Here is a 57671-nt window from a genome sequence, read left to right on the forward strand (position 1 = left end):
ACCCACCAGTTCTTGTCCCTCGAAATGAACAGATCCTCCAGCCACCGGAATCAACTGCAGAACGGCCCGCCCCAGTGAACTTTTGCCGGAACCTGACTCACCCACGAGGCCGAGGGTTTCACCTTGTGCAATGTCAAAACTCACTTCATGCACGGCCCGAACCCTTTGAGCACCACGGCCAAACTCGACCGTCAAGTTCTCTAGTCGCAACATGGGCTTCATGGTCGGTACTCCAGATGGCAAGCACGAGCATGGGCGTCATCGCCCTGCCAAACAGGCGCTTGCACATCGCATAGGGCCATTCTGGACGCACAGCGCTCGGCAAAACTGCAGCCTGATCCGAGTCTGTTCATGTTTGGGGCTTGCCCTGGAATATCCTGCAAAACCATGCGGTGCCCTTCGCGAAGAGACAGCTGTCGCGCGCGACCCGGCAGGCAAGCCAACAAGCTTCGAGTGTAAGGATGTGCCGGTTGTGCGAACAAAGCATGAACACCCGACTGTTCGACCACCTGACCGGCGTACATCACAGCCACGCGCTCGGCGTGGTGGGCCACCACGCCCAAGTTGTGGGTGATGAACAGGATGCTCATGCCTGTGTCGCGCTGCAAGCGCGACATGAGGGCCAAAATTTGAGCCTGAATCGTCACGTCCAGTGCGGTTGTGGGTTCGTCGGCGATCAACACTTTGGGCTCACAGACCATGGCCATGGCAATCATCACGCGTTGCCTCATGCCACCAGACAGTTGGTGCGGATATTCATCCAGCCTTTGCCGGGCAGCTGGAATTTCCACCTGTTCCAGCGCCTGCAAGGCCCGTTGCCGCGCTGCCACTTTGTTGACGCCCCAATGCAGGCGAACGGATTCGGCTATTTGTTCGCCAACGGTCAGAAGTGGATTCAGACACGTCATGGGTTCCTGAAAAATCATGGCCAACTGGTGACCACGCAAACGCCTCATGTGGGCATTGTCCAGTTGCAGCAAATCGCAGGTTTGACCTGATGCATCGGTGAAGATTGCTTGCCCGCCACATTGCCATTGGGCATTGCGCGCAAGCAATCGCATCAAACTCAGGGCTGTGAGTGATTTTCCGCTGCCCGACTCACCCACCAACGCCAGTGTTTGTCCGGCGTGTAAATCGAAACTGACCCCACGCACCAATGGCACCATGCCATCTCGTTGAACCAGGGTCGTGGTCAGGTCACGCACTTGTAAAAGCGGTGTTGTCATCATGGCATTGACGCAATTCATGCCGTGCCTTTCAGCCGAGGGTCGAGTAAATCGCGTACACCATCGCCCAGCAGTTGCAGGGACAAAGCGGTCAAGACGATCGCCAAACCTGGATAAAAAAGTGTCCAGACGGCCTGGTCTGCATACTGCGTACTGGCTGCGACCATGGTGCCCCAAGTAGGAATTTCAGCCCCCACTCCGACGCCCAGAAACGACAAACCGGCCTCTGCCAGCAGGGCATAAGCAAAGATGAAGCTCAGCTGCACGAGGATAGGTGACATCAAATTGGGCAAGATGTGCACTCGCAACAAGTTGAACGTGCTCACGCCGACGGCACGCGCTGCCTCGACATAAGGCAGTTCGCGAATCACCAAAGTGCAAGCACGCACAACCCGGGCAACACGGGGTGTATAGACCAAGGTCAAGGCGAGCACCACGTTGATGGGGCTTGCCCCCAGTATCGAAACCAGGGCGATGCCCAGCAAAATGTCCGGAAAAGCCATCATGGCGTCTACACAACGCATCAGCACAGCGTCCAAGCGCTTGAAAAATCCCGCCAGCAAGCCCAGTACAGTTCCAAGCGCCACCGACAGAAAGGCTGTCCCTGCGCCGATGGCCAGTGAATAGCGTGCCCCGTAAAAAATTCGGCTCGTGATGTCTCGGCCCAACTCATCTGTGCCACTCCAGTAGGTCCAGCTGGGGGCCTTCAGACGCAGGCTGACTTTCATGGCCATGGGTTCGTGCGGCAAAATCCATTGACCTGCCACTGCCATGAACAGCATCATGCCTAAAAGCAGTGCAGCAAAGAATACGATCCTGCGCGCAAACAGCTGATTCAATGTACGACGCCACTCAGCCATGGCGCACCCTTGGATCGATAAAGACATACATGACATCAATCAAAAAATTGATGATGACGTAGACACCGGCAATCGCCAACAAGGCCCCTTGGATGACTGGGTAGTCCCGACGCAGCACTGCCCGCACCACCAAGTTACCCAAACCGGGCAAGTTGAACACGGTCTCAGTCACCACAGCACCGCCGATCATCAAAGCCAGCGTCAATCCCAACACTGTAAGCAGAGGCACCAATGCATTGAGCAAGGCATGCTTGAGCACCACAACACTTTCCGACAAACCTTTGGAGCGTGCAGTTCGGATGTAGTCTTCACTCAGAATGTCCAACATCGAAGCGCGAGTGAACCGGATGATCAAGGCCGAGTTAAGTGTCCCCAGCACCAAAGCGGGCAGCATCAAGTGGTGAATGCGCGAGGGCAAACCTGCATTAGGATCGCCATAGCCCGATACGGGAAACAAGCCAGCCCCTACCGCCAGTATCTGGATGGCCAAAAGACCCATCCAGAAGCTGGGCATGCTCGCCCCCAGCATGGCCAAAGTGCTGACGAATTGGTCAACCCATTTGCCTCGCCACACAGCTGAAACAATGCCGCACGGCAAGCCAATCAACATGGCCAAGCTGACCGACATGAACGCCAACAAGGCTGTGGGCTCCACACGCTCCCACAGCACTTGCGTCACAGGCATTTGCAAAAAGATGGATTGACCCAAATTGCCTCTGAAGAGCTCACCCAACCACAGCAAGAATTGACGCCACAAAGGCAGATCAAGTCCATAGCGTTGACGTGCTTGTGCAATGTCTGCCAGTGAAGCCTGGTCTCCCAGCAAAACCGCTATTGGATCTCCGGCCGCCAAGCGCGTGAGCAAGAACACCAGAACAGACACGAGGGACAGCACCGCAAGCATGCCGCCCAAACGGCCCAGCAAGGTGCGGCCCAAGCTGGTCCAAGACATTTTGGTCATGGGTCGTTTTCTGTCGCTTATTTGGACAGGCCTGTGTTCCAAAAGAAAGGCCAAGTTGCGGGTATGTAGCCTTCCAGCTTGTTGGAGCGCGATGACAGGCTGCTGAACTTGCCGATGTTGATGTAAGGCACCTCGTTGTAAACCACTTGCTGTACGGCACCCCACAACTGAGCACGCTTGGATGGATCGGGCTGTTGGTTGAAGTCACCCAAGGCCTTGGCCTTGGCCGCCGAACTCCACCAGCCCGGTGCACACTCACCAAGCTGGGGTGGCGAAAGAATAGGCTCGGGGAACTGCCCGGAGTGGGTCATGTAAATGTCCCATACTTTGGAGTCTCCACGACGTTGCACCAAGGTGGCCCAATCGACCACTTGCATCTCGGGCTTGAAACCTGCGGCGCGCAACTGCTCTGCCATCACCTGAACCATGGTGTGGTGGAACTCGTATTGCCGACTGGTCAGCAAACGGATGGTCTCGCCCTTGTACCCGGCTTTATCTGCCATTTCTTTGGCTCGTTTGGCATCTTGCTTGTTGTATTGGTCAGTACCGGCCGTTGAGTAAAACGGTGTGCCTTGCGGAAAGTGGTTGCCCTCGGCTATGAAAAACCTTTTGTCGCCATAGGCTGCAGCCATCATTTCGCCCTCGCCAATGGCAATCTGAATGGCTTGGCGAATGCCCTGGTTGGCCATCACCCCCTCCTTCGTGTTGAAGACCATATAGGGGAAACCAAACGAAGGCGTCAAAATGGGCACGACCGATGGTCCCGCTTTTTCAACGCGCGCCAATGCCTCTGTGGGCAGTTGATCAGCAAAATGAAACTGACCGGCCAACGCGCCTTCAACGCGGGTGTTGGCATTGGGCACAGGGGTGAATCGGAGTTCATCCAGCAAGGCCTCACGCTTGCCACCGTAGCCGTTGGGGGCTTCTTTGCGTGCACTGTAGGTATCAAATCGCGACAAGATCACGAATTGGTCAGGACGGCGTTCCTTGAATTTATAGGGACCTGTTCCCACAAATGACGACAAGGGCGCGGCGATGCTTTCTTTAGCCATGATGGCTGCCATGCCCGATGGCAATGCCAATTGAGCCAATAGCGAAGCATTGGGTGCGTTGAATTTCCATTCAATGGCGTGGCTGCCTTTAGCCTCTAGGCTTACTGTGTCTTTGGCCACGGATTTGCCGCGAGGTGCCATTTCCATCCAGCGCTTGAGTGAGGCCACCACATCTTGAGCATCCAAGTCGCGGCCACTGTGCAATTTCACGCCTTTGCGGATGTTGACGGCATAAGTCAAACCATCGACTGAGACTTTGGGCATGCCATCGGCAAGCATGGGTGTGACGTTCCACTTGGAATCAAAGGTGTAAAGGGTTTCATACACGTGCTGCATGATGGTACCCACCAGATCTGCAGTGGAAGCCATTGGGTCCAGACTTTGGGGCTCACCAATCATGGCCAAGTTGGCGGCACCACCCTTGGGCGGCGCTGCGAAAGAAACCATTGGCAGTGCAGCCAAGAGCAAAGTCAGCAGGTGTCGACGTGGCAAATGCAGCATGTGGGTCTCCAGAATATTAAAGACTTTATGTAAATAATTTACATGATTCATAATAGAACAAGGCTGAATTGTTCGAAAGCAGGGTTTTCCTGTACATAATTGATTGATTCAGACTTTTAACCCTGTAGGAGACAAACCATGAATGTTGAAATGCTTGGTGCATCACCCATTGCGTCAGACCGTTTAGCCCGTCCACTTTCACCTGCCACTCGCGCAGGTGATTTTGTTTTTGTTTCGGGTCAAGTGCCGACCAACGACCAAGGCGAAGTGGTGTTGGGTGGGATTGAGGCTCAAACACGCCAAGTCTTTGTCCGCATACAACAAGCGCTGTCTCTGGCAGGTTGCACTTTGGAGGATGTGTGCAAAGTGAATGTCTGGCTGAACGATGCGCGGGACTTCGGCAGTTTCAATCGCGTCTACATGGAGTGCTTTGGTGAGCATCGTCCAGCAAGATCAACAGTGGAGTCCAGGCTGATGATTGATGTGAAGGTCGAAATCGATGTCACGGCCTACAAACCTCGCTGAAGCTTTAGGTTGAGAAGCGTTGGCCTTCAAAAACTGAGTGTGCCGCGCATCGTTAACTCACTTCAAACCGTTCAAGGCTTCGGCCGGGTAGCCGGGGCGGGTTTTGCAGTCGGCGATGTATTGCTCAATGATGGCTTCAAAGCTGCTGTTGGCTTTCAGACCCAGCGCGTTGGCGCGCTCGGAGGTGGAGCCGCGTGACCAGTTGGTCACAATGCCCGCCACGCGCTCGTCGCGCTCGAACTTGACCCGCGCACGCACAGCAGGGCCAGCGACTTTTTCAAGGGCGTCCAGCATCTGGCCCACGGTCACGTTCAGGCCGGGCAGGTTCAACGCCATGCGGCCGCCCACGGCTTCGCGGCTGGCTTCAAACACGGTGATCAGGCCGTGCACGGTGTTGCCCGGCGAAGACAAGGGGTGCGAAACACTGGCATCCACGGGGCATACGGCATCCGCGCCTGACAAAGGCTCGCGGATGATGCCGCTGAAAAAAGATGAGGCCGCGCCGTTCGGTTTGCCGGGGCGCACGGCCACCGTCATCAAGCGGGCCGAGCGGCCGTCGATGTAGCCCTTGCGGGTGTAGTCGGACACCATGTGCTCGATGATGAGCTTGTGTGTGCCGTAAGACGTTTGCGGCGTGGGCAAGGTGGTGTCGGTGACCAGATCGGGCATGGGGTTGCCGATGTCAGGACCAAACACGGCCACCGAGCTGGCAAACACCAGTCGCGAGGCCTTTCCCGACGCGCGAATGCCGTCCAGCAGCAAACGGCTGCTGTCCACGTTGGAGCGCAGGCCCAGGTCAAAGTCGAGTTCACACTCGCCCGACACGGCCGAGGCCAAATGGAACACGCCGTCAAAGCCGCTCTTGAACAAGTCGCCTTGTTCCAGCATGGGGCCAGCATGGCCCTTGACGCGCGTGTCGGCCAGCAGGTCGGCGGGGGCGGGGAACAGGTCGGCAATGACCACTTCGGTGACAGTCTGGCCATTGAGTTGGCCTTTTTTCAAAATCTCGCGGGCCAGTCGGGCGCCCAAAAATCCGGCGCCGCCGGTGATCAAAATTCGCATGCTTTTCTCCGTGAATCAGTGGTTGTCTTTGGGCACAGCCGCGCCGCGCTGGCCGACCAAAAAGTCCATGTCTGCGCCTTCGTCGGCTTGCAGCACATGGTCGATGTAGAGCTTCCAGTAGCCCGACTGCATGGCGGGGGCAGGCTTTTCCCAGAGGGACAAGCGCTTGGCCAGCTCTTCATCGCTGATGAGCAGTTGCAGTTTGCGCTCGGGCACATTGAGTTCGATCATGTCGCCGTTTTGCACCACGGCCAGCGGGCCACCGGCCGCGGCTTCAGGTGTGGTGTGCAGCACCACGGTGCCGTAGGCCGTGCCGCTCATGCGGGCGTCCGAGATGCGCACCATGTCGGTGATGCCTTTGCGCAGCACCTTGGGTGGCAGCGGCATGTTGCCCACTTCGGCCATGCCGGGGTAGCCCTTGGGGCCGCAGTTCTTGAGCACCAGAATGCAGTTTTCATCGACGTCCAAGCTTTCGTCGTCGATGCGTTTGTGAAAGTCGTGGCTGTCTTCAAACACCACGGCGCGCCCGGTGTGCACCATCAGCGCAGGGGTGGCCGCGCTGGGCTTGATGACCGCGCCACGCGGGGCCAGGTTGCCGCGCAAGATGGTGATGCCCGCTTTTTCCTTGAAGGGCTCGTCGAACTTCTTGATCACGCGCGGGTCGTAGTTCACGGCGCTGGCGATGTTCTCGCTCACGGTCTTGCCGCTCACGGTGACGATGTCCTTGTGCAGCAGGTGCTCGATCTCTTTCATGACCACCGGCAGGCCACCGGCGTAGCAGAAGTCTTCCATCAGGTGCTCGCCCGAGGGCTGCAAATTCAAGAGGCAGGGCAGCTCGCTGCCCAAGCGCTCGAAATCGTCCACGGTGAGCTTCAGACCCAAGCGACCTGCAATCGCGATCAGGTGGATCACCGCGTTGGTCGAGCCGCCAATCGCCGCCAGCGTGCGGATGGCGTTTTCAAAGGCTTCGCGTGTGAGCACTTGGCTGATGGTTTGGTCGGTGTGCACCATCTCGACGATGCGCCGACCGGCCTCGCGGGCCAGCACATTGCGGCGGCCATCCACCGCAGGGTAAGCGGCGTTGCCTGGCAGGCCAATGCCCAGGGCCTCGACCATGCTGGCCATGGTGCTGGCGGTGCCCATGGTCATGCAGTGACCGTGGCTGCGGTGCATGCAGCTCTCTGCCTCAAAAAAGTCGGTCAGCTTCAGGGTGCCCGCACGCACTTGCTCGCTCATGCTCCACACGCCGGTGCCCGAGCCGAGTTCCTGGCCCCGCCATTTGCCATTCAGCATGGGGCCGCCCGACACGCCAATGGTGGGCAAGCCTGCGCTTGATGCCCCCATCAACAGGCTGGGGGTGGTCTTGTCGCAGCCCATGAGCAGCACCACGCCGTCGATCGGGTTGCCGCGGATGCTTTCTTCGACGTCCATGGACGCCAGGTTGCGGTACAGCATGGCGGTGGGGCGCAGCAGCGTTTCGCCCAGGGACATCACCGGAAACTCGAGCGGAAAGCCACCGGCCTCGTACACACCGATCTTGACCTGCTCGGCCAGGGTGCGGAAGTGCGAGTTGCAGGGGGTCAGTTCGCTGAAGGTGTTGCAGATGCCGATGACGGGGCGTCCGTCGAACTGGTCGTGCGGCACGCCCTTGCCCTTGACCCAGCTGCGGTAGGCAAAGCCGTCGCGGTCTTGACGGCCAAACCATTGCTGGCTGCGGAGTTCTTCGGGTTTTTTGCGGGGAGAGGAGGCCATGGGGATGGTTTGATTCGGTGGTTTGGGAAAAATCCGTTCAATCGTATGATGAATGAAGCGAGGCTGCCACCATGTAAACCCTGAGACAGGGCTGTGTTCTCTCAGTCAAATACCCGTCTTCAGGGTTTTCCTCAGGCTTGAAAATCTTCATTCATCATATGATTGATCGGGTACATCTCATCACCCATGGTCAAAAACGCACACGGTCACACCCTCGATTTGCTCGGGCAAGCCATCTTGTCGGGCCAGTACGCCGTGGGTGCGAGTTTGCCGCCTGAGCCCTTGCTGTGTGAGCAGTTTGGCGTCAGCCGCACTGTCGTGCGTGAAGCCATCAAATCGCTGGTGGCCAAAGGACTGATTTCCACAGGCCCCAAAGTGGGCACCCGTGTGCTGCAAGATGACCAGTGGAACTGGTTTGACCCCGACGTCATCACCTGGCAGGCCCAGGCTGGGTTGACGCCCGAGTTCTTGCGCGATTTGCAGGAGCTGCGACGCGTGGTGGAGCCCGCGGCCGTGCGCCTGGCCGCCGAAAAAGCCACAGACGAAGACATCGCGGAAATTGAAGCGGCCTATGCGGGCATGAAGCAGGCGGTAGAGCAGGGGGGCGACTATGTGGTGTACGACTTGCGCTTTCACCAGGGCTTGCTGCACGCCTCGCACAACCGCATGCTGATTCAGATGGGCAAGGCCCTGAGCGCCTTGCTGCGCACCAGTTTTGAAATTTCTACCCGCATCCAGGATGGGCCCCGCAGTTCATTGCCGCTGCACCGTTCGGTGCTGGACGCGGTGATCCAACACGCGCCAGACAAGGCCGAGCGGGCCATCATGGTGCTGATCAATGGCGCACACGAAGACATTGAGCGTGTGGTGTCCACGCGGCGAAAAATTCCAGGCCTGACGGGTGTGCCCGCACGCCTGAAAAAAGCGGCTTGAGTTTTATTGATTTTCAACCCTGTGTTTTTTATTAGGAGACAAACATGTTCAAACGCAGAAATCTGGTGACGCTCTTGGTGGGCACCTTCCTGGTGGCTGGCAGTGCCATGGCGCAGTTCTCGGAGCGCAACATCAAGTTCACCAACGGTGTGAACGAAGATCACCCCGTGGGCGTGGGTGTCAAAAAGATGCAGGAAATTCTGGCCGCCAAATCGGGCGGCAAGATGAAGATAACCGCCTTCTGGGGCGGCATGGCCGGTGGCGACTTGCAAGCCACCCAGGCTTTGCGTGCGGGCACGCAAGAGATGGTGTGCACCTCCAGCTCGCCGCTGGTGGGCATCGTCAAGGAGCTGGGCGTGTTCGACTTGCCCTTCTTGTTTGCCAACGAGAAAGAAGCCGATGCGGTGCTGGACGGCCCGGCAGGCAAGTACTTCAATGCCAAGCTCGAAGCCGCTGGTTTGGTGAACCTGGCTTATTGGGAAAACGGTTTCCGTAACCTGACCAACAGCAAGCGCCCTGTGGCCAAGCTCGAGGACTTTGAAGGCGTCAAAGTGCGCGTGATGCAAAACAACATCTTCCTGGACACCTTCAAGACCCTGGGCACCAACGCTGTGCCCATGGCCTTCCCTGAGGTGTTCTCTGCGCTGGAAAGCCGCGCCATTGACGGCCAGGAAAACCCTTTTGTGACCATTGAGACCTCCAAGTTCAACGAAGTGCAAAAGTACCTGAGCGTGACACGCCACGCCTACACGCCCTTCCTGATCCTGTACAGCAAGAAGCTGTGGGACCAGCTGAACCCGCAAGAGCAAGCGCTTTTGCGTGAAGCCGCCATCGAAGGCCAAAAGGTCGAGCGTGCGGCCAACCGCACCTTGAACGAGAAGTCGCTCGCATCGCTCAAGACCAAGGGCATGCAGGTCAACGAAGTCAGCGCGGCTGAGCAAAACCGCATCCGCGCCAAAGTGGCTGCTGTCTATGACAAGCACAAGGACTCGATCGGTGCCGACGCCATCAAAGTCGTGCAAGACGAACTCAAAAAAGCACGCGGCGGTTGATCCATCGCGCCAAGCCCCACAGCCCCAAGCTGTGGGGCTTTTTTAACGTCTGAAATGTTTGCACTATGAAAATCACCCAACTCGAAACCATCCGCCTGGACGAATTTCCCAACATCATCTGGGTGCGATTGCACACCGACGAGGGCCTGGTGGGCCTGGGCGAAACCTTCATGGGGGCACAGGCGGTCGAGGCTTATTTGCACGAGTGGGTCGCCCCCAAATTGATGGGGCAAGACCCGCTGGCCATCGAGTCGCGCCAACGCGATATCACGGGCTACTTGGGCTGGCGCGGGTCCGGCGTCGAGACACGCGGCAACTCGGCGGTGGACATTGCCCTCTGGGACATTTTTGGCAAGGCTGCAGGCATGCCGGTCTACACCGCCCTGGGCGGCAAGAGCCGCGACGAGATCCGCGTCTACAACACCTGCGCAGGCTACCAGTACATCCGCAGCAACGTGAACCAGACCAGCAGCAATTGGGGTCTGGGTAACAACGCTGGGCCCTACGAAGACCTGCAAGGCTTTTTGCACCGCGCCGACGAGGTGGCCGAGTCGCTTTTGAGCGAAGGCATCACCGGCATGAAGATTTGGCCGTTTGACATGGCCGCAGAAAAATCGCACGGCCAATACATCAGCCCGCAAGACCTGAACACCGCGCTCGAGCCTTTCCGGAAAATTCGGAAGGCTGTGGGCGACAAGATGGACATCATGGTCGAGTTCCACAGCCTGTGGCGTTTGCCCATGGCGCAAAAAATCTCTCGCGCCTTGCAGGAGTTCGACACCTTCTGGCACGAGGACGCGATCCGCATGGACAGCCTCGATTTGCTCAAGCAGTACGCGGTGGACTGCAAGGCGCTGATTTGTGCGAGCGAAACGCTCAGCTACAAATGGGGCTTCAAGGACTATTTGCAAACCGGCGTGGCAGGTGTCGCCATGCTCGATTTGAGCTGGTGCGGGGGCCTGACCGAAGCGCGCAAGATCGCCGCCATGGCCGACGCCTGGCAGCTGCCTGTGGCCCCGCACGATTGCACCGGGCCGGTGGTGTGGGCCGCGTCGACACATTTGTCGCTGCACGCGCCCAATGCACTGATCCAAGAGAGTGTGCGCGCTTTCTACACAGGCTGGTACAAGGAACTCGTGACCGAGTTGCCGCAGGTGAAGAACGGCATGATCAGCCTCAACGGCAAGCCGGGCCTGGGTTTGGAGCTGCTGCCCGACTTGCACAAGCGGGCCGATGCGGTGGTGCGCGTCAGCCGATAAGAGTTTGCAGGAGCCCCGCCCTCGGGGCGAAGGGTGTTGGTCTGCAAGGGTTCTGTCGCGACGAGGGCGTCGCTCCTACAAGGGGCAGGGGCGCGCCTTTTGTGGGAGCCCCGCTCTCGGGGCGAAGGGGGGTGGTCTGCAAGGGTTCTATCGCGACGAGGGCGTCGCTCCTACAGGGGGGGGCAGGGGCGCGCATTTTGTAGGAGCCGCGCCCTCGCGGCGATGAGGCGGCTCAGCCGTTCCAGCGCGTGTGGAACTTGCCTGGCTTGTCCACACGTTGGTAGGTGTGCGCGCCAAAGTAGTCGCGCTGGGCCTGCAACAGGTTGGCCGGGAGGCGGGCCGAGCGGTAGGCGTCGTAGTAGCTCAGGGCGCTCATGAACGAGGGCACGGCCACGCCGTGCAGGGCACCCAGGGCCACGACTTCGCGCAGGTCCTGGTGGCAGCGGGCCATCACGGCTGCAAAGTGCGGGTCCATCAGCAGGTTGTCCAAGGCCGGGTCGCGTTCGTGGGCCTGGCGGATGTCTTCGAGCAAGCTGGCGCGGATGATGCAGCCCGCCCGCCAGACCGAGGCCACGGTGCCCATGGGCAGTTGCCACTGGTACTCTTTGTCGGCGGCGCGCAGCACGCTGAAGCCTTGCGCATAAGCGCAGACTTTGGCCGCGAGCAAGGCGCGCTGGATTTTTTGCAGCACTTCATCTCGGTTGGCCGGGGTTTGGGCGGCAGGGCCACTGAGCACCTGTGCGGCCTGTTGCCGCTCGGCGTGCAGCGCACTCATGGTGCGTGCAAACACGGCGTTGGCAATGGTCGGGGCCGTCACGCCCAGGTCGAGGGCGACCTGGCTGGCCCATTTGCCCGTGCCTTTTTGCTCGGCCGTGTCGAGAATTTTGTCCACCAACGCCTCGCCGGTTTCGGGGTCGGTGTGATCCAGGATGTCGGCGGTGATGCCGATCAGGTAACTGCTGAGTTCACCCTCGTTCCAGGTGCGGAACACCGCGCTCATCTCCGCCGGGCGCATGCCCAGCAGCTGGTGCATCAGCCAGTAGGCTTCGCAGATGGTTTGCATGTCGGCGTACTCGATGCCGTTGTGCACCATCTTCACAAAGTGGCCTGAGCCACCGGGCCCCATCCATTCGCAGCAGGGCTGACCGTCGTCGGTCTTGGCAGCGATGGCTTGCAGCATGGGGCGCAGGCGTGGCCAGGCGTCGGCGTGACCGCCGGGCATCAGGGCGGGGCCGCGCAGTGCGCCTTCTTCGCCACCGCTCACGCCCGCACCCACGTAGTGGATGCCCGAGCCTTCGAGCGCACGCATGCGCCGCTGGGTGTCGGTGTAGAGGGTGTTGCCCCCGTCCATGACCACATCGCCTGCGCTCAGAAGGGGTTGCAAATCGGCCAGCACCGCATCGACCGCAGCGCCTGCAGGCACCATGAGCCAGATGCAACGGGGGCTGTGCAGCGAATCCACCAGCGCGGCCAGCGAGGGCGCGGCTTGGGCACGCAGGCCCTGGGTGCGCTCGCCAAAGCTCTGGCGCTTGCCCGCGTCGAGGTCAAAACCGCACACCGAAAACCCGTTGCGCTCCAGATTCAGGGCCAGGTTTTCGCCCATCACCCCCAGGCCAATCAGGCCAATGTCCATCTTCTGCATAGGCCGGGTTCAGCCGCGTCCGACAAAAGGCATGTTGGTGGCCATCACCGTGGTGAACAGGATGTTGGCCGACAGCGGCAGACGCGACATGGTGAGGAAGGTGTCGACCACGGCCGACATGTCCATGCGGGGCTCGGCCTTGATGGTGCCGTCGGCCTGGGGCACACCCTTGGCCATGCGCTCGGTCATGTCGGAGGCCACGTTGCCGATGTCGATTTGCCCCACGGCGATGCTGAAGGCGCGCCCGTCCAGCGAGGCGGCGCGGGTCAGGCCCGAGATGGCATGCTTGGTGGCGGTGTAGGCAATGGAGCCGTAACGCGGCACATGGGCCGAGATCGAACCGTTGTTGATGATGCGGCCACCCTGTGGGCTTTGTTCCTGCATCAGCTTGAAGGCGTGCGAGAGGCAATAGAACGCGCCGTTCAGGTTGACGTCGACCATGCGGCGCCAGTCGTCACCCGTGATGTCACCGGGCAGGGTGGTGGGCAGCGAAATGCCCGCGTTGTTGAACAACAAATCGAGGCGACCGAATTGGGTGCGAACTTGCTCGAACAAGGCCTTGACCTGTTCTTCGCTGGACACATCGGCAGAGATGGCCACGCCGTTGGCGGCGTTGGCACCGGCTTTGGCGATGGTCTCTTGCAGGGCTTCGGTGCGGCGACCCACCAGCACCACGTGCCAGCCTTCCTTGAGCAGGCCGAGGGCGCAAGCCTGGCCAATGCCGGAGCTGGCGCCGGTGACGAGAGCGACTTTTTTCATGGAGGTGACTTTCAGAAATTTAGGGGCAAGGCTTCAGGAATGTGTGCGATTTTCACGCTTCTGCAAAGGCGATTTGCACTTTGAGCGACTGGCTCTTGTCGGCGGCCAGCTCAAAGGCTTCGAGGGCGCGGTCCATGGGCAAGATGCCGGTGATCACCGGCTTGCCATTGACCAGGCCTTCGTTCAAGAATCGCACCGCCGTGGCGAATTCGGCGTGGAAGCGGAAGGTGCCGCGCAGATCGACCTCTTTGGCCACGATCTGTGTCATGGGCAGGCTGATGTCGCCACCCATGCCCACGGTGATGAGCACGCCGCGCGGCACGATGACGTCCAGCCCCGTGCGCAAAGCGGCTTCGCTGCCCGAGGCCTCGAACACGACGTCAAACTGGCCTTTGTCTACTTTGTATTTGTCCAGCGCTTGGGCCTGTGTCTTGAGGTTGATGGTTTCGTCTGCGCCCATTTCCTTGGCGCATTTCAGGGGCAGGTCGGCGATGTCGGCGGCGACGATGCGTGCAGCGCCTGCGCGGCGCAAAGCGCCGATCAAGAGCGAGCCAATCGGGCCGCAACCGGTCACCAGCACCTGCTTGCCCAGCACGCTGCCTGCGCGCTGGATGGCGTGCAGGCCCACCGACAAAGGTTCTGCCAGGGCGGCTTCGGACAGGCTCAGGTGGTCGGCAATCGGGTGGGCTTGGTAGCCCTCGATGACCAGCTGCTCAGAGAACGCGCCCTGGATGTGCGGGAAGGGCATGGCGCTGCCATAAAAGCGCATGTTCAAGCAATGGTTGTGCTGGCCCGCCTGGCAAAAGCGGCACTGGCCGCAAGGGCGCGAGGGCGATATGGCAATGCGCTGGCCTGCGGCCACGCCTTGGACTTCAGAGCCCACGGTCCGCACGATGCCGGACACTTCGTGGCCCAGAGCAATCGGCTCCTTGATGCGCACGGTGCCAAAGCCACCGTGCTGGGCGTAGTGCAGGTCCGAGCCGCAAATGCCGCCATAAGCGACTTGCACCTGAAGCTGATGGGGGTTCAGAGTGGGCAGCTCACGCTGCTCCAGTCGCAAATCGCGGGGGCCGTGGCAAATGACAGAACGCATGGGGATCAACTTTCAATCAGGAATTCAATACATCATGCGCGCAGGCACCATGACCAGCGCCGGGAACATCACCATCAGGAACATGACCACGAACTGCACGCTCATGAAAGGCAGCACACCTCGCGTCACATCGTCCATGCGCATGCGGCCCACACCGGCCACCACGTTGAGCACCGTGCCCACGGGAGGCGTGACCAGACCGATGGAGTTGTTGATGATGAACAGCACGCCGAAGTAGACCGGGTCAATGCCAGCGGCTTTGACGATGGGCATCAGCACGGGGGTCAGGATCAGGATCGTTGGGGTCATGTCCATGGCGGTGCCGACCACCATGCACAAGATCATGATGACGAACATCAGCAGTGTGGGTTGGTTGATCAGCGGTTGCAGCATCTCAACCAGCTGCGCGGGCAAATTGGCCACCGCAATCAACCAGGCCGAGACCATGGCAGCGGCCACCAGGAACATCACCAGGGCGGTGGTCATGGCTGCGCGCTCGAACACTTCGTAGAGCTGCTTCCAGTTGAGCTCGCGGTACACCACACCGGCTACAAAAAGGGCGTAGACCGCGGCCACCACAGCGGCTTCGGTGGGGGTGAACACGCCCATGCGCAAGCCCACCAAAATGATCAGTGGCAGCATCAAGGCCCAGCCAGCGCTGCGCATGGCCGACATCACTTCGGCAAAAGTTTTGCGTGGAGGCGGTGTCAGGTCTTCTTTGCGCGTGAGGTACCACCAGGTGACCCACAGACCCGCACCCAGCAAGATGCCCGGGAAGATGCCTGCCAAAAACAGCTTGCTGATCGACACGTTGGCGGCAACGCCAAAAATCACGAAGCCAATCGAGGGTGGAATGACCGGGCCGATCACGCCGCAAGCGGCGATCAGGCCACCGCTGCGGGCTTTGTCATGCCCCGCTTTGACCATCATGGGCAGCATCAGGGCCGTGAGCGCTGCCGCATCGGCCACAGCCGAACCCGACAAGGCCGACAGCAAGCAGGCGGCCACAATGGTCACATAGCCGAGGCCACCTCGGATATGGCCCACCAGTGCCATCGCAAAGTCGACGATGCGGCGCGACAGGCCGCCGGTGTTCATCACTTCGCCCGCCAGCATGAAGAAAGGCACGGCCAAGAGCGGGAAACTGTTGGCACCCTCAATCACGTTGAGCGCGAGAATCTGCGCATCAAAAATGTTCATGTGCCACATCAGGGCCACGCCGCAAATGAGCAATGAAAAAGCAATCGGCACACCGAGCGCCATGGCGGCCAGCAAAGAGCCAATGAAAATGAAAATGGTCATGTTGAGCTCCGGTGCTTATCGTTGTGCGGTGGGCAGGTCCAGGGTGTCTTCTTCCGACTCGCGAACGCCGATCAGCTCGGAGTCCTTGAGCTGGCCCGTGCCCAGTTGCCACATCTTGTAAAGCAGTACTGCGCCACCGATCACGGCTGCAAAAATACCGCAACCGTAAAACAGACCTTCTGACAGCTCCATCACCGGGCTCTTGGTCGCAATGTTCATTTCGACAATCTGCCAAGTGCCTTTGGCCAACAAGGCACAGCAAAACAGCATCAGCAAGTTGGCAATCACAAAGCAGATTTTTTGGCCGCGCACCGACAGGCGCGAGATCAGGGTGTCGGTGCCCAGGTGGGTACCTTCCCGCATGGCCACCACCGCGCCCATGAAGGTGATCCAGACGAACAACCAGCGCGAGAGTTCGTCCGAAACAGCCAGCCCCGAGTTGAAGCCGTAGCGCAGCACCACGTTGCCAAAAACGAGGACGACCATGATGGCCAGAAAGACCACCATGATGATTTTGATGAGCTTGCAAAGATGGTCTATGAATCGGTCAATCATGGGAAGGCCTTTGGGTGTTGATCGAAGGGGTGTGTGATCATGGAATAAAAGTAAGCTGCAAGGTGATCATTTCGGTCACAGCGTGGCGGTGACACCACCGTCCACATACAAAACGTGGCCGTTCATGAAGCGCGACGCTTCGCTGGCCAAAAAGACAGCGGCACCGCCGAGCTCTTCGACATCGCCCCAGCGGCGGCTCGGGGTGCGGCCGACCAGCCAGGCGGTGAAGGCCTCGTCTTTGACCAATTTTTCGGTCAGCTCGGTTTTGAAGTAACCCGGGCCCAAGCCGTTGACGTTCAGGCCAAACTGCCCCCAGTCGATGGCCATGCCTTTGGTCAGCATCTTCACCGCGCCTTTGCTGGCGGTGTAGGGCGCAATGCCGGGCCGCCCCAGTTCGCTTTGCACCGAGCAGATGTTGATGATCTTGCCTTGGCCGCGCGGGATCATTTTTTGGGCCACGGCTTTGCTGACGAAGTACACGCTGTCCAGGTTGGTCTTCATCAGGGTGTGCCAGTCGTCGTCGACGAACTCGTGCAAAGGGCCACGGATCTGCATGCCCGCGTTGTTGACCAGAATGTCAATCGCGCCTTGGGTCTCCAGACCGTCGATGGCCGAACGCACCTCGTCGGCGTTGGTGACGTCGAATGCGCAAGTGCTGATGGACAGGTTTTCGGCCTGCAAGGCGGCGGCAGCTTGCTGCAGTTTTGCAGCGTTGCGGCCGTTCAAGACCACGTGGGCGCCTGCTTGCCCCAAGGCGCGGGCCAGGGCAAAACCGATGCCGCCCGATGATCCGGTGACCAGGGCCCTGCGGCCGTTCAGCTGAAAAGACTCAAGAATGCTCATGCGAGAAAGCCGGTCGCCCGGCTTGAAAAAGTCCCCCTCGGCGTGAGGGGGACGGTGGACAACAACTTACTTGGTGGCTTCGATGGCGTTGAGCAGGGCGGTGCCATTCTTTTCGCCAAAAGTCTTGGCGATTTCAGCCGAGACGATTTTCTGGAAGGGCGCCATGTCGACGTTCTCGATGACTTGCATGCCCGACTTCTTCAAGTCCGCCACGACCTTGCCCGCGTTTTGTGCGTTCAGGTTGCGCTGGTAGGTGGCGGCTTCACGGGCCGCGTCCACCACGATCTTTTGGTAGTTGGCAGGCAGGCTGTCGAACTTGGCCTTGTTCATGGCCACGATGATGGGCGAGTACACGTGGTTGCTCACCGTCAGGTGCTTTTGCACTTCGTAGAACTTGGACGACCAGGTCACGTTGATGGGGTGCTCTTGCGCGTCAAAAGCGCCCGATTCGAGCGCGGTGTACAGCTCGGCGATCGGCATGGGCGAGGGGTTCATGCCCAGCAGCTTGAAAGCCTGGATGTGGTAGGGGTTGGGGGTAGATCGGATCTTCAGGCCCTTCAGGTCTTCTGGCTTGGTCACGGGGCGCTTGTTGTTGGTGAAGGCGCGCCAGCCGTTTTCCCAGTAGGCCAGGCCTTTCATGTTGTGGGGGGCCAATTCGTTGAGCACACCGGTGCCGATGTCGCCGTCCAGCACATGGTAGGCGTGCTGCGCGTTGCGGAACACAAAGGGCAGCTCCATGGCGGCGGTGTTGGCCACCAGGCCGTTGTAGTTGGACGCGCCACTCGACACGATGTCGATGGTGCCGCCGCGCACGCCGTTGATCATGGCGCCGTCGTTGCCCAGTTGGTTGGACGGGAAGACGGTGATTTCGATATCGCCGTTGGTGCGTTGCTTGACCAGCTCGGCCAGCTTCAGGGCGGCCGCGTGCTGGCCATCGGTGGCGTTGACGGCGTGGCCCATTTTCAGATTGAACTTGGCTGCCAAGGCGGCCGAGCCGGTGGCCGCGATCAGGCAGGCGAGAAGCAAACGGGAAATTTTCATGGTGTTGTCTCCTGGTTCTAAGGGTCGGTTGAAAAGGTCAGTCGAAAACTCAATCGGTGGGCAGCGCGTATTCGTCAGCGCTGAAGACGGTGTGAAACACGGTGCCATCGAACATGGCGATCAAATCCTTGGAAACTTCGCGGCTTTCCATGCGCACCGCCGAGGCCAGCGCAATCTCAATGGATTCGCGGCTGGGGTAGCGCACCGACAGCACCATGCCAAAGTGCGGGTCGGCCACGTCGCTCTCGACTTGGCGCAGCACGCGCACTTCTTGTGCGCCCGGAAAGCGCGTCCACAGTGGCACCAGTTTTTCGCGGATGTAGCGGTTGAACGCGTCTTCCATGCCGGGTTTGACGTTCCCTTGGAAGAAAGCACAGCGGATGAACATGAAGAATCCTTTTGAAAATCAGTGAGCAGGGTGCAGGCGAGCAGGCGCTCTGGCCTGCAAAGCGGCAAGCGCCAGAGCAACCATGTCTTGCACCGGCCCGGTGATAGGCAGGCGGATGACATCGGTCTCATCGGCCTGGGGTTTTTCGAGGGTGCGGAACTGGCTGTCGAGCAGACCGGCCTGCATGTAGTGGCCCACACGCTGACGCATGCGCTGCTCGATGAGCGCGAATTCGCCATCGAGGAACACAAAGCACACATCGCCCGCCTGCGCGCGGATGCGGTCGCGGTAGACCCGCTTGAGCGCTGAACAAGCGACCACGCGACCGGGTGCATCGGCTTGCGCCAGGTAGTCGCCAATGCGGTCCAACCAGGGCCAGCGGTCGGCATCTTCCAGGGCAATGCCCGCGCGCATCTTGGCCACGCTTTCAGGCAGGTGCAGGTCGTCGCCGTCCACCATTTCCAGGCCCAAGCGCTCGCCCAAGGCGGCCGCCATGGTCGACTTGCCGCAACCGGAGACCCCCATGACGATGAGGCGCAAGGGCGTTGTGTTCATGACGTTTGACCGCAGATCACTTGACCATCGCCGCGCACTCGGGCACGGGGGTGCGCAGGGGGTGGCCCGATGTGCCCGCTTGCATGTTGGCGAATGCCAGATCGGCCATGGCCTGGCGTGTTTCTGTGGTGGCGCTGGCCATGTGGGGTGTCAGCACCACGTTGCGCATGGACCAAAGTGCTTCGGGCACGTTCGGCTCGTTGGCGAACACATCGAGGCCTGCGCCTGCGATGGTGCCGTTTTGAAGGGCCACGATCAGCGCCTCTTCATCGACCACGCTGCCGCGCGCCACGTTGATCAGGAAGCCGCGTGGGCCCAGGGCCTGCAGCACCTCTGCGTTGATCAGGTGCTTGGTGCCTGCGCCCCCGGGCGTGATGACCACCAGAAAGTCCACGTTCGCCGCCAACTCGGTTGGCGTTGCAAAGAACTTGAAACCGGAATCGGTCTTCTCGGTGCGAGCGGTGTAGGCGATCGACATGCCAAAACCACGGGCACGCTGGGCAATGGCTTTGCCAATGCGGCCCAGGCCCACGATGCCCAGGCGCGCGCCTGACACCTTGCGCCCCAAGGCGATGGGGCCGTTGGGCCATTGGCCTGTGCGCACAAACTGGTCCGCTTGCGGGATGGTGCGGCCCACCGACAGCACCAGGCCCATGGCCAGATCGGCCACGTCGTCGGTCAGCACATCGGGCGTGTGGGTGACGGGAATGCCGTGCTCGATGGCCGCCGCCACATCCACGCCGTCGTAACCCACGCCAAACACCGACACCACCTTGGCGTTGGGCACTTGCGCCAGCAGGCTGCGCGGCACGCTGGCCTCGCCTGTGCCAGCCACGCCCACGATGCGCGGGGCGAGCGCCGCAAATGCGGCCGGGTCGGTGATGTGGGTGCGGTCGTGCACGGTGTAGACCGACTCCAGCGCTTGTTGGTAGAAGGGATGGAGCTTGGCCACAGCCAGCACATCGGGTTTGAGCACGTCAATCACTCCAGTCAAAAAACAGATTTTGGACAGCGCTGTCCAAACCAATCAAAAAAAAGCGTGAACGAAAAAATTCAATTTTTTAAAGAGAATCGGGGTTTTCCACGATTTCTCAGAATCTTCGTCCAAAATATTGGGACAGCGCTATCCTATCGGCTGCTGAATTGAATTCTTCTCCGGATTAACCCTTGTCCAACGCCACATCGTCATCCTCCAAGGCCGTCAAAAGCCTGCGCGCTACAGGTCGCATCACCTTGAGTGATGTGGCCCGTGCGGCTGGAGTCAGCCCCAGCACCGTGTCGCGGGCGCTGCGCGGTGAAAGGGCGGTGGACCCAGCCCTGATCGAGCGCGTGCAAGTGGTCTCCAGCAAGCTGGGCTATGTGCCCGACCCGGCTGCCCGTGCATTGGCTTCGCAGCGCAGTGACCACGTCGCGATCCTGATTCCTCTCTTGTCCAATGCCCTGTTTGTGGACCTGCTTGACGCAGCGCAAAAGACGCTTCGCGCCGCAGGCTTTCAAACGCTGATGGGCGTGACCCATTACGACGCCAGCGAAGAAGAACAACTGCTGCGCGAACAACTGTTGCACCGTCCAGCGGGTTTGCTGGTGACGGGGCTGGACCACAACCCCGTCACACGCAAGCTCATGGAGAGCAGTCAAGTGCCCTGTGTGCACCTGATGGATTTGCCTGCTGCGGATCGGGATGCCGCACCTTATTGCGTGGGTTTCCGCCAGACCGATGCGGGGGCCGCGATGACGCGGCATTTGTTGCAGACCGGGCGCAAGCGCATCGCGTTTGCCGCCGCGCAGTTGGACCCGCGTGTCATGCAACGCCTGTACGGCTGGCGCAGCGCCTTGCAAGAGGCGGGCGTTTATGAACCCACGTTGGAATTTTTGAACCCCGCACCTTCATCGCTGGCCTTGGGGGGTGTTTTGTTTGAGCAAATCATGCAGCAGCGCCCCGCTGTGGACGCGATCTTTTTTTGCAACGATGACTTGGCGCAAGGTGCCCTGATGGCCGCACTGCGCTTGGGTATTGGCGTGCCTTCGCAAGTGGCCATCGCCGGTTTCAACGACCTGACCGGAAGTGACCAAATGCTGCCAACGCTCACCACCGTGCGCACCCCCCGCGCCCAAATTGGTGAGGCGGCAGCCCACATGTTGCTGAGCCTGATGCGAGGTGAAGCGCCTGCCGCACCGCAATTGGACCTGGGCTTTGAAATCGTGCAGCGACAAAGCACCTGAAATGCTTGGATGTGCGTATCAGTGACCTGCGACCTTATAGGTCGGCACTCAATGAGTCCGACGTGGTGCGCATGCCCGTGCTGTGCGTCACGCCGATGGCGGTGTGCCAGCACATGTCGAGGTCTTCGACCACCGACCTACAAAATCCGCGACCTCGCAGGTCGGCACTCGAAGAGTCCGACGTGACGTGCGTGCCCGTGCTGTGCGTCACGCCGAAGTCGGTGTGTCCGCATCTGTCGGGGTCTTCGACCACCGACCTACGAAATTCGTGACCTTGTAGGTCGGCACTCGAAGAGTCCGACGTGGTGCGCATGCCATTGCTGTGCGTCACGCCGAAGTCGGTGTATCAGCACATGTCGGGGTCTTCGACCACCGACCTACGAAATCCGTGACCTCGCAGGTCGGCACTCGAAGAGTCCGACGTGGTGCGCATGCCATTGCTGTGCGTCACGCCGAAGTCGGTGTATCAGCACATGTCGGGGTCTTCGACCACCGACCTACGAAATCCGTGACCTTGTAGGTCGGCACTCGAAGAGTCCGACTTGGTTCCAAAATTTACTGAGGCCCGTGCAGTACGTTGATCAGCGCCTCGCCCCGGCTCAAACGACCGATGTTTTCGGCCAATGTCTCCTGACGGCGGCGCACCGTGCCTGCTGTCCAGCCTGACATATGGGGTGTCATGAGTACGTTGTCCAGAGACGCGAAATCAAACTGCGAAGGCGCGCATTCGGGCTGCGTGGGCGTGGGGTACTGGTACCAGGTGTCGATCACCGCGCCACCAATCTGGCGAGTCTTCAACGCGTCGTACAAAGCTTTCTCATCGATCACCGCGCCGCGTCCCACATTCATCAGCAACGCATCCGGCCGCATGGCAGCGATGGCTTTGGCGTCCACCAGGCCTTGTGTGTTGGCTGTCAAAGGCAGGCTCACCACCACCGCATCGCAAGAGCCCATGAAAACGTGCAGACCATCGAGCGTCCAGCTGCGGTCCACCAGTGGGTGTGTGATGGGGCTGCGGTTGGCCACATGCACCCGCATGCCCATGGCCTTGGCGCGTTGGGCGACCGTCTGGGCGATGTGGCCAAAACCCACCAGGCCCAAAGTCTGTGAACCCAACTCGGTGCGCAAAGCCGTGGGGCGCCCGGCCCAATAGGTCCAGCGTTGCTGGCGCAAATCCTGGTCGGCTCGCGCCAGTGGCACATGGCGCATGAGCAGGGCGGCGATCACGTACTCGGCAATCGCGTTTTCATGGCCAAAACAATTGGCCAGCGTGCACTGCGCGGGCAAGAGCGCGGTGTTGACCGCATCGGTGCCCGCAGCCGGGGCATGAAACAACCGGGCCTTCAGAGGCTGGGGCATGTCCGCATTCAGTTTGATGCCGATGACCACATCGGCACTTTCGTAGTGCGCGAGTTCACCGGTTTGGTCGAGTGCATCACTCAGGTCCAGCACCTGGTGTTGCGGCGCGATCAGGCTTTCAAAACCCTGGCGGAAATTGGCCGCGTTCTGGCCGTGGAAGACGATTTTCAACGGGGAGTTGCGCATGGTGTCTCGAGTTGTTGGTGAGCGGCAGGTCAAGGCCTGGATTGGGCGCCACTATGCCAGAAGCGACCAAAATGCCTGTTGACTCGGCGACAATCGGGCCTTTCATCTTTGCTCAAACAGCTGCCATGAACCCACTGAAAAAAGTCATCCTTTTCACCGACACCGATGGTCGCGCAAGCTTTCGCGACGAACGCTTTGAGCTCAACGAAGGCACGCCGCAAAGCCGCTTGTCGTCCTTGATGCCCAGCGGCGGTTACCAATTGCGCCAAAGCCCGGTGGGCTTTCAAAGCAGCTTCCACTGCACGGGCCATTCGCAATGGCTTTTCGTGTTGGGCGGGCAGATGGAAATCTTTTTGCAAGACGGCAGCTCGCGCATCTTTGGCCCCGGTGAGTTCTTTTATTCCAACGACACCCTGCCCGAAGGTGCCACCTTTGACCCGCAAGTCCACGGCCACTGGAGCCGCCAGGTCGGCCCCGACCCGCTCGTGACCTTGTTCGTGCGGGACTGAACATTTGATTCCCAAGGGGGTCTCAGCTTCAGTCCCGGCACGGATGCCTGGCCACACAGACATTGTCTGAACCGCAGCATCCATCCATCGCTCGCGATGGACGCTCCACACTTCCTGCACACGCTCGGCCTCCTCACGCGGTGATCTGCTCGCAACGGGACTTGCCCCCGCAGAGAGGCGCCCCTATGGGATGCACCTAGAAAAAACCCACACCCTTACAAGAGTGTGGGTTCTGGCTAGACGAACCCAGAACAAGTCAAAGAAGCAGGCCGTGATGCTTTAATTCAAGTGAGCCGCAGTGAGCAGGGCTTGATCGATCAGCAATTGAGCGGCATTGGTGTCATGGGCCCTGTATATCGCGTAAGTATGGTGACCTTCGGTCACCGTGGTGCCCGTGTTGCGCCACTCATTGGCCACCAGGTGCACAGTATCGTCGGCATCGCCAGTCAACTTCAGGGTGTGCACGCCGTTGCTTGCGGAGATTCCCAGCAAATCGTTGAGTGCGAGTGTCAATGTGTTGGCACCTGTGCCTGACAAATCAACGGTAGCCACGTTGTTGTGCATGGCCACGAAGCTCGATAAATCGAGGTACATGTTGGCACCCAACAGATTGATCTGTGCACCCAAACCAGTGACGGTCTCGGCAGAGTAAGCCAAATCGCTGAAGGCAAAGCCTGCATCTGAAACCAACACAGATGAACCATCTGTGGCCGTTGCGGTGGTTTGACCTGCTTCGGTCACGCCCGCAACGGGTGTGCGCACCACACCATCGCTGATGAGGTGAATCGACTCAAGCCCCAAGTCGTTCATGCTGTGCACCTCGCCTGCGTCTGACACGCCGTTTTGGTTGGCGTCTTGCCACACTTTGAACTCGGCAAACTTGGCGTCGGCAGCGTTGAACAAGCCGTCGTGGTTGGTGTCGAACGCATCGGCCAAACCTTCCAAGTCGGTGGCAGCGCGGGCATTGCCCAAGGCATCGAAGCGGTAGGTGGTGGCATATTGGGCAAAGGCATACTGGCTGTTGTTGTGGACCAGACCGTCTGCCAACTTGTCCCACACCAGCACACCGTCTTGTGCGCCAGCCCATGCGGGTTGGTCGAGGTGGCCATCACCGTTCACGTCCATGGCCACTTGGCCGTAGCTCAGCATGCCGTCACGGTTGAGGTCGATCACCACGGGGGCCACGTTCTGGTTGACCACCACGCCTGACTTCACGATCACTTGTGAAGCCGTTGCGGTATTTTGGTGGACCACATAGTTGCTTGAACCATCATTCACCGTGCCCGCGGTTGTCCAGCCACTGCCTTTGAGGTTCACGATGTCAATGCTGGTGCCGTCCACTACCACTTGGTGAAATTTAGTGGTGGCGCTCAGGGCTGTGCCTGCGGACACGTTGGTCCATGTCTTGCCGTCGTCGCTGGCGGTGCCGGTGTAGATACTGTTCAAGCCCGCCATGTCCTTGACGTCTCTGGCTGCGATGCTCAGCGTGTTGGCTGCGGTGTCGGTGGCCATGTCGATGCGCTCGATGCTGTGGATGCGGCTGGTGCCATCGTTGGCCATGGCGGCCACGTTGCTGATGGCCGTCATGTCCAGATTGGCACCCCCACTCAAGCGCAGCGTGTCAAAGCCACCGCCTCCATCCACACGCGCTTTGACAGAAGACGCCGTGTTGTTGGCCAGGTTGGTGATGTCTGAGGCTGTCTGCACAATGGTGTCGTTGCCGGCACCTGCACTGAAACGGTCCACACCGCCACCGCCCACCAGAGTGTCGTTGCCGATCGTGCCAATCACCAGCTCGCTTGCCAACATCCCCGTGCCCAGTGCCAAGGTGGTGTTCACATAGTTAGAAGTACCATAAACAATGTAAGCCTGACCTGTATTGCTTGCAGTTTTGGAACTGACAGCCAGATCGTCGTAACCGTCGCCATTCAGGTCACCCGCGTGGGTCACATGGAATCCAATGATTGCGCTTGCCACTTGACCATTCATTGCAAAGCCGCCAGAGCCTGCTGCAATGGCGCTCAAATCGACCGCTGTGCCCGAGGTTTTGCCAAAAACCACATAAGTGCGACCGACATTTGATATCGACGGAAGATCGCCGTTGGGCGCACTCACCAGCAAATCGGCCAAACCATCGCCGTTGATGTCGCCTGCATAAGAAACGCTCTCACCGCTCTTGTCAGACGCACATTGGCCGTTGATCACAAAACCACCACTGCCCGCTGCAATGGCCGAGATGTTCACAGCGGTCGTCCCCGTTTTACCGAACACCACATACGATTTACCCGCATCGGCACCGGCCACAGGGTCTGCGGTGTTTGCACCCACCACAAGGTCTGCTAGACCGTCACCGTTCACGTCGCCAGCGGTCGACACAGAATAAGCAAAGTTCTCGGCGATTTGACCATTGATGACAAAGCCCGCTGATGATGTGCCCGCCGTCATGGCCGTTGCATCCACACGGGCGGTGCCCGTCTGACCATAGATGACATAGGCACGGCCAGAATCTATACCGCCCACAATGATGTCGGCCAAGCCGTCGCCATTGACGTCTCCGGCTGCAGAAATGGTGTTGGCGCTGTTGTGAAGATCATATGCACCCGTGTCGAAGACAAAGCCGCCCGTGCCCGCTGCACCTGTCAATGCAGACAAGTTGACAGTGTTGCTGTTGGTTTTGCCGTACACCACATAGGCTCTAGACTGTTCAGAAATGAGCACGTCAGCAATGCCATCGCCATTCACATCACCCAAATAGTTGACATTGGTACCTGCATAGCTGTTGGCTACCCAACCCTGCATGACATAACCCTGCGTGCTGGTGCCTGAAGTCAAAGCAGACAAATTCACCGCGCTGCTGGTGGTCTTGCCATACACCACATACATGCTGCCGCTGTCTGTCAAACTGTTGGGGTCAGAACCAGGGGCACCCACCAGCAAATCTGACAAGCCGTCACCGTTCACATCGCCAGCAGCGGACACGCCATAACCTGCCTGGTCGTTGAACGATGGACCATTGATCAGGAAACCTTGGGTAAATGTGCCTGCAACCAATGCTGCCATATCCACCTGGGTAGGCAGACCGGTTGAAGAACCAAACAAGACATAAGCGCGGCCTGCATCCGCTGCGGAGGCATCCGCATAAGGTGCGCCCACGATCACATCGTCGTAGCCATCACCGTTCACATCCCCTGCAAACGACAGGGACTGACCCAGCTTATCGCCAACCGCTTGGCCCGTCATCGCGGCCGTGTTGATGACAATGTCAAACACGTCGCTGGCACTCAAGGCGCCATCGCTGGCAGTCACTTTGACCCGCAATGTGTTGGTGCCCACAGGGGGTGTGCCGCTCACAGTGAGTGTGCTGGAATTGAAGCTGAGCCAGCCCGGTTGTGTCGCGAGTGCATTGCCATTGGCATCGACCACAACCGCGGTGTAGGTGAGGCTGCTGCTGTCCACGTCGCTGAAGCTGGCTGCGGGCACGGTGTAACTCAGGGCCAAACCGACGTAGCCGATGGTGTCGGCAATGGCGTTGGCCACAATGGGCGCGTCGTTGGCACCGTTCACAGCCACCGTGAGGGTGGCGGTGCTGGTGAGGCCCCCTGAGTCTTTGATGGTGTAGGTGAACACGTCGTTCAGCGCGGTGCTGCTGATGTTCAAAGCTTGAACGGTGGCGTTGCTTTGGTTGACGGTGTAGGTGTAACTGCCATCTGCGCCGATGACCAAGGTGCCATAGTTGCCCACGATGCTTTGACCCGTGGCGCTGGTGGTGCCTGCACTGACCGTGGTAGTTGACCCTGTTGTTCCTTTGAGGATGGTGCTGACAAATTTCGTATCGCCATTGTCCACATCGGTGTCGTTGGCCAGCACGTTCAGGGCGCTGAAGCCGCTGCTGGTGGATGTGAGGGCTGCGCCTGCGGTGGCGTTGGCTGTGCCACCGGCTTCCTGGATGCTGGCGGTGTCGTTAACGCCGGTAACCGCTTCGTTGAGGTTGTTGACAGCCAAGGTCACCGCCTTCTCGCTGAAATTACCAGCGGCATCTGTGGCAACCACGGTGAAGGCGTAGCCAGGCTGGACTTCAAAGTCAGGTGACTCGGTCAACGTGACAGCGCCCGTGCTGCTGTTGATGCTGAACTTGGTCACGTCGCCCGTCGCAGCTTTGAGGCTGTAGGAGACGCTGGTGGCCATGGCAGGGCTGTTGAAGTCCGTATCTGTCGCTGCTGCGGTGTACACCAAGGTGTTGGCCGCAATGGTTTCGTTGATTGCTGTGGCTGTAGCAGCAGAGGTGATGGTGGGGGCCACTTCGTCTACGTTGGTGACATTCAAGGTCACAGCTTGGCTGCCCGCGTTGCCTTTGGCATCGGTGGCGACCACGTTGAAGCTGTAGCTTGTCTTGTTTTCGTAGTTGGACGCCGCATTGAGTTTGACTTGACCGGTGCTGCTGTCGATGGTGAGCAGGCTGGCATCAGTGCCCGTCAGGCTGTAGCTGATGCTGAGTGCGCCTTGTGGGTTGTAGTCGGTGTCCGTGGCCGTGGCGGTGTAGACCACCGCGGTGGCTGCCGTGTTTTCTGCCACGGTGGCGGTGGCAGCTGAGGTGATGGTGGGGGCCACTTCGTCGACGTTGGTGACATTCAAGGTCACAGCTTGGCTGCCCGCGTTGCCCTTGGCATCGGTGGCAAGCACGTTGAAGCTGTAGCTTGTCTTGTTTTCGTAGTTGGACGCCGCATTGAGTTTGACTTGACCGGTGCTGCTGTCGATGGTGAGCAGACTCGCATCTGTGCCTGTCAGGCTGTAGCTGATGCTGAGTGCGCCTTGTGGGTTGTAGTCGGTGTCCGAGGCCGTGGCGGTGTAGACCACAGAGGTTGCTGCTGTGTTTTCTGCCACCGTGGCGGCGGCACCTGAGTTGATGGTGGGGGCCACTTCGTCAATGTTGTTCAAGGCCAGGGTGACTGGTTTTGTCGTGGTGTTCCCCGCAAGATCGGTGGCGACCACAGAGAAGCTGTAGCTGGTTTTGGCCTCGTAGTTGGGAGAGTCTTTCAGCGTCACTTCGCCGGTGCTGGCGTTGATGATGAAGGCGCTCGCGTCCGTACCAGACAGGCTGTAGCTGACAGTGCCGCCGGTGTCAGTGGCGTTGGCGTCGTAAACAATCACTGAGGTGGCGATGTTTTCGTTTTGCGCTGTGGCCACGTCGGTGCCTGTGCTTGCAAAGGTGGGGGCGCTGATGTCAATGACGACGTTTTCAGCATCACTGCCACTCAGACCGAACTGGTTGACCACAGTGGCGGTGAAGTCTTGGCTGCCTGCGTTGGCTGCAATGGCATAAGCGCTCACTTGCGCTGCCGTGAGGGTGACCGAGAAGGTGTTGTTGCCACCAACGCCTGCCAACACAGTTGCCGTGGGTGCAGGTGACACACCAAAACCGTCCAAGGTGACGGTGGAGCCTACTTGCGCATTGGTCACACCCGTGATGGTGAGAGGTTGGCCCGCTTCTGCCGCGTTGAGGTAACCATCGGTGCTGATTTCATTCAGCGTGATGGTGGGGTTTGCCGTGTTGATGACCAGTTCAGCGTTGCTGATGTCAGTCTTGGTGACGCCGCCAGCGCTGACGCTGACCCCAACGTCGTAGGTGTTGCCGCTGGCGAGGGAGAGGGTACCGCTGCTGGGCGCAGCCGCGCCCGTGCCGCCAGTGACGAGTGACCACTGCTTTGTGATGGCGTCGTAGGTGATGCCTGCAGGCAAGTTGCCAATGGTGCCGCTGTAGGTGGCGCCGCCCACGCTGATGGTGAGTGTGTCGCCAGTTTCCAAGGCCATATAGGTAACGGGCGAGCCGGGTACAGATTTTTGTGCAAGGCCAGTCAACGTAGGCGTCAGGGTGCCTGAGTAGTTGTTCAACACGGTGGGGATGTCGGGCGTTGCCGTATTCACCACCATGCCATTGTTCATGTCTGTGGCCACTTTGCCGCCCGTGCTTTTGGCCGCAGCAATCACTTGGTAGGTGTTGCCGTGGTTGAGGGCGATGGCGTCGGTAACGCTGAGCGTGACGCTCCATGCACCACCAGTGCCAACGGTTGCCGTGTGGTTGGTGCCGTTGATGGTGACGGTGATGGTTTGACCTTCCAGATTGGTGCTGGTGCCGCTGATGATGGGGTTGGTGGTCACTGTTGTGGTGCTGGTTCCGCGCTCGCTGCCATCGTAGGTGCCGTTTAAACCACCTGCCAAGTCAGTCACTGTGTCGCCAGAAATGCTGCCGATGGTGATGGAGGGAGCGCTGGTGCTGATCGTCGCTGTGTAGGGTGAAGAAACCGGCCCGGCGTTGGCTGCTGTGTCAACCACCTTGGCGATGTAGCTCACTTGTTGAGCGTTGACCAATGTGCGGGTGTCTGCAAAGGTCCAGTTGGTGCCGCTGACGGTGGCGTTGCCCAGGTAGGTACTGCCGTCATAAACCTTCACCACTTCACCGCTGGCCAATGCGGCGCTGACCGTGCCTTTGAGGTTCAAACTGGTGTCATCGGTGTTGCCGCCTGAATCAACGGTGCCAGTGATCGCACCTTCGTTGTCCAGGATGTCGGTGATGACCACGGTTTGCGTGGGTGCGCTGCTGTCGATGGTGACCAGTTGTGATGCAGCAGCGCCGTAAGTGCTGCCTGCGCCTTGCACCCGCATTTGCACCGTGCTCGTGCTGGTGAGCGCTGAGTCTGCATAGCTGACGGCGGTGTTGCTGACGCTGGTGGTGATGTCGATCCAGTTCACGCCGTTGTCCCGCGAATACCACAGCCTTTGACCAGCGGTCAGCGTGGCGCTCAGCGTGCCACTGACGGTCAAGCCGTTGTTGTCGTTGGTGATGAAGTCACCCGCAGTGCCTGAGTCGTCGCTGATGGCCGTGATGCTCACGGTGGTGGATATGGTGCCCTCGAGCGTGTAGGCCTTGCTGGCAGTGATCGTGCCGGGGTTGCCGGACTTGTCGTGCGCGACCAAGGTGGCAGCGATGGTGGTGTCGGTGTCGCCGCTCAGGTCTGAACCAGAGACGGTAATGCTGTAGGCACCACTGGCGTTGACGGTGCCGCTGTAGCTCACGCCTTTGATGACGAGGCTGACCACATCACCTGTGGTGAAATCGCCACGGGCCGTGCCGGTGATGGTGACGCTGCCGCTGGCCTCGGTGTTGTTGACGATGTTGTCTGCGGTGACGGCATCCACGCTCAGGCTGGTTTTGCCGGCGGGTGGGTTGAGCGGGTTTTCAGTCGAGACCACGGGCTCAGGGCCTGTGGTGTCGATGGTGATGGGCAGCGGTGTGGGCGCGCTGGTGTTGCCAGCAGGGTCGGTGGCGGTGACGGTCAGGTTGTTCAGGCCTTCGGGTAGGGGCGTGGTGGGTGTGATGGCCCAAGTGCCGTCGGGGGCGACCACGGCGGTGCCGATGACCTTGTTTTGAGGGTCTTTGATGGTGATGACATCGCCGGGCGTGGCGCCTGAGCCGCTCAATGTGGGCGTTTTGTCGCTGGTGGTGCTGTCGCCTTTGGTGCCGCTGTCGCTGGTCGGGTCGAGCACGGCAGCCGGTGCATCTGGCGGTGTGGTGTCGATGGTCACGAGCTGCTTGGCGGCAACGCTGTAAGTACTACCTGCGCCTTGCACACGCATTTGCACGGTGTTCGTGCTGGTGAGTGCTGCGTCTGCGTAGCTGATGGCGGTGCCTGTGACGCTGGCGGTGATGTCTGTCCAGCTTACGCCGTTGTCCCGCGAGTACCACAGCTTTTGTCCAGCGGTCAGTGCAGTGCTCAGCGTGCCGCTGACGGTCAGGCCGTTGTTGTCCTTGGTGATGAAGTCACCCGCAGTGCCTGAGTCGTCGCTGATGGCCGTGATCTGCACGGTTATGCCCAACGGGGCGATGCCGACCACGATATCGAAGGTGTCGTCCGCTGTCAGGCTGCCATCGCTGGCAGTGACTTTGACGCTGATGGTGCCAGCCGCCGTGGGGGTGCCGCTGATGGTGCGTGTCGTTGCATCAAAGTTCAGGCCTTTGGTGGACAGGTCCGAGCCATCGGCCAGGGTGGCCGTGTAGGTGAGTGTGCTGCTGTCCACGTCCGTGAACGCGGTTGACGCGATCACATAGTCCGTCATTGCAGTGCCCGCTGTGGCGGTGGTGTCGGCAAGGGCGTTGGCCACAATGGGTGCGTCGTTCACAGGCGTCACATTGATCGTCAAGGTGTTGACTGTTGTACTCGTATCCACACCGCCATTGGTCGTGTCGCCGTTGTCTTGCACTTTGAAGCCAATGGTGGTGTAAGTGTTGCCGTTGGCGTTGGCTGCCGGGGCGTACAGGAGGTTGCCCAGTTCCGCCACTGCGATGCTTTGGTTGGCCGTCACGGCTGTGCCGCTGAGTTTGAGTGTGCCTGCGGTGGGCAGTGTGGTGATGATCACCGCTTGCAATGTGTTGGCCAGGGTGTCGCTGGCATCCATAAAACCAAAGTCAGAGGCTGCGAAGGTTTTGCTGCCGTCTTCGAGCACGGTGACTGTGCTGCTGGTGCCTGTGGGGGCATCGTTCACAGGCGTCACATTGATGGTCAAGGTGTTCGCCATCGCGCTGGTGTCCGCTCCGCCATTGGTAGCACCGCCGTTGTCTTGCACTTTGAAGCCAATGGTGGTGTAAGCGTTGCCGTTGGCGTTGGCTGCCGGGGCGTACACGAGGTTGCCCAGGTCCGACACAGCGATGCTTTGGTTCAAGGTTACGTCGGTGCCGTTGAGTTTGAGCGTGCCTGCGGTGGGCAGTGTGGTGATGATCACCGCTTGCAATGTGTTGGCTAGGGTGTCGCTGGTATCCGCAAAACCAAAGTCAGAGGCTGCAAAGGTTTTGCTGCCGTCTTCGAACACGGTGACTGTGCTGCTGGTGCCTGTTGGGGCATCGTTCACAGGCGTCACATTGATGGTCAAGGTGTTCGCCACCGTGCTGGTGTCCGCTCCGCCATTGGCCGTACCGCCGTTGTCTTGCACCTTGAAGCCAATGGTCGTGTAGCCCGCACCGTTGGCGTTGGCTGCCGGTGCGTACACGAGGTTGCCCAGGTCCGACACGGCGATGCTTTGGTTGGCCGTCACGGCTGTGCCGTTGAGTTTGAGCGTGCCTGCGGTGGGCAGTGTGGTGATGATCACCGCTTGCAATGCGTTGGAAGGGGTGTCGCTGGCATCCACAAAACCAAAGTCAGAGGCTGCGAAGGTTTTGCTGCCGTCTTCGAGCACGGTGATGGTGCTGCTGGTGCCTGTGGGGGCATCGTTCTCGGCCGTCACATTGATGGTCAAGGTGTTGGCTGTTGTGCTCGTATCTACACCGCCATTGGCTGTGCCGCCGTTGTCTTGCACTTTGAAACCAATGGAGGAGTAGGCCGCACCGCTGGCGTTGGCTGCTGGGGCAAACACGAGGTTGCCTATGCTGGCGGCTGCGATGCTTTGGCCCAGCGTCACAGCTGTGCCGTTGAGTTTGAGCGTGCCTGCGGTCGGCAGTGTGGTGATGATCACAGCGCTCAGTGCGTTGGCATTGGGTGCATCAGCAGTATCCGCAAATCCAAAGTCAGAGGCTGCAAAGGTTTTGCTGCCGTCTTCGAGCACGATGATGGTGCTGCTGGTGCCTGAGGGGGCTTCGTTCAGGTTGTTGATGGCGAGGGTGACGGCCTTTTCAGTGGTGTTGCCTGCGGCGTCTGTAGCCACCACGGTGAAGCCATAGCTGGCTTTGCTTTCGTAGTTGGGCGAGCCTGTGAGGGTGACCACACCGGTGTTGCTGTCGATGCCCATGCTGGCCGCGTCGCCTGTTCCAGCCTTGAAGCTGTAGGTGACGGTGTTGCTGTCGGTCACGTCCGCATCGTAGATGGCGGTGCCTGCCGCGATGTTTTCGTTTTGTGCTGTGGCCACTGCGCCCGAGGTAAAGCTTGGTCCGGTCACGTCAATGATGACGTCTTCGACATCCTTGCCAGTCAGACCAAACTGGTTCACCACAGAAGCGGTGACGTTTTTGCTGCCTGAGTTTGCAGCGATGGCGTAGGCGCTGACTTGCGCTGCCGTGAGCGTGAACGAGAATGTGTTGTGGGTACTGTCCACACCCGCCAGCACGGTTGCTGTAGGCGCAGGTGACACACCCAAGCCAGCCATTGTCACGGTGGCGCCTACTTGTGCATCAGTAAAGCCAGTGATGGTGAGGGGCTGGAGCGATTCGGCGGCGTTGATGTAGTTGTTGCTGATTTCGTTGAGCGTGATGCTTGGTTTGTCTGTGTTGATGTGCAGCTCGCCTGTGCTCACGTCAGTGTTTGTCACGCTGCCAGCTTTCACGGTCACGGCTACGTCGTAGGTGTTGCCCGTGGCCAAGCTGAGCGTGCCGCTGGTGGTCACGGCTGTATCGGTGTTGAGTGACCACTCATGTGTGGTGGTGTTGTAGGTGATGCCTGCAGGCAAGCTGCCGATGGTGCCGCTGTAGGTGGCGCCGCCAACGGTAACGGTGAGTGTGTCTCCAGATTCCAAGGCCATATAGGAAACGGGCGAGCCGGGTACAGCTTTTTGTGCAGAGCCGGATAAAGTGGGCGTGAGGGTGCCTGAGTAGTTATTCAACACGGTGGGGATGTCGGGCGTTGCCGTATTCACCACCATGCCGTTGTTCATGTCTGTGGCTACTTTGCCGCCCGTGCTTGTGGCCGCAGCAATCACTTGGTAGGTGTTGCCGTGGTTGAGGACGATGGCGTCGGTATCATTCAGCGTGACGCTCCAGGCCCCGCCTGCAGCAACGGTAGCCAGGTGGTTGGTGCCGTTGATGGTGACGGTGATGGTTTGACCCTCCAGGTTCGTACTGGTGCCGCTGATGACGGGCTTGGTGACCACGGTTGTGGTACCGGTTCCGCGCTCGCTGCCATCGAAGGTGCCGTTGAAACCACCTGCCAAGTCAGTCACTGTGTTGCCAGCAATGCTGCCGATGGTGATGGAGGGCACGCTGGTGATGATGGTGGCGCTGTATGCGTCGCTCGCGGCGCTTTCGTTGAACGCTGTGTCAGCCACTTTGGCGGTGTATCTGACAACGCTGTTGTTGCCCAGTGTGGTACGTAGATCGGTGAAGGTCCAGGTGGTGCTGCCGACCGATGCTGTGGCGTTGCCCACGTAGACACCGTTGTCGTACACCCGCACGGACTCGCCGGCAGCCAGTGCCGCACTCAAGCTGCCCGAAACGCCTGGCGATGTGTCGTCGGTGCTGCCGCCATTGGAAACGACGCCGGTGACGGGGCCTTCGTTGTCGTTGATGGCGGTGACAGCAGCCGTGGTGGCGGGCGCTGTGGTATCGACCACCACAAGCTGGGTGGCTTGGCCGCCTGTTGCACTGTTCAGGCGTGTGCCTGCGGGGTCCACGATGGTGGCGGTCAGGGTGTAGTTGGCCTCGCTTTGAGGGATTTCGTAGGCCCACGTCCAGGTGCCGTTTTGTGCGCCTGCACCCGAGGTGGTGGGTGTGACATATTGGGTGGCAACCACATCGCCGAATGCGTTGGTGAGGACGAGCTTGACCCAGTCACCGTTGTTGGTGAAGTTGGCCACGGTGCCGCTGTAGGTGAGCGTGGTGTCGCTGGTGTTGAAGTCGGTGGCATTGCCGCTGTCCGTGGTGATGGCGGTGATGGCGACGGTGGCGCTGTTGTTGGGGTCTGTGGTGTTGCTGTTGCTGGTGTGGATGACCAGCGTTTTGTCAACAGCGACTTTCACGGTATTGCCAGCCACATCCAGGATGGCGGCTTTGACGGTGTAGCTGCCATCGGCCAGTGTGTTGCCGGTGTTGTCCAAGGCCCAGTGGCCGGTGGCGTCGACGGTGACGTAGCTTTCGCGCACGAGTGTGGTGTCGTTGTAGATTTGCACGCGCACCACGTCGCCTTCTCCGCCATTGAGTTTGCTGAAGCTGGGTGCGCTGCCGTTTATGATGAGCTGGCTGTCGTGGGTCAACCAGTCGGTGGCGCTGACGCCAGAGTCTTCGGTGATGCTGTCGATGCTGAGGGCAACTGCGGCATTGGGGTCCACGTTACCGTTGCCGTTGTTGCTGCCACCGTAGTTGGTGCCGCTTACGGTGTCGATCACCAAGCTGTGGGTGACGGGGGGGCTGATTTCCACGCCCGTGTTGCTGGTGTAGACGGCGCGGATGGTGTAGCTGCCGTCGTCCAAGTTGGCTTTGTTGACGAGGTTGGCGCTGCCGCCGTCGGTGACGAATGTCCAGCCTGCATTGGCGCTGTTGTTGAGGTGCGCAGCGTAGCCGCTGCTGACCACTGAGCCGTCGCTGACCTTGATGACTTGCACCAGGATCTTGTCGGTGCCGCCCACGGTAAAGCCGTCGGTGGTGCCGCTGATGGTCAGCTGGTTGTCGTTGGTGATGAAGTCCGTGCTGCTCAGGCCTGAGTCGGTGCTGATGCTGCTGATGGCCAGCGTGGCGGAGGTCGGGGTGTTGCCACTGTGGATGACCAAGGCTTGCTCAGCTGCGGCTTTGACCACGTTGCCAGCGGCATCCATGATGGCTGCTTTGAGCGTGTAGTTGCCGTCGATCAGGGTCTGGAGGTGGTTGTCAAAACTCCAAGCGCCAGTGCTGCCGACATAGGTTTCGCCCACCACGTTGCCTTGTGTGTTGACGATTTGCACGCGCACTTGATCGCCCGCTGCGCCAGCTGTGGTGACAAAGCTGCTGGTGCCGCTGATGACGAGGGTGCCGTCGGCTGTGATGAAGTCAGACGCGCTGAAGCCGGTGTCGTCGGTGATGCCGGTGATGCTGACGGTGGCGCTGGTGGCGTTGGGGTCAACTTGTGCGGCGCCATTGCCGTCGGGGTTGCCGGGGTTGCTGCCGTTGTTGGTGCCGCCTTGGTTGGTGTCAATCACCAAGGCTTGCGGTGTGCCTGCTTTGACGGTGTTGCCAGCGGCGTCCACGATGTCGGCCTGGATGCTGTATTTGCCGTCAGCCAAAGCGTTGGCTTTGTTGTCGATGGACCAGTTGCCTGAGGTGTCCGGGGTGACGTATTGCTGCGCTACAACCCCTTTGTTGCTGTCCAGAATTTGCACACGCACTTTGTCGAGCGCACCCGCACCGGTGGCGCTGAAGCCCACGGTGGTGCCCTGGATGATGAGGGTGTTGTCGTTGGTGATGAAGTCGGTGCTGCTGCTGCCGCTGTCGATGGAGCCGTTGGCGGTGTCGTGGATGCTGGTGACGCTGACGCCTGCGGCGTTGTTGGGGTCAGTGGCGCCGCTGCCGTTGCTGCCGTTGTTTCCACCGAAGTTGGTGCCGCTTTGGGTGTCCACCACCAGGGCGTGTGTGGCGGCTGTGCCGGTGACTTCAACGCCTGCAATGCTGGTGAGTACGGCGCGGAGGGTGTAGCTGCCATCAGTCAGGCTGGCGGCGACGATGTTGTTTGTGGTGGTGTCTGGCAAGAAAGACCACTTGCCTGCGCTGTCAACACTGGCGTAGCCCGAGGCCACGACGGTGCTGCCGCTGAGGACTTGAACCAACACTTTGTGGGTGTTGGCATCGTAGCCATGGGTGGTCCCGTTGATGGTGAGGGTGTTGTCCTTGGTGATGAAGTCGGTGGCGTCATCACCTGTGTCGTCGCTGATGCTGGCGATGCTGACCGAGGCGTTGGTGGGCGCGGCGGTGTTGCTGATGACCAGGGGCTGGTCGGTGCCTGCTTTGACGATGTTGCCCGCTTTGTCCACGATGGCGTTGCGAAGGGTGTAGCTGCCGTCGGGCAGACTGGTGCCCGATGCGTCAGCTGTCCATGCGCCTGTGTTGTCAAGTGTGACGTATTTTTCGGCCACGACTTTACCGGTGCTGTCTACGACTTGTACGCGCACTTTGTCGCCCGTGCTGCCGTTGGTGGCTGTGAAGTTGGCGGTGTTGCCGTGGATCACCAGGCTGCGATCGCTGGTGATGAAATCGGCGGTGCTGAAGCCGGTGTCATCGGTGATGCGGGTCACGCCGACGGTGACGGTGCTGCCCCCATTCAAGTCGGTGCTGCTGATGTTGGCGCCGCTGAAGTTGCCGGGATTGCTGGAGACGTCGGTGCCGCCTTTGTTGCTGTCGATGACCAGGGTTTGCGTGGCTGCGTTGCCTTTGACGGTTCCCCCTGTCAGGTCGACGATGTCTACTTGGATGGTGTAGACGCCATCCGCCAGGTTGTTGGCCTGGTTGTTCATGGCCCATTTGCCGGTGCTGTCGGGGATGACGTATTGGGTGGCGACGATGCGCTTGGCGCTGTCAACGAGGGTAACCAGCAGTTGGTCGCCCGCAGCAGCACCCGCACTGCTGAGGCTGGTGGTGCCCTGGATGGTCAGACTGTTGTCGTTGGTGACGAAGTCGTTACTGAGTTCACCGCTGTCGATGGAGCCGTTGGCTGCGTCGTGGATGGTGGTGATGGAGACAGTGGCTGTGGTGTTGAGATCGGTGCCGCCCCCGCCGTTGCTGCCGTTGTCAGGGTTGATGTCTGCGCTGTTGTCCACGATAAGGGTTTGCGTGGCTTGGCCGGCTGCACCGGTGTTGACCTGATTACCGGCCATGTCCACGATGGTGGCGCGGATGGTGTATTTGCCGTTGCTCAAAACCGGGTTGGTGGGGGTGATGAGGGATTTGTCGAGCGTCCAGGTGCCGTTGCCGTTGTTCAGGTTGGTGACATCAACGTAGGAGGTGAACACGGTACCCGTGGAGCCGATCAGTTCGAGCTTGACTTTGTCGCTGTAGAAACCATTGACGGATCTTGTGAAACCCGTGACTGTGCCGCTGTAGGTGAGTGTGGTGTCTTGGGTGACGAAGTCATTGGCGCCAGGGCCGGTGTCGTCGCTGATGTTGGTGATGGCCACCGTGGCTGCAGTGTTCGAGTCGGTCTGGGGTGTACCACTGGCGTTGTTGTGGTCGGTGTTGGTGCTGTGACTGGTGTCGATGGTGACGATTTGGTTGGCTTGGCCAGTGGCGCTTGTGTTGACACGGTTGTCTGCTGGGTCCACCACGGTGGCCACGACGGTGTAGTTGCCATCGGCCCGGTTGGTGTTGGTGTCGATCCACGACCAGGCGTTGTTGACGGGGGTGACGTAGGCGGTGTTGACGACGATGCCGGCCGCGTTTTTGATTTCAACCTTGATGACGTCGCCGTTGGCGGTGAATCCTGAGACGGTGCCGCTGTAGGTGAGGCTGTTGTCAGAGGTGATGAAGTCGCTGCCGCTGACGCCGCTGTCGGTGCTGATGGCGTCGACTGTGACGATGGCGCTGGTGTTGGCGTCGGTCGCGCCGCTGGGCTGGATGTTTCCGCCGTCGGTGTCGATGGTGATGGGCAGCTTTGTTTCGGAACTGGTGTTGCCAGCCGGGTCGGTGGCGGTGACGGCCAGTTTGTTCAGGCCGTCAGGCAGCGGTGCGGTGGGCGTGACGGACCAGGTGCCGTCGGCTGCGACGACAGCGGTTCCGATGACCTTGTTTTGGAGGTCTTTGATGGTGATGACATCTCCGGGCGTGGCGCCTGCGCCACTGAGCGTGGGCGTGTTGTCGTTGGTGGTGTTGTCACCTTTGGTACCGCTGTCGCTGGTCGGGTCGAGCACGGCCGCAGGTGCTGCGGGCGGCGTGGTATCGATGGTGATGGGCAGCGCTGTGGGTGCGCTGGTGTTGCCCGCCAGATCGGTGGCAGTCACCGCCAAGTTGATCTGACCATCAGGCAGCGCAGTGGTGGGCGTGATGGCCCAGGTGCCGTTGGCCGCGACCACGGCGGTGCCGATGACGTTGCTTTGTGCGTCTTTGATGGTGATGGTGTCACCGGGTGTGGCGCCAGCGCCGGAGAGCGTGGGCGTGTTGTCGCTGGTGGTGCTGTCGAGCAGCTTGCCGCTGTCGCTGGTCGGGTCGAGCACGGCAGCCGGTGCGGCGGGGCCTGTGGTGTCGATGGTGATGGACAGCGCAGTGGGTGCGCTGGTATTGCCAGCAGAGTCGGTGGCAGTCACCGCCAAGTTGATCAGGCCACCAGGCAGCGCAGTGGTGGGTGTGACGGCCCAGGTGCCGTTGGGGGCAACCACGGCGGTACCGATGACGTTGCTTTGTGCGTCTTTGATGGTGATGGTGTCACCGGGTGTGGCGCCAGTGCCAGATAGCGTTGGCGTGTTGTCGTTGGTGGTGCTGTCGAGCAGCTTGCCGCTGTCGCTGATGGGGTCGAGCACGGCAGCCGGTGCGGCGGGTGCCGTGGTGTCGATGGTGATGGGCAGCGGGGTCGGTGCGCTGGTGTTGCCTGCCGGGTCGGTGGCAGTCACCGCCAGGTTGATCAGGCCGTCTGGCAAGGCTGTTGTTGGCGTGATGGCCCAGGTGCCGTTGGCCGCGACGACGGCGGTTCCGAAGATGTTGCCTTGCGGGTCTTTAATGGAGATGGTGTCACCAGGCTTGCCGGTGCCAGACAAGGTGGGTGTGCTGTCGTTGGTTTTGCCGTCGCCCACGGTGCCGCTGTCGCTATTCAGTGCAATGGCGGCAGTGGGTGGGGTGGGCAATGCGTGGACAGCGGCAGCGGGCTGGACCAGGCCGTCGGTACCGGTGAAGGTGATGGGTTTGTTGCTGGTGGGGATTTGTTCGGCGGTCAACTTCACAATGAAGGTGCCGGTGGTGTCGGCCACGGCGTTGACTGTGTCGCCGTTGGGCAGTTTGACGGTGACGGTGCTGCCAGGCAGCGCAGCGCCCGTGAGCACAGCACCGGTAGGGGTCACGGTTTGTTTAACGATGGTCACGTCACCGAGCAGCCAGCGGTTGAGCGGGGTGTCGATGGTGAAGGTGTTTTCTGGATTGGTGCCGTTGACGGCTTTGAGGGCGTCCAACGCGACCACGCGCCCTGAATCGACCAAGGCGGCACCCGCAGTGGTCAGGGTGCCACTGGGCTGGATCTGGCCTTGCAGGGCTGTCAAGCTGGCGTCGATGCTGCCTTTGACGCTGTCCAGGCCCGAGAGTTTGGCCAGCACGAGGCCGTATTTTTCTGCGTCGGTGAGGATGACGACACCATCGGCGTTGTAGCGGTTGGTGGCGGTGAAGCTGGTGCTGTTGGTGATGGTCGGTTGAGCGGTGATGTCCACCCCGGCCATGCCCAGCGCAGAGGCGACGTTGGTGTTGGCGGTGACGATGTTCTTGACGCTGGCGGGGACGGTGTCGGTGACGCCTGCGGTGCGCACGGCCAGCTCTGTCACGGGGGTGATGTAGATGGTCAAGACCGAGTTGAGGTCGTCGGCCACCTTGAAGTTGGGCTGGCCGACTTCGGCCACGCCTTGGGCGCGCAGGGTGGTGTCAAACGATTTGCCTGATGAGGTGACTTCGTCGATGTAGTTGATGGCGGTGCCATTGATGTCAACGACTTTGACCAGGACAGTGCCCCTGTAGTCTTGTCTGTTGGCGATGTCGATGCGCCAGGTGCCGTCAGAGGCCAGCGTGGTCTGGCCCATGAGGGTGCCGGTGTTGTCGTAGACGTAGACAGTGGCGCCGCCGTTGGCATTGGTGACGACGGGGTTATCGGTGACGTCTGGGGTGATGAGTGTGACCGACGGTGTAGTGACCAGACCGGCGTAGACACCGCCCTGGATAACAAGCACACCCACCGCTTCGATGGTGATGGGCAGCGTGGTGGGTGCGCTGCTGTTGCCTGCGGGGTTGGTTTCAATGACGCTGAGGTTGTTGATGCCCAGCGGCAGGGGGTTGACGGGTGTGGCCTCCCAGGTGCCGTTGGGCGCGACGATGGCGGTGGCAATGACGTTGCCCTGTGGGTCTTTGATGGTGATGGTGTCGCCAGGCGTGCCGCTGCCGCTCAGGGTCGGCGTGTTGTCGGTGGTGATCTTGTCGCCTTTGGCGCCCGTGTCGCTGCTGGTGTCAAGCCGGGCGACGGGGGCTGAGGGGGCGATGGTGTTTTTTGCAGCATCAGCGACAACCGCGCCTGCTGCGACCAGACCAAAGCCTGCAAGCAAAGGGTTGAATGCAGTCAGAGCCACACCCACAAAAGCCCCCGTGCCACTGACTTCGATGCCGCCCAAGGCTTGCTCGACGGCCTCGCTGCCGTCCTTCAAGCGCCCGATGAGACCTTCTTCGTTCGGGTCTTGTGTCAAGTATTCGTAGTAATTGCCGTTTTCCGCCTGACCCACGATGCCGTTGAAGCCCTCAGAATTGACTTCGTAATAGTCCTCAATGATCAAGTCTGCTTCGATACTGCCTGTGAACAGGACGTGCAAGTGCTTGCCTACCCGCTTGACCTGGATGCTTTCTGGCGCCAAGCCCTGTCCTTTGCCCTCTTCTTGCAACTGGTACTTGTCGCCTGCAATGGCTTTGATGCGTTGTACTTTGCCTTTGTTGGCAGCACCTTGTTCAACCTCCACGACCTGGTTGCTGTCGGCTCGTGCTGTTTTGATCAGAACTTTGAATTTGTTTGTCATTTGGGTGTCTCTTTGAGGGGGGGCTTCATGACTTGACCCATGCGCTGGCGTCATTCGCCCGCGCATGCCTTGTCACTGATGGATGAACGTGTCGTTTTCAGATCTGTGGAGGCGTCAAGGCTTCAGCGCATGACGCCACTGATCACGACCTTGACCCGCCTGTTGGGGGCGTTGCAGGCAATGTCCTCGGCTTTCGCTTGACGCCCGCAAGTGGCAATGACCAGGGCTTTGGAGCCTCGGCCTTCCGACGTGATGCGGGTCGTATGAAGTCCGTTTTCTTTGAGGTACTCGCGCACAGTTTCTGCTCTGTCACCGGCCAAGCGATCGTTGACTTGTTCCTCACCAATCGGGTCTGCATAGCCGAGCACATGAATGTGTTCAATGCTGCTGTAGTTGGCCTTGACGTTGGCAATCAAGTTGTCCAATGCAATGCGTCCCTGAGCTCCCAGCGCTTTACGGTCATAACCTGCAAACTCAAACAAAGCGTCTGCACCCCATGTGATGTTTTGCACCGATACGCTTGCCGGAGCCGTTGGGGTGACTGGCTGTGGTGTTGGTGTTGGTGCCACTTCGTTTGTGGCCGCCACCTGAGCTGCGGTGCTGTTGCACGTTTGCACGGGCACGACGCGAGAGAGGGTATGAATTTGCGCTCGACTTGTGGTCAGCTCTGCCAGGGCCTCTTGCTCTTTGACCGGCTGAATCACCTGGATGTTTTGGTCCTCAATGACTCGGATGTATTGGTTGCGCCCACCTTGCATCTCGAGGGCACTGGTGCTGTCCAGGTTGGTTTTGCTCGGCGCACCCACCATGACGGCTTTGATCCCAACAGTCCCAATGCCCGGACTGACGCACAAGCTGGTGTAGGCGTTACGTGCCAGTGTTGCGTGGTACATGCCGTTGAAGTAAACGGTGGCGCCGCCTTTGAAATTGGATGTCGCTGATCTGTAAAAAATCAAGCGGGTTTTCTGCTTGTCGACAGGGCCAGGTGTTTCAAACGCGTTTCCCATTTCGAATGGGTGGCTTGTGCTGTCGGCTCGGCTGATGCTGGTCACAGGCGAAATTTGCGCATGAACCCAAGGCGACATCAGCACACCAGGAATGACTAAGAACCAACCTAAAGCAATGCGAATGCTTGATAGTTTTGATTCTTTTTTTAATGAATTTATGTTTTTCATTTGATAATATTCCTTAAAAATGGTTTAAATATTTCGTTCAATTCAGTTGTTTTTGCTGATAATCATTTTTAAATTGTCAAATTTAAGCATTTTTAACTCATTATTGTGGCAATTGTATTATTGAATATCCTTAATTACCTATAAAGTTACTATGAATTACAAATTTGTTGTGCTTGAGAGTGAAAAAAATTATTTTTAAATACCATTTTTATTAATAAAACTAAATTTTTATTAAAAATTAATTTAATTTCAAGGAAATTCAATCAATTTTTTGACAATATTTCTATTTGTATCGATACAGAAGACACGAGATAAGAAGCACTCGAGCAGATGCAAGAGAATCACAAGCAAGTAAAGAGGTGGCACAAAAAGGCCTCAAGGTGATGCAAATCGTGTCAGTGACGGGCTTGAGTTACCCGACCGTGCACGGGGTGATTGACCGCTTTGAGGTCGGTGGCTATGCGGCTATTCGCCCGGCCTTGCGTGGAAGCATTCGAAGAGATGGACGCGTGCTCAGCGCGACTCAGGATGAAACTATTCAGCGACTGATCATCGACAAGCGGCCCGAACAACAGAAGATGAATCTCAGCCTGTGAAGCAGGGCCGCAGTGGGGCACTCATAGAGCAGGAATTTGTTGTCTGACTGCAAGTCGCCCAGGATCGGTAATTGCCTGGTACGTTGTGAAATTACCCCGGCAAGGCCCATCAAAAATGCCTGCGAACAACGCTCCGAGTCAGTTCGGAAATGGGTGGGGCAAGAGTAACCCGGCATTGAGCAGCACGCAGGGCGAGAGGGTGCGGAGCTCCGTAAATGACCTTGCTGGTTGGAGTTCTGAGTTTCAGCTTCGCCGAATGGCATTTCAACTGCGGAGCAGGTTTTCAGCTCGGGGCTGAAGCAGCCGATCTACAACAAGACCCTGTCAGTCGGCACTTTCAGGTCTGACGTTGTTGCACTCTGGTGCAGACCTCATGTTGGGGCTGAAGCCGCAGACCTACAGAGCCCCCCGCAGGTTGGCGCTATAGCTGCGGTGTTGTGAGCTTCGGCGCTGACCGAGGCCCCAAAAAAAGAGCCCGCATCAGCGGGCTCAATTCTTTGTGGGGAAGTAATCAGCGACCGAAACCGCCACGGCCACCGCCGCCGCCAAAACCTCGGCCCCCGCCGCCGTTGCCACCGCCGTAACCACCACCGCCGCCGCCGCCGCCATGGCGGCGGTTGCCGCTGGCCAGGCTGTCAATGCTGGTGCGTGTGGGGTCGGGTTGGCCGCTGGTGCGCACTGGCTTGCGGTTGGGCAAGTCCAGGCGCGCGAATTGCGTGGTTTTCAGTGGGTCAATGTGACGTGGCAACTCATCGCCATCGCCACGGCGGCGGTCTTGACCGCCTTGGCCACCACCACGGTTGGCGTTAGGGCCACGGCCTTCAGGACGTGGACCATTGTTGCGTGGGCCGTTGCGGCCTTCGCCCCGGTTGTCGAATCGCGCTTCACCGCGTGGCTCGCCACGACCACCTTGAAAGCCACCGCCTTCGCGGCGACCTTGACCTTCACCTTGGCCTTCAAAGCGGGCGTCGCCTTGCGGGGCATTGCGACGCGAGGGGGCCGGACCGTTGCGTGAAGGACGGGGTTGACCCTGGCCTTCGGCGCGTGGCTGACGTTGACCCTGGCCACCACCACCAGAGACTTTGTTGTCACGGATGCGTTGCATCATGTCCTGGCGCGCCGCTTTGGCAGCTGCAGCCATCACATCGCGGCCTGGGGGCTTGCCTGCGCCGCCCCACAAGGTTTGTCGACCCATGGCGATGGGCTCGGCAATTTCGCCTGGCTCGGGGCCAAAACCTTCGAGCAGTTGCACTGGAATCTCTTGCTTGGTGAAGCGCTCGATGTCCATCATGAAGCCTTCTTCGTCCAGACACACCAGGCTCACGGCCTCGCCGCTGGCACCGGCGCGGCCGGTACGGCCAATGCGGTGCACGTAGTCTTCGGAAACGTTCGGGATTTCAAAGTTCACGACGTGTGGCAAGTCTTCGATGTCGATACCCCGCGCGGCAATGTCGGTGGCCACCAGGGCGCGGATGTCGCCGCTCTTGAAGCCAGCCAGCGCCTGCGTGCGGGCAGTCTGGCTCTTGTTGCCGTGCAGGGCCATGGCTTTCACGCCGTTTTTGGTCAGGAAGTCGGCCACGTTGTTGGCGCCAAACTTGGTGCGTGTGAACACCAGCACCTGGCTCCAGTCGTGCTTTTGGATGATGTGCAGCAGCACGTCTTTTTTCTTGCTGCGGCCCACGGGGTGGATCACTTGTGTGATGCGCTGCACCGTGGTGTTGCTGGGTGTGACCTGAATGCTTTGCGGGTTCTTGAGCAGATTGCCCGCCAACTCGCGGATCTCGTCGCTGAAGGTGGCCGAGAACAGCAGGCTTTGCTTGTCTTTGGGCACCAGGGCCAGCACTTTTTTCACGTCGTGGATGAAGCCCATGTCCAGCATGCGGTCGGCTTCGTCAAGCACCAGAATTTCAATGCTGGACAAGTCCAGGAAACCCTGGCCTTGCAGGTCGAGCAAACGGCCCGGTGTGGCCACCAGAATGTCCACGCCTTTTTTGATCTTGCTGATTTGCGGGTTCATGCCCACGCCACCAAAGATCACGGTGGAGTCGAGCTTGAGGTATTTACCGTAGTCGCGCACCGATTCTTCGACCTGGGCGGCCAATTCGCGGGTGGGGGTGAGCACCAAAGCGCGGATGGCTTTGCCGCCAAAGCGGTTTTGGCCGGGTTCGCTCAGGCTCAGCTTGTGCAGCAAAGGCAAGGTGAAGGCAGCGGTTTTGCCGGTGCCGGTTTGGGCCCCTGCCAGCAAGTCTTGTCCGGCCAGAACGGCGGGGATGGCTTGGGCCTGGATGGGCGTGGGGTTCTCGTAGCCGAGCTCGCGCACAGCTTGCATGATGGCCGGGGCCAGGTTCAATTCTTCAAAGTTCATTTTTACAGAGCGCCATGTCCGGCGCGGGTATCGGCTCATTCAACTGCTGTTGGCAGTTACCAGTGTTGGCCGATAGGTCTTAGGGTGGGCATGGAAACCGCAGGCGCTTGTTTTGAGCGTTGCCTGGGTCAGGCCCCAGCAGAAGTGCTGATGTTGCGGCAACTGGAGGCTGCAACGGGTGTGATTGTCGCACAAAGCGTGCGGGGCGCTGAAAGCACCCCATCCCTACAGATGCTCAAGGATGGGGCCGAGGCTCAGTTAAAGCCAGCGATGGCCTTGACTTCGAGGTATTCCTCCAAACCAAAGCGTCCCCATTCACGGCCGTTGCCCGACTGCTTGTAGCCGCCAAAGGGCGCTGTGCGCTCGTTGGGCACACCGTTGAGGTTGATGTTGCCCGCACGCAAGCGACGGGCCACAGCGCGCACACGATCTTTGTCGCCGCCAGACACATAACCGGCCAGGCCATAAGGCGTGTCGTTGGCCATGCGAATGGCGTCTTCGTCATCGTCGTAACCGATGATGACCAGCACCGGGCCGAAGACTTCTTCGCGTGCGATCGTCATGTCGTTGCGCACGTTGCCAAATATGGTGGGGCGCACCAGATAGCCTGCGCTGAAGCCCTCGGGGCGTCCGGGGCCGCCGGCCACCAGCGTGGCGCCTTCCTCGATGCCCTTGGCGATCAGGCCCTGGATCTTGTGCCATTGGGTGTCGTTGACCACCGGGCCCATCTGCGTATCATCTGCGCGCGGGTCACCGGCCTTGGTCTTATCGGCGACGGCCTTGGCAATGGCCATCACCTCGTCCATGCGCGACTGCGGCACCAGCATGCGGGTGGGCGCATTGCATGACTGACCCGAGTTCAAAAACACATGGGCCACGCCGCCGCTCACGGCTTTTTGGAAGTCCGCATCGTCCAGGATGATGTTGGGCGACTTGCCACCCAGCTCTTGGCTCACGCGCTTGACGGTGGGGGCCGAGCGCTGCGCCACGTCGATGCCTGCGCGGGTCGAGCCGGTGAAGGACATCATGTCGATGCCCGGGTGCTCGCTCATGACCGCGCCCACATCGGGGCCCAGGCCGTTGATCAGGTTGAACACACCGGCGGGTACACCAGCTTCGTGCAGGATTTCGGCAAAAATCAGCGCGCAGCTGGGGGTGTACTCTGATGGCTTGAGCACCATGGTGCAGCCTGCGGCCAAAGCCGGGGCCACCTTGCAGGCGATCTGGTTCAGCGGCCAGTTCCAGGGCGTGATCATGCCCACCACGCCGATGGGCTCGCGCACCACCTCGGCGTTGCCAATGGTTTCTTCAAAGTCGTAGTCCTTGAGCACGCCCAGGGTGGCCACGATGTGCCCCAGACCCGCGCCGACTTGCATCTTTTCGGCAAACGCCAAAGGCGCGCCCATCTCGTCGGATACGGCTGCGCCCAGGTCTTTGGCGCGGGTTTTGTAGACCTCGATGATGCGGGTCAACAGCGCGATGCGTTCTTCGCGGGTGGTCTGGCTGAAGGTCTCAAACGCACGCCGTGCGGCGGCCACGGCCTTGTTCACGTCCTCGGCATTGCCCAGGGCAATGTCGTACAGGGCTTGTTCGGTGGCGGGGTTGATCACGGTGCGGGTTTTGGCCTGTGAGGGCTCAACCCATGCGCCGTCGATGTAGAACTTCTGATGTTGGACCATGGTGTGCTTTGTAGAGAGGGGTTGAAACGACCTTCTTTTTACAGGGCAAAGCCGGGCCTGTCTGTACACCTTGGCGACAAGCATGGGTTAAAACCCCAGTGTCCTTGCGCGTCAGTGGGCCATAAACTGGTTCCAATCCATTTCATCAAGGCCAGTCCATGAACACATCTTCCGTGCGCCGATCCGCTCTCCAGTTGAGCATGCTGACTTTGGCACTGGCCATGACCGGCACAGTCTGGGCGCAGGCGGCCAAATGGCCATCGAAGCCGGTCAAGATCGTGGTGGCCTTTCCGCCCGGTGGCCTGACCGATGCTTATGCCCGCAATTTCGGTGAATACCTGTCCACCAAGCTGGGCGTGCCCGTGGTCATCGAAAACAAACCCGGAGCCGGAGCCATCATCGGCATCGACGCGGTGGCCAAAGCGCCTGCCGACGGCTACACCCTGAGCATGAGCACCTCGGGCACCTATTGGCAAAACCGCATTCTCTACAGCAAGCTGCCCTACAACCTTGACAAGGACCTCACACCCGTGACCGTGTTCCCGTCTGGCCCGCTGGTGGTGGGCATCCACGACAAGATCCCGGCCAAAAACATGGCCGAGTTTGTGGCCTGGGCGAAAAAGAACCCTGCTTCCATGGGCACCTACGCGCCGGGCTCTTACCCGCACATGGTGGCCGACCAGACCAACCGCCAGCACGGCACGCAGATCCAGTCGGTGCACTACAAGGGCGAGGCGGCGATGTGGCTCGACGTGGCCTCTGGCCAGTCGCAAATTGCCGTGGGCAGTTTTCAGGCCTTTAATGCCATGGCCAGCCGGGGCGTGCGCGCCATCGGCGTGACAGGCAGTTACCGCTCGCCCAAGTTGCCCGATGTGCCGACGCTGTCCGAGCAAGGCAACACCGAAAAGCTGGTGACGCTCGAAGGCGGCTTGCCGCTGGTGGCCCCTGCAGGCACGCCCGAACACATCCTCAAACGCCTGGCCGACGAGGCGGTGGCCTGGTCCAACACCGACAAGGCCGCCAAGCTGCGCGAAACCTTCGCCATCCCCAACAAACCCAAAAACCTGGCCGACACTCGCAAGGACTGGGAGACAGAAGTGCCCGTGTGGATCAAGTTGGCGGTGGACTTGGGGATCAAGCTCGACTGAGCCTGCTCCTTATTGCCCGAAAATTTTTCTCATCAAGCCCCGATTTTCTGAACGATGTCGGGGCTTTTTGCTGTCGTGTGCCGCCTATGGATTCGGCCCCATGAAGTTTTGATTGCTCAAAGATGTTGTAGGTCGGCGGTCGAAGACCCCGACACGGGCCTGTGCTGAAACCAAGCATGTCGGACTCTGCGAGTACCGACCTACGAGATGACATGTCTCACACATTTCAAACTTCAGCGTGCCGGATCAATAGAATGCAGACGTAATTAAATAAAAAGTACTTTCAACTTCACGGAATGACCCCCGAAGCCCTAGCCCGCGTCCAGATCGACCAACTCTTGCAAGCCGCAGGCTGGCACGTTTGCAACATCGACCAAGTCAATCTGCACGCTGCAGTGGGCGTGGCCATTCGCGAGTTTCCACTCAACCCCGGCCACGGCTTTGCCGACTACCTGCTGTATGTGAACGGCAAAGCCTGCGGCGTGATCGAAGCCAAAAAAGAAGGTACCACCCTCAAAGGGGTGGAGGCTCAGTCCGAGCGCTATGCCCAGGGCCTGCCCGCCGCCTTGCCCGCCTGGCGCAGGCCGCTGCCGTTTTTGTTTGAATCCACCGGGGTGGAGACCCAATTCACCAATGGGCTGGACCCACAGCCCCGCTCGCGCCGGGTGTTTGCGTTCTTCAGGCCCGAGTTGCTGGCGCAGTGGTTGCAAATGTTGCCTCCCGCAGCAGGCCCGCTGGCAGCCAACGATGCGCCGTCCACCTTTTTGGCCCGCATGCGCGACATGCCCCAACTCATCACCCAATGGGGGCAGGGCGGTGCCCACTACCAGCTGTGGCCCGCGCAAATTTTGGCGGTGCACAACTTGGAGCAAAGCCTGGCCGCCAACAAACCCAAAGCTCTGATCCAAATGGCCACGGGCAGCGGCAAGACGTTTACCGCCATCAGCTTCATCTACCGGCTGATCAAGTTTGGTGGTGCGCGGCGCGTGCTGTTTTTGGTGGACCGGGCCAACCTGGCCCGCCAGACCAAAAAAGAATTTGATCAATACGCATCGCCCTACAATAGTTACAAGTTTGGCGAAGAGTTCATCGTGCAGCACCTGCAGGGCAACCAGGTGGACACCAGCGCCCGCGTGGTCATCTGCACCATCCAGCGCATGTTCAGCCTACTCAAAGGCAAAGAGCTGCCGCCCGAGGCCGACGAAGAAAGCGCCGAGGGCGCTGAGAACCTGTTCAAAGACCCCGAGCCCATTGGCTACAACCCGGCCTTTCCCATTGAGCTGTTTGACATCGTGGTCACCGACGAAGCGCACCGCAGCATCTACAACCTGTGGCGGCAAGTGCTGGAGTATTACGACTCGTATCTGGTGGGCCTGACCGCCACGCCCAACAAACAAACCTTTGGCTTCTTCAACCAAAACCTGGTCATGGAATACGGCCACACCCAAGCCGTGGCCGATGGGGTGAACGTCAACTACGACGTGTACCGCATTCAAACCGAAGTGACCGAAAAAGGAGCCAAGGTCGAAAAAGGCTTTTGGCTGGAAACCGTGGACAAAGCCACCCGGCGCAAAAGCGCTTGGCAGCTCGACGAAGACTTTGAATACGACCCCGCCGAGCTGGACCGCAGCGTGCAAACGCCGGACCAGATTCGCAAAGTCATCACCACCTTCCGCGACCGGCTGCACACCGACATCTTCCCCGGCCGCACCGAGGTGCCCAAGACGCTGATATTTGCCAAAGACGACAACCACGCCGAGAAGATCGTGGAAATCCTGCGCGAAGAATTTGGCAAGGGCAACGAGTTTGCGCAAAAGATCACCTACCGAACCACCGGCACCAAGCCCGAAGACTTGATCAGCGCGTTTCGCAACAGCTACTTTCCGCGTGTGGCCGTCACGGTGGACATGATCGCCACCGGCACCGACATCAAGCCTGTGGAGATTGTGGTGTTCATGCGAAGTGTGAAAAGCCGCACCTTCTTTGAGCAGATGAAAGGCCGTGGCGTGCGCGTGTGCAACCCGGCCGACCTGCAAGCCGTGACGCCCGACGCCAAGGTGAAAGACCACTTTGTGATCGTGGACGCCGTGGGCGTGTGCGAGCGCGATAAAACCGACAGCCGCCCCATGGACACCAAGAAAACCGTGCCCTTGGACAAACTGCTGCAAGCCGTGAGCCTGGGCAACGTGGAAGACGAAGTGCTGAGCAGCGTGGCCGCCCGCCTGGCCCGGCTGGACAAAGACCTGAGCCCCGCCGACCACGCCAAAGTGCTGGAGGTAAGCGGCAAAAGCCTGCGCGACATGGCCAGCGGCATTGTGCAGGCGCTGAACGTGGATGACGACACTTCGCCCTTTGAGGCCGAGGCTAAAAAGGTGGAAGCCGCCAAACCCTTTGCCAACCCCGAGCTGCGCTCCCTGATATTGCAGCTGCGCCAAAAGGCCGACCAAGTGGTGGACATCGTCACACAAGACACGCTGCTGCACGCGGGCTTCAGCGAAGCCGCCAGCGAACGCGCCAAAGGCCTGGTGCAAAGCTTTGAGCAATTCATTGCCCAGCACAAAGACGAAATTACCGCGCTGCAAATTTTGTACAACCGCCCCAGCCGAGCCCCGCTGACCTACCGCGACATCAAAGCCCTGGCCGACGCGCTGCACGCACCGCCGTACCTGATAGATGAAAGCCAGCTGTGGCAAGCCTACGCCGCGCTGAACAAAACCAAAGTGAAGGGCGCTAGACAACGCCGCCTGCTGACCGACCTGGTCAGCCTGGTGCGCTTTGCCATGCAGCAAGACAACGAACTGGTGCCATACCCCGAGCGCGTGCAAAGCAACTACAACGCGTGGCTGGCCCAACAACAAGCGGCCAAAGGTCAAACCTTCAACGCCGAACAACTGCACTGGCTAGAAATGATCCGAGACCACATCGCCGCCAACCTGGGCATAGAGCCCGACGACTTTGAAACGGCCCCCTTCTTGGGTAAGGGCGGCCTGGGCAAAGTGCACCAGTTGTTTGGTGCGGAGCTGATGCAGGTGATTGAAGAGATGAATCGGGAGTTGGTGGCGTGATGAGACAAGCCCGACTGAGGGACGTTGTCGCCTCGATGAAGAACGGCATCTACAAGCCTGCATCATCATATGCAGATGACGGAATGCCCTGCCTTCGCATGTACAACATCGAGGCGGGCTCTATCGTTTGGCGTGACATCAAGCGCATGAAAGTCACACCTGCTGAGCAAGTGGACTACGGCTTGCTGGAGGGCGATTTGCTTGTGAATCGAGTAAATAGTCGCGAGCTGGTAGGCAAGGCCGCAGTTATCCCCGCCGGAATGGAGCCCAGCCTATTTGAGAGCAAGAACATCCGTCTTCGGCTAGACGTAGCAAAGGCAATTCCCAAGTTCATCAACTACCAATTATTCGCGCGAGGAAGTCGGCACTTTGCCAGTAACGCACAGCAGGTGGTGGGCATGGCGTCAATCAGTCAGGGACAGTTGGCTGACTTCCCCATTGTTCTGACGGACTTAGATGAACAGCGCCGCATCGTCGCTGAAATCGAAAAACAGTTCTCCCGTCTCGACGAAGCCGTCGCCAACCTCCAGCGCGTCAAAGCCAACATCAAACGCTACAAAGCCTCCGTCCTCAAAGCCGCCGTCGAAGGCCGCCTGGTCGAAACCGAAGCCAGTATCGCCCAACGCGAAGGCCGCAGCTACGAAATAGGCGAGCAGCTTTTGCAACGGGTTCTTGAGGAGCGGCGGACGAAGTGGGTAGGTAAGGGAAAGTACAAAGAGCCGGAAGCACCTGCACTTGAGGGTCTCAACACTCTGCCAGAAGGGTGGACATATGCCACCGCAGAACAAATGTGTGAGCAAATCGCAAGTGGGTCTACACCTTCGTCTGATGCAATGTTTTCGGGCACAGGTGAAGTTCCGTTTCTCAAGGTTTACAACCTGACCTTCGACGGTTCGCTGGACTTCACTGTGAAGCCCACTTTTGTGAGCAATGCCACGCATCAAGGACCGCTTGCGAGGTCTCGTTCTATCCCCGGCGATGTGCTCATGAATATCGTTGGGCCCCCTCTTGGCAAGGTTTCGATTGTTTCCTCCATTTTTCCTGAATGGAATATCAATCAGGCGATAGTCACGTTTAGAACCTCACCCGGACTTGTAAACAAGATGCTGGCGCACTGGTTGTTGGCTCAACCAGTTTTGTCACGCTTAGAGCGCACAGCCAAAGCAACTGCAGGCCAGCACAATTTGCAGGTTTCGACCTGCCGAAAGCTACCGATACCGGTGCCACCAATAGCGGAACAAGTCCGAATCGTCGCCGAAGTTGACCGCCACCTGTCTATCGCTCGAGAAGTCGAGGCTGAAGTCTATGCAAACCTCCAGCGCGCACGGGGACTTAGACAGTCAACACTTATAAAGCTATTCCAATAATGAAAAAGTTAAATTCTCGGCAGAAAGCCGCATGCGCTCGACGCGCTAAGCATGCGATGCGTGCTCGTGTCAAGGCTGGAGCAACGCGGCGCTTTACTCGATCCAAGAAAGAGCGATCACTTGCTTTGCAAAGCGCTGCACGCTCAATTCAAGTTCCTGTTCATCTGAGGTACTACGCAGATAAACAGCAAAGAAAAGAATTTGGGGGATTTTTGGAGCAGGTGGAAAAGAGTTTGGCACTTGGCAGAAAAGTGTTTTTGAATTTTTGCGACACCAAGCGACTGTTCCCTTGTGGTGTTTTGATTTTTATGGGCATAGTGGACGATTGGATACAGCGCTTCCCGAACCGGTTGTCTGCAAATTACCCATCAGACGACTTGGTAGAGCAAATGCTTCAGCATGTTGGGGTGTTGCAAAAACTCGGTCTTTCCCCACGCAAGAAAATCTCGCATGATGATGTGACGCGATGGCATTACTTTACGGGTATGAACGTTGACGCTACGCCAATTGAGCCTTTCATGGAACAGGTCCGTATGATCGTTGGTGAAGCAGCTCAAATGGGGCTTGCTGATTGTGTCAACGAAGCAATGACAAACGTTCGTCATCATGCTTACGACAGCAGTGGCGGTGGTCGGTGGTGGATATTTGCCACTATTTCAGACAGGCGTGTTTTTGTCGCCATGCATGACCGAGGTTCGTCAATACCCGCCACGCTCCTTGCTAAACCAGATATTTGGGACTATCTGACGGGGCGTGTTTGGCGGCAGGGACGAGCGGATGGCAAGCTTATTTCTGCGGCTGCCGAAGGGCGGACCAGCACAAGGTTGCCCTACAGGGGTAAAGGCTTGCCTGAAATGCTACAGTTCACAAAGTTGTCTGAAAACGGCGAATTGGCGATTTACAGCCGCCGAGGCTTCTTCAGGTTCAGCGGACGCGAAAAAATTGAAAGTGTTGGCAGGCTAACCAAGCCAATCACAGGAACTCTAATAGTATGGATGCTCAACTTGTCAGGAACAACGCCATGACAGTCGTTCTTAATATCGCAAAACAGTTTTCTCGAAGCCCTGCTGGGCGGTACAGGGCAGACGGGCCTTTTTCGGGTGAAGCATTCCGGGAAGACCTTTTGCTGCCGGCGCTGAATCAGTCAGAAGCAGTTGAGGTGCAACTTGATGGTGCACTTGGTTTTGGCTCGTCTTTTCTTGAAGAGGCATTTGGTGGGTTGGTTCGCGAGGCCGGATTGAAGGCCGATGCGTTGCACGCAAAGCTTCGTATCTCTTCAAAACTTAAAACCTACGAACAGCGAGTCTGGCGCTACGTTGACGATGCAAGGCCAAAGAGCTGATCAAAATTTATGCCCAGTACAGTTAACGCCGATGTGCTATTTCTTGGATTGACGGCCAAGGATCTTTTGATTGCTGGCGGTTGGTTTTTCACAATCATTGGTTGGCTCGTATCGAATGCTCAAGCGAACAGCAGAGAGAGACGTAAAGAGGTACGGGCGGAAATTGATGCATGTATAAAACTTCAGGCCGACTTGGTGCTCAAGTCTCGAACTTACTTCGGTTCTCCGGAATCTGATCAGCTTTCTAAGCCAAGGGCTGCTGAAATTCGGTTTGAGTTGCAGCGACTTATTACTCGTGTTGAGAGGCTCGAGGGAAAGTATCCCCAATTCGATGTGACTGGTGCATGTGGTGAACTAATGGATGCAATTAGTGGTGATCCATTTGAGTCGGTAGATCGAGAAGCACTTCCTGCGGATTCTGATTTGCTGCTAAAGATCGAATCTGATACGCATGTTCTTATTGACCAGCTTGAAGATGGTTTTGTTCACGCGTTTGGATAACTTTTGTCGCCGCAGTTGTTGCAAGGCGGCGTGAGCGAGTGCCGCAACAAAAGCCTGCAGCTGATGTTTCAGCTCATGGGCGGTGGCGATAAGGCGGGCTCGGGTATGGACAAGATTCGGGCGGGCTGGCGTGCGCAGCATTGGCGCTCTCCCCGGCTGGAAGAGTCTTTGCAGCCCGACCGTGTGAAGCTGGTGCTGCCTATGGTGAGCCTGATTCCGCAAGAGGTGGATCAAGCACTGCGCCTGCGTTTTGGCGACCGGTTTGCTAAGCTGGACAAAACAGCGGTGCAGGCGGTGGTGACCGCCCAAGTAGAGGGCAGCGTGACCAATGCCCGCATGCAGGAAATCACTGGTGAGCATTCCAAAGACATCACGGGCGTGCTGCAAACCCTGGTGCGTGATGGCCTGCTGACGCAGCAAAACCAGCGTCGCTGGGCCAGTTACCGCGTGGCGGGGGACTCCCCCCAATCGGGCGAGGACTCCCGTCATTTGAGCGAGGACTCCCGTCATTTGGACGAGGACTCCCGTCATTTGAGCCCCGAACTCCTGTCATTGGCAGAGCCGGCACGACTCAAAGCCAAGTTGCCAACGGCGGAAATGAAGACTTTGGTTCTGAAACTGTGTGACGGCCGGTGGCTGAGCACCCGTGACATAGCTGATTTGTTAGGCCGTGACCCAGAAAACCTGCAAAGACGAATCCTGACGGGCTTGGTCAAGCAGGGCTTGCTCGAGTTGCGCTATCCAGGCGTGCCAAATCGGCCGGATCAGGCGTATCGCTCTGCAGGTCAGTAATCTGCGATGGCATACAGTGCCCCGAATGCAATGGAGAAAATCAATGGCACACAAACCCCTCTTTCATGAACTGATTGCAGCCCACAAAGACCTTGCTGAAGAACTCAAGACCGTGGATGTGGCAGCTGATTTGACCTTGCTGCTTCATCACGCAGGCATGTCGCGTGAAGACTTGGCAAGCAATCTTGGCTGGAGCACAGACCGCTTATCGCAGGTCTTGTCTGGAAACGAGAACATCACATTACAAACCATTGCCGCTGTAGCTGGCTCCCTGGGCCACACATTTGATGTGGTGTTTCGTAAGAAGGATGCGCCATCAATACTCAGCTTCAGTGACGAAGTCCGTACCAAATTGGCCGAACTTGGCATCACAGAAACTGACGCGGCCGCCGCAGTCGATTGGTCGAGAACGCAAGCGCCAACCACCTGAGTCCATTCGGTATTCGCGAATAGCGAATGAACTTTTTAAATTTCTGATTCCCCCGAATGAACACCACCACCCACACCCTCGTCCAGAAGCTCTGGAACTATTGCAGCGTGCTGCGCGACGATGGCATGAGCTATGGCGACTATGTGGAGCAGCTGACCTATTTGCTGTTCCTCAAGATGGCCGACGAGCGCAGCCAGCCGCCTTACAACCAGACCAGCATCGTGCCCGCCGCCTACGCTTGGCCCACGCTGCTGGTGCGCGATGGTGACGATTTGTTTGACCATTACCGCCACGCGCTCGAAAAGCTCGGCCAAGAAAAGGGCACGCTGGGCCTGATCTTTGCCAAGGCGCAAAACAAGTTTCAAGACCCGGCCAAGCTGCGCCGTGTCATCGTGGACCTGATCGACGCCGAGACCTGGACGGTGCTGGGTGCCGATGTGAAGGGCGACGCCTACGAGGGCTTGCTGGAAAAGAACGCCCAAGACACCAAGAGCGGGGCGGGGCAATATTTCACGCCGCGTGCGCTGATCGCGGCCATGGTCGAGTGCATCGACCCCAAGCCCGCCGAGCGCGTGTGCGACCCGGCCTGCGGCACGGGCGGCTTTTTGTTCAGCGCCCACCAGCATGTGGTGGACCACCACCCCAACCTGACCAAAGACGAGAAAAAGCACCTGAAAGAAAGCGCCTTTGTGGGCTTTGAGCTGGTGCAGGCCACCGCCCGCGTGTGCGCCATGAACATGCTGCTGCACGGCATTGGCTCTGAAAAGTCGGTGCCGGTGCGCGTGGGCGATGCGCTGGGCGCTGACCCTGGTGAACGCTTTGAGGTGGTGCTGGCCAACCCGCCGTTTGGCAAGAAAAGCAGTACCGTGATCGTGGGCGAAGACGGCCGCACCAGCACCGAAAAAGACACCATCGAGCGCGACGACTTTTGGGCGACCACCAGCAACAAGCAGCTGAACTTTGTGCAGCACATCAAAACGCTGCTGGCCATTCATGGCCGTGCGGCGGTGGTGTTGCCTGACAACGTGTTGTTTGAAGGCGGTGCGGGTGAGACCATTCGCAAAAAGCTGCTGCACGAGTGCGATTTGCACACGCTGCTGCGCTTGCCCACGGGGCTGTTTTATGCACAGGGCGTCAAGGCGAACGTGCTGTTTTTTGACAAAAAGCCCGC

Annotated in this window: 40 protein-coding genes (2 of these 40 running past the window's edge); 17 read left to right on the forward strand and 23 right to left on the reverse strand. The window is 59.2% G+C overall.

All coding sequences use genetic code 11. The features are described from left to right. The 5 genes in view from B9Z51_RS12995 to B9Z51_RS13015 are tightly spaced (at most 17 nt apart) and all read right to left on the reverse strand, a layout consistent with a single transcriptional unit that may run on beyond the window. Positions 1-222, reverse strand: partial view of an ABC transporter ATP-binding protein gene (locus B9Z51_RS12995; protein ID WP_108375394.1) — the 5' end (the start) only. Its footprint begins 726 nt before the window's first position; 222 of the gene's 948 nt are visible here — the first part of the coding sequence; the start codon lies at positions 220-222; its stop codon lies off the left edge, out of view. After that, positions 219-1226, reverse strand: a complete 1008-nt coding sequence (locus tag B9Z51_RS13000) for an ABC transporter ATP-binding protein (RefSeq protein ID WP_108375990.1) — start codon at positions 1224-1226, stop codon at positions 219-221. The genes B9Z51_RS12995 and B9Z51_RS13000 overlap by 4 nt, the downstream gene beginning before the upstream one ends. 17 nt (positions 1227-1243) lie before the next feature. Further along, positions 1244-2086 (reverse strand): ABC transporter permease, encoded by an 843-nt coding sequence (locus tag B9Z51_RS13005; RefSeq protein WP_108375396.1) that lies wholly within the window; start codon positions 2084-2086, stop codon positions 1244-1246. Next, positions 2079-3047, reverse strand: coding sequence for an ABC transporter permease (locus tag B9Z51_RS13010; RefSeq protein ID WP_369959179.1), 969 nt, complete (start codon positions 3045-3047; stop codon positions 2079-2081). The genes B9Z51_RS13005 and B9Z51_RS13010 overlap by 8 nt, the downstream gene beginning before the upstream one ends. A gap of 17 nt (positions 3048-3064) precedes the next feature. Continuing rightward, positions 3065-4600 (reverse strand): ABC transporter substrate-binding protein, encoded by a 1536-nt coding sequence (locus B9Z51_RS13015; RefSeq protein ID WP_199227536.1) that lies wholly within the window; start codon positions 4598-4600, stop codon positions 3065-3067. A 138-nt stretch (positions 4601-4738) separates the two neighbouring features. Between B9Z51_RS13015 and B9Z51_RS13020 the strand changes: the two genes are divergently transcribed. Next, on the forward strand, positions 4739-5125 hold the full coding sequence (locus B9Z51_RS13020) for a RidA family protein (RefSeq protein WP_108375400.1): 387 nt from the start codon (positions 4739-4741) through the stop codon (positions 5123-5125). Between the two features lie 57 nt (positions 5126-5182). Here B9Z51_RS13020 and denD read toward each other — a convergent pair whose 3' ends face one another. Together denD and B9Z51_RS13030 are read right to left on the reverse strand one after the other, a co-directional pair. Continuing rightward, complete coding sequence (gene denD / locus B9Z51_RS13025; RefSeq protein ID WP_108375402.1) at positions 5183-6187, reverse strand: D-erythronate dehydrogenase; 1005 nt, start codon at positions 6185-6187, stop codon at positions 5183-5185. A 15-nt stretch (positions 6188-6202) separates the two neighbouring features. Next, a complete protein-coding gene (locus tag B9Z51_RS13030) occupies positions 6203-7939 on the reverse strand; it encodes an IlvD/Edd family dehydratase (protein WP_108375404.1) in 1737 nt (578 codons plus the stop codon). A gap of 186 nt (positions 7940-8125) precedes the next feature. Between B9Z51_RS13030 and B9Z51_RS13035 the strand changes: the two genes are divergently transcribed. The 3 genes from B9Z51_RS13035 to B9Z51_RS13045 all read left to right on the forward strand — a co-directional run bounded on the left by B9Z51_RS13035 (position 8126) and on the right by B9Z51_RS13045 (position 11183). Further along, positions 8126-8872 carry a FadR/GntR family transcriptional regulator gene (locus B9Z51_RS13035; protein WP_108375406.1) on the forward strand — a complete coding sequence of 249 codons (747 nt, stop codon included), beginning with the start codon at positions 8126-8128 and terminating at the stop codon, positions 8870-8872. 44 nt (positions 8873-8916) lie between these two features. After that, positions 8917-9924: a TRAP transporter substrate-binding protein gene (locus B9Z51_RS13040; RefSeq protein WP_108375408.1), complete on the forward strand. Its 1008-nt coding sequence runs from the start codon at positions 8917-8919 to the stop codon at positions 9922-9924. 65 nt (positions 9925-9989) lie between these two features. Further along, on the forward strand, positions 9990-11183 hold the full coding sequence (locus tag B9Z51_RS13045) for a mandelate racemase/muconate lactonizing enzyme family protein (protein WP_108375410.1): 1194 nt from the start codon (positions 9990-9992) through the stop codon (positions 11181-11183). A 232-nt stretch (positions 11184-11415) separates the two neighbouring features. Here the strand turns inward: B9Z51_RS13045 and gndA are convergent, their stop codons facing one another. From gndA to B9Z51_RS13095, 10 genes are all read right to left on the reverse strand, one after another. After that, positions 11416-12825: an NADP-dependent phosphogluconate dehydrogenase gene (gene gndA / locus B9Z51_RS13050; RefSeq protein ID WP_108375412.1), complete on the reverse strand. Its 1410-nt coding sequence runs from the start codon at positions 12823-12825 to the stop codon at positions 11416-11418. Positions 12826-12834: 9 nt separating this feature from the next. After that, a complete protein-coding gene (locus B9Z51_RS13055; protein WP_108375414.1) occupies positions 12835-13584 on the reverse strand; it encodes an SDR family oxidoreductase in 750 nt (249 codons plus the stop codon). A 52-nt stretch (positions 13585-13636) separates the two neighbouring features. After that, complete coding sequence (locus B9Z51_RS13060) at positions 13637-14677, reverse strand: L-idonate 5-dehydrogenase (protein WP_108375416.1); 1041 nt, start codon at positions 14675-14677, stop codon at positions 13637-13639. 24 nt (positions 14678-14701) lie between these two features. Then, on the reverse strand, positions 14702-15979 hold the full coding sequence (locus B9Z51_RS13065) for a TRAP transporter large permease (RefSeq protein WP_108375418.1): 1278 nt from the start codon (positions 15977-15979) through the stop codon (positions 14702-14704). 15 nt (positions 15980-15994) lie between these two features. After that, positions 15995-16534 carry a TRAP transporter small permease gene (locus B9Z51_RS13070; RefSeq protein ID WP_199227537.1) on the reverse strand — a complete coding sequence of 180 codons (540 nt, stop codon included), beginning with the start codon at positions 16532-16534 and terminating at the stop codon, positions 15995-15997. Between the two features lie 75 nt (positions 16535-16609). After that, positions 16610-17377, reverse strand: a complete 768-nt coding sequence (locus B9Z51_RS13075) for an SDR family oxidoreductase (RefSeq protein WP_108375420.1) — start codon at positions 17375-17377, stop codon at positions 16610-16612. A gap of 66 nt (positions 17378-17443) precedes the next feature. Continuing rightward, positions 17444-18418: a TRAP transporter substrate-binding protein gene (locus B9Z51_RS13080; protein ID WP_108375422.1), complete on the reverse strand. Its 975-nt coding sequence runs from the start codon at positions 18416-18418 to the stop codon at positions 17444-17446. Positions 18419-18467: 49 nt separating this feature from the next. Continuing rightward, positions 18468-18806 (reverse strand): hypothetical protein, encoded by a 339-nt coding sequence (locus tag B9Z51_RS13085; RefSeq protein WP_108286462.1) that lies wholly within the window; start codon positions 18804-18806, stop codon positions 18468-18470. A gap of 18 nt (positions 18807-18824) precedes the next feature. After that, complete coding sequence (locus B9Z51_RS13090) at positions 18825-19361, reverse strand: gluconokinase (protein ID WP_108375424.1); 537 nt, start codon at positions 19359-19361, stop codon at positions 18825-18827. A gap of 16 nt (positions 19362-19377) precedes the next feature. Next, entirely contained in the window at positions 19378-20346 is a 969-nt protein-coding gene (locus B9Z51_RS13095; protein ID WP_369959356.1) for a 2-hydroxyacid dehydrogenase, read from the reverse strand. Positions 20347-20528: 182 nt separating this feature from the next. Here B9Z51_RS13095 and B9Z51_RS13100 point away from each other — a divergent pair, with 182 nt between their 5' ends. Beyond that, on the forward strand, positions 20529-21584 hold the full coding sequence (locus B9Z51_RS13100; protein ID WP_108375426.1) for a LacI family DNA-binding transcriptional regulator: 1056 nt from the start codon (positions 20529-20531) through the stop codon (positions 21582-21584). 34 nt (positions 21585-21618) lie between these two features. Here B9Z51_RS13100 and B9Z51_RS18280 read toward each other — a convergent pair whose 3' ends face one another. Together B9Z51_RS18280 and B9Z51_RS13105 are read right to left on the reverse strand one after the other, a co-directional pair. Beyond that, positions 21619-21897, reverse strand: a complete 279-nt coding sequence (locus tag B9Z51_RS18280) for a hypothetical protein (RefSeq protein ID WP_146187765.1) — start codon at positions 21895-21897, stop codon at positions 21619-21621. 242 nt (positions 21898-22139) lie between these two features. Then, a complete protein-coding gene (locus B9Z51_RS13105) occupies positions 22140-23129 on the reverse strand; it encodes a 2-hydroxyacid dehydrogenase (RefSeq protein WP_108375428.1) in 990 nt (329 codons plus the stop codon). Between the two features lie 125 nt (positions 23130-23254). Here B9Z51_RS13105 and B9Z51_RS13110 point away from each other — a divergent pair, with 125 nt between their 5' ends. Then, positions 23255-23638, forward strand: coding sequence for a hypothetical protein (locus B9Z51_RS13110; RefSeq protein ID WP_108375994.1), 384 nt, complete (start codon positions 23255-23257; stop codon positions 23636-23638). 279 nt (positions 23639-23917) lie between these two features. Here B9Z51_RS13110 and B9Z51_RS13115 read toward each other — a convergent pair whose 3' ends face one another. Together B9Z51_RS13115 and B9Z51_RS13120 are read right to left on the reverse strand one after the other, a co-directional pair. Beyond that, on the reverse strand, positions 23918-42040 hold the full coding sequence (locus tag B9Z51_RS13115) for an Ig-like domain-containing protein (RefSeq protein ID WP_158272889.1): 18123 nt from the start codon (positions 42038-42040) through the stop codon (positions 23918-23920). A 122-nt stretch (positions 42041-42162) separates the two neighbouring features. Then, entirely contained in the window at positions 42163-42996 is an 834-nt protein-coding gene (locus tag B9Z51_RS13120) for an OmpA family protein (protein ID WP_158272890.1), read from the reverse strand. Between the two features lie 602 nt (positions 42997-43598). Between B9Z51_RS13120 and B9Z51_RS13125 the strand changes: the two genes are divergently transcribed. Next, entirely contained in the window at positions 43599-43811 is a 213-nt protein-coding gene (locus B9Z51_RS13125; RefSeq protein WP_108375434.1) for a helix-turn-helix domain-containing protein, read from the forward strand. Between the two features lie 215 nt (positions 43812-44026). Then, entirely contained in the window at positions 44027-44158 is a 132-nt protein-coding gene (locus B9Z51_RS18980; RefSeq protein ID WP_255419313.1) for a hypothetical protein, read from the forward strand. Positions 44159-44322: 164 nt separating this feature from the next. On the opposite strand, the gene B9Z51_RS13130 is transcribed toward B9Z51_RS18980, so the two are convergent. Together B9Z51_RS13130 and B9Z51_RS13135 are read right to left on the reverse strand one after the other, a co-directional pair. Further along, entirely contained in the window at positions 44323-46176 is a 1854-nt protein-coding gene (locus B9Z51_RS13130) for a DEAD/DEAH box helicase (protein ID WP_108375436.1), read from the reverse strand. A 254-nt stretch (positions 46177-46430) separates the two neighbouring features. Continuing rightward, positions 46431-47855 carry an aldehyde dehydrogenase family protein gene (locus tag B9Z51_RS13135; protein ID WP_108375438.1) on the reverse strand — a complete coding sequence of 475 codons (1425 nt, stop codon included), beginning with the start codon at positions 47853-47855 and terminating at the stop codon, positions 46431-46433. 158 nt (positions 47856-48013) lie between these two features. On the opposite strand from B9Z51_RS13135, the gene B9Z51_RS13140 reads away from it, so the two are divergent. From B9Z51_RS13140 to B9Z51_RS13180, 9 genes are all read left to right on the forward strand, one after another. Further along, complete coding sequence (locus tag B9Z51_RS13140; RefSeq protein WP_108375440.1) at positions 48014-49003, forward strand: tripartite tricarboxylate transporter substrate binding protein; 990 nt, start codon at positions 48014-48016, stop codon at positions 49001-49003. Between the two features lie 296 nt (positions 49004-49299). Further along, on the forward strand, positions 49300-52068 hold the full coding sequence (locus B9Z51_RS13145) for a type I restriction-modification enzyme R subunit C-terminal domain-containing protein (protein ID WP_108375442.1): 2769 nt from the start codon (positions 49300-49302) through the stop codon (positions 52066-52068). A 98-nt stretch (positions 52069-52166) separates the two neighbouring features. Then, positions 52167-53435: a restriction endonuclease subunit S gene (locus B9Z51_RS13150; protein WP_233254960.1), complete on the forward strand. Its 1269-nt coding sequence runs from the start codon at positions 52167-52169 to the stop codon at positions 53433-53435. 56 nt (positions 53436-53491) lie between these two features. Next, complete coding sequence (locus B9Z51_RS13155; RefSeq protein ID WP_146187767.1) at positions 53492-54460, forward strand: ATP-binding protein; 969 nt, start codon at positions 53492-53494, stop codon at positions 54458-54460. Further along, positions 54457-54777, forward strand: a complete 321-nt coding sequence (locus tag B9Z51_RS13160; RefSeq protein ID WP_108375448.1) for an STAS-like domain-containing protein — start codon at positions 54457-54459, stop codon at positions 54775-54777. The genes B9Z51_RS13155 and B9Z51_RS13160 overlap by 4 nt, the downstream gene beginning before the upstream one ends. 9 nt (positions 54778-54786) lie before the next feature. Beyond that, positions 54787-55278, forward strand: coding sequence for a hypothetical protein (locus tag B9Z51_RS13165; RefSeq protein ID WP_108375451.1), 492 nt, complete (start codon positions 54787-54789; stop codon positions 55276-55278). A gap of 3 nt (positions 55279-55281) precedes the next feature. Further along, positions 55282-56070, forward strand: a complete 789-nt coding sequence (locus tag B9Z51_RS13170; protein WP_108375453.1) for a hypothetical protein — start codon at positions 55282-55284, stop codon at positions 56068-56070. 25 nt (positions 56071-56095) lie between these two features. Then, positions 56096-56500 carry a helix-turn-helix domain-containing protein gene (locus B9Z51_RS13175; RefSeq protein WP_158272892.1) on the forward strand — a complete coding sequence of 135 codons (405 nt, stop codon included), beginning with the start codon at positions 56096-56098 and terminating at the stop codon, positions 56498-56500. A gap of 56 nt (positions 56501-56556) precedes the next feature. After that, positions 56557-57671 carry the 5' portion of a class I SAM-dependent DNA methyltransferase gene (locus tag B9Z51_RS13180; protein WP_108375457.1) on the forward strand. The gene runs 391 nt beyond the window's last position, so the window shows 1115 of its 1506 coding nt (coding positions 1-1115); its start codon is at positions 56557-56559; its stop codon lies beyond the right edge, outside the window.

It is taken from the genome of Limnohabitans sp. T6-5, assembly GCF_003063315.1.
Classification (GTDB): Bacteria; Pseudomonadota; Gammaproteobacteria; order Burkholderiales; family Burkholderiaceae_C; genus Limnohabitans_A.

Bases quoted from the DNA above. Each gene is read 5' to 3' on its own strand.
- B9Z51_RS13000 (WP_108375990.1), bottom strand. From the start codon at position 1,226: ATGACAACACCGCTTTTACAAGTGCGTGACCTGACCACGACCCTGGTT.
- B9Z51_RS13005 (WP_108375396.1), bottom strand. From the start codon at position 2,086: ATGGCTGAGTGGCGTCGTACATTGAATCAGCTGTTTGCGCGCAGGATC.
- B9Z51_RS13010 (WP_369959179.1), bottom strand. From the start codon at position 3,047: ATGACCAAAATGTCTTGGACCAGCTTGGGCCGCACCTTGCTGGGCCGT.
- B9Z51_RS13015 (WP_199227536.1), bottom strand. From the start codon at position 4,600: ATGCTGCATTTGCCACGTCGACACCTGCTGACTTTGCTCTTGGCTGCA.
- B9Z51_RS13020 (WP_108375400.1), top strand. From the start codon at position 4,739: ATGAATGTTGAAATGCTTGGTGCATCACCCATTGCGTCAGACCGTTTA.
- denD (WP_108375402.1), bottom strand. From the start codon at position 6,187: ATGCGAATTTTGATCACCGGCGGCGCCGGATTTTTGGGCGCCCGACTG.
- B9Z51_RS13030 (WP_108375404.1), bottom strand. From the start codon at position 7,939: ATGGCCTCCTCTCCCCGCAAAAAACCCGAAGAACTCCGCAGCCAGCAA.
- B9Z51_RS13035 (WP_108375406.1), top strand. From the start codon at position 8,126: ATGGTCAAAAACGCACACGGTCACACCCTCGATTTGCTCGGGCAAGCC.
- B9Z51_RS13040 (WP_108375408.1), top strand. From the start codon at position 8,917: ATGTTCAAACGCAGAAATCTGGTGACGCTCTTGGTGGGCACCTTCCTG.
- B9Z51_RS13045 (WP_108375410.1), top strand. From the start codon at position 9,990: ATGAAAATCACCCAACTCGAAACCATCCGCCTGGACGAATTTCCCAAC.
- gndA (WP_108375412.1), bottom strand. From the start codon at position 12,825: ATGCAGAAGATGGACATTGGCCTGATTGGCCTGGGGGTGATGGGCGAA.
- B9Z51_RS13055 (WP_108375414.1), bottom strand. From the start codon at position 13,584: ATGAAAAAAGTCGCTCTCGTCACCGGCGCCAGCTCCGGCATTGGCCAG.
- B9Z51_RS13060 (WP_108375416.1), bottom strand. From the start codon at position 14,677: ATGCGTTCTGTCATTTGCCACGGCCCCCGCGATTTGCGACTGGAGCAG.
- B9Z51_RS13065 (WP_108375418.1), bottom strand. From the start codon at position 15,979: ATGACCATTTTCATTTTCATTGGCTCTTTGCTGGCCGCCATGGCGCTC.
- B9Z51_RS13070 (WP_199227537.1), bottom strand. From the start codon at position 16,534: ATGATTGACCGATTCATAGACCATCTTTGCAAGCTCATCAAAATCATC.
- B9Z51_RS13075 (WP_108375420.1), bottom strand. From the start codon at position 17,377: ATGAGCATTCTTGAGTCTTTTCAGCTGAACGGCCGCAGGGCCCTGGTC.
- B9Z51_RS13080 (WP_108375422.1), bottom strand. From the start codon at position 18,418: ATGAAAATTTCCCGTTTGCTTCTCGCCTGCCTGATCGCGGCCACCGGC.
- B9Z51_RS13085 (WP_108286462.1), bottom strand. From the start codon at position 18,806: ATGTTCATCCGCTGTGCTTTCTTCCAAGGGAACGTCAAACCCGGCATG.
- B9Z51_RS13090 (WP_108375424.1), bottom strand. From the start codon at position 19,361: ATGAACACAACGCCCTTGCGCCTCATCGTCATGGGGGTCTCCGGTTGC.
- B9Z51_RS18280 (WP_146187765.1), bottom strand. From the start codon at position 21,897: ATGCGCACCACGTCGGACTCTTCGAGTGCCGACCTACAAGGTCACGAA.
- B9Z51_RS13105 (WP_108375428.1), bottom strand. From the start codon at position 23,129: ATGCGCAACTCCCCGTTGAAAATCGTCTTCCACGGCCAGAACGCGGCC.
- B9Z51_RS13110 (WP_108375994.1), top strand. From the start codon at position 23,255: ATGAACCCACTGAAAAAAGTCATCCTTTTCACCGACACCGATGGTCGC.
- B9Z51_RS13115 (WP_158272889.1), bottom strand. From the start codon at position 42,040: ATGACAAACAAATTCAAAGTTCTGATCAAAACAGCACGAGCCGACAGC.
- B9Z51_RS13125 (WP_108375434.1), top strand. From the start codon at position 43,599: ATGCAAATCGTGTCAGTGACGGGCTTGAGTTACCCGACCGTGCACGGG.
- B9Z51_RS18980 (WP_255419313.1), top strand. From the start codon at position 44,027: ATGACCTTGCTGGTTGGAGTTCTGAGTTTCAGCTTCGCCGAATGGCAT.
- B9Z51_RS13130 (WP_108375436.1), bottom strand. From the start codon at position 46,176: ATGAACTTTGAAGAATTGAACCTGGCCCCGGCCATCATGCAAGCTGTG.
- B9Z51_RS13135 (WP_108375438.1), bottom strand. From the start codon at position 47,855: ATGGTCCAACATCAGAAGTTCTACATCGACGGCGCATGGGTTGAGCCC.
- B9Z51_RS13140 (WP_108375440.1), top strand. From the start codon at position 48,014: ATGAACACATCTTCCGTGCGCCGATCCGCTCTCCAGTTGAGCATGCTG.
- B9Z51_RS13145 (WP_108375442.1), top strand. From the start codon at position 49,300: ATGACCCCCGAAGCCCTAGCCCGCGTCCAGATCGACCAACTCTTGCAA.
- B9Z51_RS13150 (WP_233254960.1), top strand. From the start codon at position 52,167: ATGTACAACATCGAGGCGGGCTCTATCGTTTGGCGTGACATCAAGCGC.
- B9Z51_RS13155 (WP_146187767.1), top strand. From the start codon at position 53,492: ATGCGTGCTCGTGTCAAGGCTGGAGCAACGCGGCGCTTTACTCGATCC.
- B9Z51_RS13160 (WP_108375448.1), top strand. From the start codon at position 54,457: ATGACAGTCGTTCTTAATATCGCAAAACAGTTTTCTCGAAGCCCTGCT.
- B9Z51_RS13165 (WP_108375451.1), top strand. From the start codon at position 54,787: ATGCCCAGTACAGTTAACGCCGATGTGCTATTTCTTGGATTGACGGCC.
- B9Z51_RS13175 (WP_158272892.1), top strand. From the start codon at position 56,096: ATGCAATGGAGAAAATCAATGGCACACAAACCCCTCTTTCATGAACTG.